46 protein-coding genes and 2 tRNA genes (1 of these 48 running past the window's edge) are annotated in these 57,671 nt (G+C 50.1%); 24 read left to right on the forward strand and 24 right to left on the reverse strand.

All coding sequences use genetic code 11. From position 1 onward, the window contains the following. Positions 1–7: 7 nt before the first annotated feature. The gene (locus BUE76_RS12470) at positions 8–640 is read right to left on the reverse strand and encodes a deoxynucleoside kinase (RefSeq protein WP_073039939.1); all 633 of its coding nucleotides are present in this window, start codon (positions 638–640) and stop codon (positions 8–10) included. A 65-nt stretch (positions 641–705) separates the two neighbouring features. Next, positions 706–1,185: a 2-amino-4-hydroxy-6-hydroxymethyldihydropteridine diphosphokinase gene (folK, locus tag BUE76_RS12475; RefSeq protein ID WP_073040332.1), complete on the reverse strand. Its 480-nt coding sequence runs from the start codon at positions 1,183–1,185 to the stop codon at positions 706–708. Between the two features lie 62 nt (positions 1,186–1,247). Here folK and sppA point away from each other — a divergent pair, with 62 nt between their 5' ends. Continuing rightward, a complete protein-coding gene (gene sppA, locus BUE76_RS12480) occupies positions 1,248–2,999 on the forward strand; it encodes a signal peptide peptidase SppA (RefSeq protein WP_073039938.1) in 1,752 nt (583 codons plus the stop codon). A 125-nt stretch (positions 3,000–3,124) separates the two neighbouring features. Continuing rightward, positions 3,125–4,081 (forward strand): carbohydrate kinase family protein, encoded by a 957-nt coding sequence (locus tag BUE76_RS12485; protein ID WP_073040330.1) that lies wholly within the window; start codon positions 3,125–3,127, stop codon positions 4,079–4,081. A gap of 69 nt (positions 4,082–4,150) precedes the next feature. Here BUE76_RS12485 and BUE76_RS12490 read toward each other — a convergent pair whose 3' ends face one another. The 5 genes from BUE76_RS12490 to pfkA all read right to left on the reverse strand — a co-directional run bounded on the left by BUE76_RS12490 (position 4,151) and on the right by pfkA (position 11,108). After that, entirely contained in the window at positions 4,151–5,515 is a 1,365-nt protein-coding gene (locus BUE76_RS12490) for a vanadium-dependent haloperoxidase (RefSeq protein WP_073039936.1), read from the reverse strand. A gap of 31 nt (positions 5,516–5,546) precedes the next feature. Next, positions 5,547–6,116, reverse strand: coding sequence for a hypothetical protein (locus BUE76_RS12495; protein WP_143157192.1), 570 nt, complete (start codon positions 6,114–6,116; stop codon positions 5,547–5,549). Positions 6,117–6,185: 69 nt separating this feature from the next. Continuing rightward, positions 6,186–8,225 (reverse strand): glycosyl hydrolase family 95 catalytic domain-containing protein, encoded by a 2,040-nt coding sequence (locus BUE76_RS12500; protein WP_073039932.1) that lies wholly within the window; start codon positions 8,223–8,225, stop codon positions 6,186–6,188. A 304-nt stretch (positions 8,226–8,529) separates the two neighbouring features. Further along, positions 8,530–10,023 (reverse strand): pyruvate kinase, encoded by a 1,494-nt coding sequence (gene pyk / locus BUE76_RS12505; RefSeq protein WP_083596361.1) that lies wholly within the window; start codon positions 10,021–10,023, stop codon positions 8,530–8,532. Between the two features lie 101 nt (positions 10,024–10,124). Beyond that, complete coding sequence (pfkA, locus tag BUE76_RS12510; protein WP_073039930.1) at positions 10,125–11,108, reverse strand: 6-phosphofructokinase; 984 nt, start codon at positions 11,106–11,108, stop codon at positions 10,125–10,127. Positions 11,109–11,183: 75 nt separating this feature from the next. Between pfkA and BUE76_RS12515 the strand changes: the two genes are divergently transcribed. The 3 genes from BUE76_RS12515 (at position 11,184) to BUE76_RS12525 (ending at position 13,159) form a co-directional block, all read left to right on the forward strand. Then, positions 11,184–11,399, forward strand: a complete 216-nt coding sequence (locus tag BUE76_RS12515) for a hypothetical protein (protein ID WP_073039928.1) — start codon at positions 11,184–11,186, stop codon at positions 11,397–11,399. Between the two features lie 111 nt (positions 11,400–11,510). Next, positions 11,511–12,047 (forward strand): hypothetical protein, encoded by a 537-nt coding sequence (locus BUE76_RS12520; RefSeq protein ID WP_143157191.1) that lies wholly within the window; start codon positions 11,511–11,513, stop codon positions 12,045–12,047. A gap of 212 nt (positions 12,048–12,259) precedes the next feature. Next, positions 12,260–13,159 carry an SDR family oxidoreductase gene (locus BUE76_RS12525; protein ID WP_073039925.1) on the forward strand — a complete coding sequence of 300 codons (900 nt, stop codon included), beginning with the start codon at positions 12,260–12,262 and terminating at the stop codon, positions 13,157–13,159. A gap of 196 nt (positions 13,160–13,355) precedes the next feature. Here BUE76_RS12525 and BUE76_RS12530 read toward each other — a convergent pair whose 3' ends face one another. Together BUE76_RS12530 and BUE76_RS12540 are read right to left on the reverse strand one after the other, a co-directional pair. Next, entirely contained in the window at positions 13,356–14,303 is a 948-nt protein-coding gene (locus BUE76_RS12530; RefSeq protein ID WP_073039923.1) for an arginase, read from the reverse strand. A gap of 498 nt (positions 14,304–14,801) precedes the next feature. Beyond that, the gene (locus BUE76_RS12540) at positions 14,802–15,584 is read right to left on the reverse strand and encodes a universal stress protein (protein ID WP_143157190.1); all 783 of its coding nucleotides are present in this window, start codon (positions 15,582–15,584) and stop codon (positions 14,802–14,804) included. Positions 15,585–15,864: 280 nt separating this feature from the next. Here BUE76_RS12540 and smc point away from each other — a divergent pair, with 280 nt between their 5' ends. From smc to BUE76_RS12555, 3 genes are all read left to right on the forward strand, one after another. Further along, positions 15,865–19,386, forward strand: coding sequence for a chromosome segregation protein SMC (smc, locus tag BUE76_RS12545; protein WP_073039917.1), 3,522 nt, complete (start codon positions 15,865–15,867; stop codon positions 19,384–19,386). Between the two features lie 186 nt (positions 19,387–19,572). Beyond that, a complete protein-coding gene (locus tag BUE76_RS12550) occupies positions 19,573–19,902 on the forward strand; it encodes a DMT family protein (protein ID WP_073039915.1) in 330 nt (109 codons plus the stop codon). A gap of 180 nt (positions 19,903–20,082) precedes the next feature. Further along, a complete protein-coding gene (locus BUE76_RS12555; RefSeq protein ID WP_073039913.1) occupies positions 20,083–20,673 on the forward strand; it encodes a peroxiredoxin-like family protein in 591 nt (196 codons plus the stop codon). 83 nt (positions 20,674–20,756) lie between these two features. Here the strand turns inward: BUE76_RS12555 and BUE76_RS12560 are convergent, their stop codons facing one another. Continuing rightward, positions 20,757–21,785, reverse strand: a complete 1,029-nt coding sequence (locus tag BUE76_RS12560; RefSeq protein WP_073039910.1) for a beta propeller repeat protein — start codon at positions 21,783–21,785, stop codon at positions 20,757–20,759. Positions 21,786–21,890: 105 nt separating this feature from the next. Continuing rightward, positions 21,891–22,460, reverse strand: coding sequence for a peptide-methionine (S)-S-oxide reductase MsrA (gene msrA / locus BUE76_RS12565; RefSeq protein WP_254049531.1), 570 nt, complete (start codon positions 22,458–22,460; stop codon positions 21,891–21,893). Between the two features lie 279 nt (positions 22,461–22,739). Between msrA and BUE76_RS12570 the strand changes: the two genes are divergently transcribed. After that, positions 22,740–24,851: an endonuclease MutS2 gene (locus BUE76_RS12570; protein WP_073039908.1), complete on the forward strand. Its 2,112-nt coding sequence runs from the start codon at positions 22,740–22,742 to the stop codon at positions 24,849–24,851. Between the two features lie 226 nt (positions 24,852–25,077). Here the strand turns inward: BUE76_RS12570 and BUE76_RS12575 are convergent, their stop codons facing one another. After that, entirely contained in the window at positions 25,078–25,512 is a 435-nt protein-coding gene (locus tag BUE76_RS12575) for a CBS domain-containing protein (protein ID WP_073039906.1), read from the reverse strand. 124 nt (positions 25,513–25,636) lie between these two features. Between BUE76_RS12575 and BUE76_RS12580 the strand changes: the two genes are divergently transcribed. The 5 genes from BUE76_RS12580 to BUE76_RS12600 all read left to right on the forward strand — a co-directional run bounded on the left by BUE76_RS12580 (position 25,637) and on the right by BUE76_RS12600 (position 29,232). Further along, positions 25,637–25,721 (forward strand) — tRNA-Ser (locus BUE76_RS12580). A gap of 104 nt (positions 25,722–25,825) precedes the next feature. Next, a complete protein-coding gene (locus tag BUE76_RS12585) occupies positions 25,826–26,839 on the forward strand; it encodes a potassium channel family protein (RefSeq protein ID WP_073039904.1) in 1,014 nt (337 codons plus the stop codon). 140 nt (positions 26,840–26,979) lie between these two features. Further along, positions 26,980–27,066: transfer RNA gene (locus BUE76_RS12590), tRNA-Ser, on the forward strand. A 144-nt stretch (positions 27,067–27,210) separates the two neighbouring features. Then, on the forward strand, positions 27,211–28,095 hold the full coding sequence (locus BUE76_RS12595) for a glycosyl hydrolase (RefSeq protein WP_073039902.1): 885 nt from the start codon (positions 27,211–27,213) through the stop codon (positions 28,093–28,095). Between the two features lie 231 nt (positions 28,096–28,326). Beyond that, entirely contained in the window at positions 28,327–29,232 is a 906-nt protein-coding gene (locus tag BUE76_RS12600; RefSeq protein WP_073039900.1) for a glycosyltransferase family protein, read from the forward strand. Here BUE76_RS12600 and BUE76_RS12605 read toward each other — a convergent pair. Both BUE76_RS12605 and BUE76_RS12610 read right to left on the reverse strand, forming a co-directional pair. Then, positions 29,219–30,601 (reverse strand): Coenzyme F420 hydrogenase/dehydrogenase, beta subunit C-terminal domain, encoded by a 1,383-nt coding sequence (locus BUE76_RS12605; protein ID WP_073039897.1) that lies wholly within the window; start codon positions 30,599–30,601, stop codon positions 29,219–29,221. The two genes, BUE76_RS12600 and BUE76_RS12605, sit on opposite strands and share 14 nt — an antisense overlap. Beyond that, complete coding sequence (locus tag BUE76_RS12610) at positions 30,598–31,776, reverse strand: polysaccharide pyruvyl transferase family protein (RefSeq protein WP_083596340.1); 1,179 nt, start codon at positions 31,774–31,776, stop codon at positions 30,598–30,600. The genes BUE76_RS12605 and BUE76_RS12610 overlap by 4 nt, the downstream gene beginning before the upstream one ends. Positions 31,777–31,839: 63 nt before the next feature. On the opposite strand from BUE76_RS12610, the gene BUE76_RS12615 reads away from it, so the two are divergent. Further along, positions 31,840–32,442, forward strand: coding sequence for a histidine phosphatase family protein (locus tag BUE76_RS12615; protein WP_073040322.1), 603 nt, complete (start codon positions 31,840–31,842; stop codon positions 32,440–32,442). Between the two features lie 150 nt (positions 32,443–32,592). Beyond that, a complete protein-coding gene (locus BUE76_RS12620; RefSeq protein ID WP_073039895.1) occupies positions 32,593–33,918 on the forward strand; it encodes an inositol-3-phosphate synthase in 1,326 nt (441 codons plus the stop codon). 187 nt (positions 33,919–34,105) lie between these two features. On the opposite strand, the gene BUE76_RS12625 is transcribed toward BUE76_RS12620, so the two are convergent. Next, the gene (locus BUE76_RS12625; RefSeq protein ID WP_073039893.1) at positions 34,106–34,750 is read right to left on the reverse strand and encodes a class I SAM-dependent methyltransferase; all 645 of its coding nucleotides are present in this window, start codon (positions 34,748–34,750) and stop codon (positions 34,106–34,108) included. Between the two features lie 109 nt (positions 34,751–34,859). Between BUE76_RS12625 and BUE76_RS12630 the strand changes: the two genes are divergently transcribed. Both BUE76_RS12630 and BUE76_RS24515 read left to right on the forward strand, forming a co-directional pair. Further along, positions 34,860–36,251: a sialate O-acetylesterase gene (locus BUE76_RS12630; RefSeq protein ID WP_073040320.1), complete on the forward strand. Its 1,392-nt coding sequence runs from the start codon at positions 34,860–34,862 to the stop codon at positions 36,249–36,251. Between the two features lie 72 nt (positions 36,252–36,323). Then, a complete protein-coding gene (locus BUE76_RS24515; protein WP_158069969.1) occupies positions 36,324–36,488 on the forward strand; it encodes a hypothetical protein in 165 nt (54 codons plus the stop codon). A 156-nt stretch (positions 36,489–36,644) separates the two neighbouring features. Here the strand turns inward: BUE76_RS24515 and BUE76_RS12635 are convergent, their stop codons facing one another. Continuing rightward, positions 36,645–37,013, reverse strand: coding sequence for a hypothetical protein (locus tag BUE76_RS12635; RefSeq protein ID WP_073039891.1), 369 nt, complete (start codon positions 37,011–37,013; stop codon positions 36,645–36,647). 219 nt (positions 37,014–37,232) lie between these two features. Beyond that, positions 37,233–38,102, reverse strand: coding sequence for an AraC family transcriptional regulator (locus BUE76_RS12640; protein ID WP_073039889.1), 870 nt, complete (start codon positions 38,100–38,102; stop codon positions 37,233–37,235). Between the two features lie 413 nt (positions 38,103–38,515). On the opposite strand from BUE76_RS12640, the gene BUE76_RS12645 reads away from it, so the two are divergent. The 3 genes from BUE76_RS12645 to BUE76_RS12655 are packed head-to-tail and all read left to right on the forward strand — an operon-like array spanning position 38,516 to position 44,391. Further along, positions 38,516–41,746: a SusC/RagA family TonB-linked outer membrane protein gene (locus BUE76_RS12645; RefSeq protein WP_083596337.1), complete on the forward strand. Its 3,231-nt coding sequence runs from the start codon at positions 38,516–38,518 to the stop codon at positions 41,744–41,746. A gap of 12 nt (positions 41,747–41,758) precedes the next feature. Beyond that, complete coding sequence (locus BUE76_RS12650; RefSeq protein ID WP_073039887.1) at positions 41,759–43,693, forward strand: RagB/SusD family nutrient uptake outer membrane protein; 1,935 nt, start codon at positions 41,759–41,761, stop codon at positions 43,691–43,693. Positions 43,694–43,713: 20 nt separating this feature from the next. Continuing rightward, complete coding sequence (locus BUE76_RS12655) at positions 43,714–44,391, forward strand: DUF3823 domain-containing protein (protein WP_073039885.1); 678 nt, start codon at positions 43,714–43,716, stop codon at positions 44,389–44,391. A 163-nt stretch (positions 44,392–44,554) separates the two neighbouring features. On the opposite strand, the gene BUE76_RS12660 is transcribed toward BUE76_RS12655, so the two are convergent. The 4 genes from BUE76_RS12660 to purB form a co-directional block, all read right to left on the reverse strand. Continuing rightward, positions 44,555–45,709, reverse strand: a complete 1,155-nt coding sequence (locus tag BUE76_RS12660) for a Gfo/Idh/MocA family protein (protein WP_073039883.1) — start codon at positions 45,707–45,709, stop codon at positions 44,555–44,557. A gap of 2 nt (positions 45,710–45,711) precedes the next feature. Beyond that, positions 45,712–46,611, reverse strand: coding sequence for a sugar phosphate isomerase/epimerase family protein (locus BUE76_RS12665; RefSeq protein WP_073039881.1), 900 nt, complete (start codon positions 46,609–46,611; stop codon positions 45,712–45,714). Between the two features lie 251 nt (positions 46,612–46,862). Continuing rightward, positions 46,863–50,357: a PVC-type heme-binding CxxCH protein gene (locus tag BUE76_RS12670; RefSeq protein WP_073039879.1), complete on the reverse strand. Its 3,495-nt coding sequence runs from the start codon at positions 50,355–50,357 to the stop codon at positions 46,863–46,865. Between the two features lie 231 nt (positions 50,358–50,588). Beyond that, on the reverse strand, positions 50,589–51,938 hold the full coding sequence (purB, locus tag BUE76_RS12675; RefSeq protein ID WP_073039877.1) for an adenylosuccinate lyase: 1,350 nt from the start codon (positions 51,936–51,938) through the stop codon (positions 50,589–50,591). Between the two features lie 122 nt (positions 51,939–52,060). Here purB and BUE76_RS12680 point away from each other — a divergent pair, with 122 nt between their 5' ends. After that, complete coding sequence (locus BUE76_RS12680; protein ID WP_073039876.1) at positions 52,061–52,822, forward strand: menaquinone biosynthetic enzyme MqnA/MqnD family protein; 762 nt, start codon at positions 52,061–52,063, stop codon at positions 52,820–52,822. Positions 52,823–53,376: 554 nt separating this feature from the next. On the opposite strand, the gene BUE76_RS12685 is transcribed toward BUE76_RS12680, so the two are convergent. Beyond that, complete coding sequence (locus BUE76_RS12685; protein WP_073039874.1) at positions 53,377–54,177, reverse strand: glycosyltransferase family 2 protein; 801 nt, start codon at positions 54,175–54,177, stop codon at positions 53,377–53,379. Between the two features lie 5 nt (positions 54,178–54,182). Next, a complete protein-coding gene (locus BUE76_RS12690) occupies positions 54,183–54,962 on the reverse strand; it encodes an FkbM family methyltransferase (protein WP_073039872.1) in 780 nt (259 codons plus the stop codon). A gap of 55 nt (positions 54,963–55,017) precedes the next feature. Here BUE76_RS12690 and BUE76_RS12695 point away from each other — a divergent pair, with 55 nt between their 5' ends. Beyond that, the gene (locus BUE76_RS12695; protein WP_158069970.1) at positions 55,018–55,968 is read left to right on the forward strand and encodes a glycosyltransferase family 2 protein; all 951 of its coding nucleotides are present in this window, start codon (positions 55,018–55,020) and stop codon (positions 55,966–55,968) included. Beyond that, positions 55,965–56,987, forward strand: coding sequence for a glycosyltransferase (locus BUE76_RS12700; protein WP_245798293.1), 1,023 nt, complete (start codon positions 55,965–55,967; stop codon positions 56,985–56,987). The genes BUE76_RS12695 and BUE76_RS12700 overlap by 4 nt, the downstream gene beginning before the upstream one ends. A gap of 137 nt (positions 56,988–57,124) precedes the next feature. On the opposite strand, the gene BUE76_RS12705 is transcribed toward BUE76_RS12700, so the two are convergent. Continuing rightward, on the reverse strand, positions 57,125–57,671 hold the 3' portion of the coding sequence (locus BUE76_RS12705) for a glycosyltransferase family 2 protein (protein ID WP_073039868.1). Its footprint extends 371 nt past the window's final position; the window shows 547 of its 918 coding nt (coding positions 372–918); the start codon falls outside the window, past its right edge; its stop codon occupies positions 57,125–57,127.

Here is a 57,671-nt window from a genome sequence, read left to right on the forward strand (position 1 = left end):
GCTTCAATTAAGGCAGTTGCAGGTAATGCTGGCCGTCTTCATAATCTTTATCCAGCGCATCAATGATGGTTTGCATGTGCAAAGGATTGTAGAGGAAATCGGCATTGGAGGCATCCACCACCAGGGTTTTTACCGGGTGCTGCTTGATATACCGCGTATAGGTATCCTGTATATTCTGCAGGTAATTGTCTGGAATTTTTTGTTCATAAGGCCTTGCTCTTTTCTTGATATTCTCCTGGAGCTTGTTCACTGGTGCATGCAGGTAAATGAGTATATCGGGCTGCACCAGTTGCTGATGGATGATCTCGAAAAGCCGCTGGTACAAGCGGTATTCATCTCCAGGTAAATTAACCTTGGCAAATAACAGGCATTTGGTAAACAGGTAATCCGAAATGGTAACCTGCTGAAACATGTCTTTCTGCTGAATGAGGTCTTTCAGTTGTTTGAAGCGCTCGGCCATGAAGAACAACTCCAGTGGAAAGGCATACTGCCCGGGGTTCTCGTAAAATTTGGGCAGGAATGGATTGTCGGCAAATTCCTCCAGTATCAGGCGTGCATCAAAATGCTTTGCCAGCAGGTTGGCGAGGGTGGTTTTTCCCGCTCCGATATTGCCTTCAATGGTGATAAAATTGTACTTCATCTACAGTGGCTTAAACAACGGCGGCAAAACTACGGTAAATAGCTCCGCACCGGAAGCCGCACTATTTACCATTTATACACATGCAAAGGATCCGTGCATTGTTCCAGCATCTGTTGTATGGAAATATGGTGTATGGGATGTACCAGCCCCGGAACCAGTTGTGCAAGGGGCACCAGCACAAACCGGCGTGCTGCCATGTGGGGGTGCGGAATGGTAAGGGTGGGCGTGTGTACTATTGCATCGTTGTACAAAAGGATATCAATATCCATCAACCGGGGCCCATACTGCTCCAGCCTTTCCCTGCCCATATCCTGTTCAATATGGAGCACGGCAGCCAGCAGCGCTTCAGGCTCCAGGCCGGTATCCAGTTCCAATACCTGGTTTAAAAAAGCGGGTTGGTCTTCCTTTCCCCAGGCTTCTGTTTCATATACTGCCGATTGCCGGCAGATAATGCCGCAACGAGTAGCTATTGCACTTGCTGCTGTGTGCAGCAGTGCTTCGCGGTTGCCCATATTTCCGCCTATCAGCAAATAGGCCCTGTTCATCCTTTGGTGCATCAAAGGTTCAAATATCTTGAAGAATTTGCGTACAACACTTAATTTGGCGCATGGCCCAGTTTTTCAAGATATTCTTCGCTTCCCTATTAGCCCTATTTGTTTTTACCCTGCTGTCCGTATTCCTCTTCTTTGGCATTGTTGCAGCTTTCAGTTCCAAGGAAAAACCAGAGATCGAAAAAGCTTCGGTGCTGGTGTTGGATCTGTCTCAACCCTTTAACGAACAGGAAAGAGAAAACCCGTTGGCAGACCTTACTTCCAGCCAGTCGTCGGCGCCCGGCCTGTTTGATGTGGTGCGCCTGATTAAGACCGCAAAGACCGATGCCAAGGTTTCCGGTATTCATATCCGCGCCAACGGCAATGCTAATTCCTTTGCCTCCAGCAACGAACTGCGCAATGCCCTGTTGGATTTCAAAACCTCGGGCAAGCCTGTACTGGCCTATGCCGATGTGATGAGCCAGGGCGCTTATTTTGTAGCCAGCACGGCCAACAAAGTTTACATCAACCCGGCAGGCGGACTTGATTGGTCGGGTTACAATATTGATTTTGTTTTTTTCAAAAACCTGCTGGACCGTTTGCAGATAGAGCCGCAGATTTTTTATGCAGGTAAATTTAAAAGTGCTACCGAGCCATTCCGTACCACGCAAATGACGCCTGAGAACAAGGTGCAAACGGTGGAGTGGCTGGGCGACCTGTACCAGCATTTCCTGCGTTCTGTGTCCAAATCCAGGAACATTGATACCGCATCCCTGCACAAACTGGCTACCATTGCCGCCATACAGAGACCTGAAGATGCCCTCACCTTCAAATTGGTGGACGGGCTGAAGTACGACGATGAGGTGCGCCAGGAATGGAAGCGCCTGCTGAAGGCAAAAGAAAATGAACAGCTTAACTTGCTGGAAATGTCGAAGTATGCCGATGCAGCGGACTTCCGCGTATCGGGCAAAGACCGGATTGCCGTGGTATATGCCCAGGGCGATATTGTGGATGGCAACGGTACAGACGACAATATCGGAGGTGACCGTTTTGCGGCCCTTGTTCGCAAGGTTCGGCAGGACCGCACCATCAAAGCCATCGTGGTACGGGTAAACAGCGGCGGCGGCAGTGCCCTTGCCAGCGAACTGATGTGGCGCGAACTGGAACTTGCGAAAAAAGACAAACCCGTGGTGATGAGCTTTGGTGATGTTGCCGCTTCGGGTGGGTATTACATGGCTGCCGGTGCAGACAGCATCTTTGCACATCCCAATACCATTACCGGTTCCATCGGGGTATTTACACTCATTCCAAATATGCAGGGCTTTTTCAACAATAAGCTGGGCATCACCTTCGATGGCGTGAAGACCGCGGAGTTTGCCGATGCAGGCGGCGTGTACAAGCCTTTAAATACCACAGAAAAACAAATCATCCAATCGGGTGTGGACCAGATATATGACCGGTTTAAACAAAGGGTAGCCACCGGCCGCAAACGCAGCATTACTTATGTAGACAGCATAGCTCAGGGACGTGTTTGGAGCGGCGAGGATGCCCTCCGGCTGGGTCTTGTTGACAAGTTAGGCGGGCTGCAGGACGCCATTGATTGTGCTGCCCGTATGGCTAAAACAAACAACTACCGCCTCCGTGAATACCCGGAACAGGGCGACTGGTTCAACCGCCTCCTGAATAAGGCCACCAACGACCAGCCCGGCATCCAGATCCGTGAGCAGGTAGGGCAGGAGAACTACGAAGTATTCAAGCAATTGGTGCAGATCCGCAGCTGGACAAAAGGCGTTCAGGCCCGCATTCCGTTTTATTTTTTGGCAAAATAAAGTGCCGCATCATATTGTATTTGCCGGTGAAGAGGTCCTTCACCGGCTTTTTTATGGGGACAGAAAAACGAGCGCCTGCCCCGATTGGCTTTGCCGCCTATCTTTGGCTTCAACTGTTGCTCCTCATGAACAAGATCCTCTGCATTGGTGAAGCCCTGATTGATATGATTTGTACCGACCGCGATACGCCGTTGTCGCAGGGGGAGCAATTTTTGAGCAAACCCGGTGGTGCACCTACCAATGTTGCGGCTGCTATTGGCGCACTGGGTGGGCAGGTAAGCCTTGTTGCCAAAGTAGGGCAGGATCCCTTCGGGCAAAAATTGGTGGATGTGATGGAAGGCTTTCAGGTGGACACCCGGTTGGTGCTCCGGGACCCGGAACGCTTTACCACCTTTGCCTTTGTGTCGCTGCTGGGCAATGGAGAAAGGGATTTTGTATTCAACCGCGGCGCTGATGGACAGCTTTCAGTCGCGGACCTGCAAGGGCTTGATTTTTCAGATTATGCCATTGTCCATTTTGGATCTGCTACCGGTTTCCTGCCCGGACCCCTGCAGGAATCCTACCGCTATGCATTGGCGCAGGCAAAGGCTGCGGGTTCTTTTATCTCTTTTGATCCCAACTTCCGCAAGTTGTTGTTTCCGGGAGATACAGCCCCCTTTGTAGCACATTCTATTGATTTTATCCGGCAGTGTGATTTTTATAAAGTAAGCGATGAGGAAGCCTTGTTATTAACCGGCGCATCCAAAATTGAAGAAGCTGTCGTGCAATTGCAGGAATTATCGAAGGCAGCCTTCGCTATCACCATTGGCAGCGAGGGAACGATATTTCGATTAGGCCAGGACGTTATTACCGTTCCATCCATTAGGGTGGCACCTGTTGATACCACTGGTGCCGGCGATGCATTTGTAGGGGCTTTGCTGTACCAGTTGAGCACTTTGGATAAAAATGCACGCAACAATCTTGGTTTTGACCAATGGCAGGTTCTTGTAGCCAATGCCAACAAGGCTGGCGCCCGCACCTGTACCTATATGGGAGCCATGGAAGCATTCAGGCACCTGAGTGCAGGCATTTTCGAAGCATAAAACCATTTTATCAACACCAACAAAAAAGCACCGGTTTCCTGGTGCTTTTTTGTTGGTGTAAAGAAATTATTACCTGGCAGCAACAGGTTGGGTTGCCTGAACAGCGCTACTGCTTTTGCGTTTCAGTTCCAATTTAGTTACTACATACTTACCCAGTTGATAACCTACTTTCTGGCCTTCTTCCAGGTCGCAGCGGTAATGAATGCCGCCGTACAACCGTGACATGGAAGCCTCATCGGCTGCCTGCCGGAATGATTTAAAACTGCGCTCCTTAATCCCAAATTCTACCAGCGAAGTATCGGTATACTGAAAAGGCTCGCCGAAAAAATGCGTCATCACTTCAGCTGATGCCGCGGAGATTACAGAGTGACCACTGATATAGGAAGGGAAGGGCGGTGTCTGGATAAAGGGACGCCACTCTGGGTCGATGTTTTTATTGATCACGGTCTCGGGCCGAACTGTGTTGGATGAAAACTTGGCCTTCCAGCAGGAAATAAAACCATCAAAAAGCGCAATGGAAGTTTGGGTGTAGGCCGCAACAGTAGTGTTGAAATCGGCACCTGCTTTTTTGGCGGCAATGCCCACTATGTTCATCCAGTGACCCGGAGGCGAAAACTTCTTGGTGGCAAACATTACGTGTCCCTGCACATTCATCTTGAATGGATTGTCGTCGAAGAATTCAGCAATATGCTTTTGTTCTTCGTTTAGCGAGTCCACCGTAGTTTTTACCTCCATCAGGTCTTTGTAGAACGCACTGTTTTTATTACTGAGGTCAAATTTGGGCGGCGCAGGCGGCATAAACTGGGTACAGGTATCCAGCACCAGCGGCCTGATGTCGCACCAATGCGGTTCCATTGCCTGTGCATACATGGGAGGCGTAGGTACCCAGCGGCCATCTTCGTTCAGCACCGTAAATTTTTCGGAGCTGCGGGTTTGGGCATACTGGTCTTTTTTACTCCATTGCATGATTGTGGCAGAAATGGTATCAGAAAAAGCAACAGTGGCATCCAGCATATCGGAAGACATACCGGCACTGTCGGCGCCATTCTTCAGTTGCTCGTAATAATCCATCAGCACCCCTTCGGGAAAGGTAACCGCATTGCCCACTTTTACAAAAGAAAGCAGTGCCGCCAGTTGGTAGTCAACCTGCTGGCCGGCAGCTGGGCGGGGCATCTGGGGCAGGTGCCTGATCTGGCCATGCAGGGTGCGATAGCTGCTGTCGCCGGCAGCGATGCATTCGTATGCCGCAATGTTGGCATACGCATAATTGCGGGAGGCCACCACGGGTGAAAAGTTGTTTTGCAGCACCACATCATTGAGCTGCTTAACGGTTTTGGCATACAGGAAAGGATCGTGGGTATATTTCGTGTAGTCCTTTGGCTTACAGGCAAACAGGCTTACTGCCACCAGGCAGCACCATACAATTTGTTTCATAACAGGGTTGATTTGGTGGAAAGAACAAGGTTCAGCAATACAATGATTTGCTTACCTGTTCCGGAGGCTGGCTGGGTTGCGCACGAAAGGGTTCGGGGCTGATAGCGGAATTTGCATATCCCACATGCATGGCCAGTTTATTTGTAAAACAAATTGTTTCCCAAACCGGCCCGGGGCAATATTCGAGCATCAGCGGCTTTACAGGCGTTTGTTGTTTTGCCTTGCCTGCCTTAAGGGTTTGCAGGTCGTAGGCAAGCTGGAAGAACTGGTCCCTTGCTCCTTGCAGCCTTGTGGAGGCCACATCGCGCAGGCAGAGGTATTCGATGGAATCGTTGTAAATGCGCCGCTTTACATATTGATAAACCGTTCCTTCAATGGTAACGGCACCGCTGATGTGCTGAAACTGTTCCGAGTTGGTGTAATACGGCAGGGAAACCGGCACTTTGAGGGAGATGAGTTGCTCCTGCTGGTAAGCTTCTTCATTAATGGCGGTCACCATGGTTTGATCGGCCCGGCTTTGCAGCAGGTCTATGACCACCCGGTAGCCACAAAGGCTAAACAGGAGGATTCCGGCAAACAATATGGAGAGCAACCGTTTCAATCAGAAGCAATTTACAGATTCAGGAGCAGAAACTGGGAAGGCTGAGTAAGATCAGGGATTTTACCTAAGCTATTTGGCCTTGTTCGTAAAAGTTTTCCGGTCCGGGCCAACACCCGTGATCGTTACCTGCTTCCAATGGGGCGGCAATGCGGTATTAATTTGCCTGATGCCTGCAGGGGTTATGTCCACACCCCCAAAGCCCATGATCACCGACTGCAGGATGCCGCCTGCGCCGGTGGCAAAGTAGGGATTAGTGCCTCCCTTAGTTTCCGCAATCACCCGGAAGGGTGCATTGAGGTTGGGGAGGTAGGCATCTTTGAACCACTCGTAAGCTTTAGCGCCATTGCCCAACCGGGCATACAGCAGGGTAAACACTGCCTGCGTCATAGCGGGCGTGCCCTCGTTGGGTACCCGCTTTTCGTAGTATTCCAGGTCACGGCGGACCTGTGCCGGGTCGGTGATCTCTTTCAGCGGGTAAGCCAGCAGGTTTACATCTGCCTGCTTGATGCCTTCGCCTTTATAGGTGGCATGTTCCTGCGTTACGCCATCGGCCATTTTCAAAATGGGAATGTTGGCCGCCACCTGCGTCCAATCGGTATTGGCCTGAAAGCCCAAGATCCGGGCGGCCTCGGCAGCATATTGCAGGTTGGCTTTGGCAGCAGCATTGGTAAATGCATTGTTGTCCACGTTCTCCGCCCACTCGTCGGCGGCCACTACGTTTTTGATTTCGTACTTGCCCGGTCCATTGCGCTCCACCCGGCTTGCCCAGAAATCGGCAGTTTCCTTTAATATTGGCCAGCCGCGATCGCGCAGCCAGGCTTTATCCTGGGTAACCAGGTAATAACTCCAGGCAGCATGGGCAACATCGGCGGTAATATGGTGCTCGAAGGGGCCACTCAGCGCCCAAACGGGTGTTTCCTCAACACCGGTTTCGGCGCTCTCCCAGGGAAACATGGCGCCTTTAAATCCTTTGCTGAATGCATTTCTCCGGGCTGCTTCGAGGCGGTTGAACCGGTATTCCACCAGGCCTCTTGCAATTTGTGGCTGCATCACCAGCAGGGCGGGGTACATCCACAGTTCGGTATCCCAGAACACGTGGCCGTTGTAACCAAGACCACTCAGTCCCATGGGTGAAAGCGAAAAGGCTGAACCTTCGCGGGCAAAGGAATACAGGTGGTACAACATGCTGTGCACATCCTGCTGCGCCTGTGCGTCGCCTTCAATCTGGATATCGCTTTTCCACAGCTCCTGCCATGCCTGCCGGTGAAACTGCAGCAGCCTGTCTCTGCCTTCTAGTTTGGCATAGATGGTCAGGCGCTCGGCTTCGTTCAGCGGGTCGTCGTGGTGGGCGGAGGTGATGGAAGAGCCCGCAACCGAATAGGTATATGTTTCACCAGCCCGCAGCTTGCGGCTGAACTTCATCAGGTGCATATTATTGTCCCACATTTCATGGATGACACGGGGTTCCTGTCCATGCTGTTCGGGAAATAAAAAACTGTTGGAGGCGCACATCAGCAGTTTGCCCGTGGGACTTTTGGCCGCCGAGGTAAGCAGGGAGATTACCACATGCGGGCGGTCTATTTCATTGTAATAATTCTGTACATCACGCAGGGCATCGGGTGCTTCCATCACCGAGGAACCGGTGATGTTGATGTCTTTTTTGGCTTTAACGGTTACATCCATCAGCACCGTAAAAGGCAGGTGGCGTAACGAGTAATAGCTATAGCTTACGGTGGCTTCATCGCCGTATTCAATACTGGTGTTAAAACGGGCCTCCTGCATGTTCAGCTCCTGCTTCAAGGCGGTGGTATTTTGACCGCTGATGCGTTTGCCGTTGATGTCGAGGTACATATTCAACAGGTTAAAGGAGCGCAGGAAATTGGATACCCTGCCGCGGCCATACTGGTCGTATGCGCCAGCCAGAACAACGTCTTTGATTTTAAACGGCTCGGGAGCTGAAACAATACCCAGCATGCCATTGGCAACCGTAATGCCGTAATAGTTGGCAGGATCAATCTTGTCGGCTTTGATGACCCAGGGATCAGGGGTTTGGGCAAGACTCTGTAACAGGCAAAGGCTTGCAAGCAGGCAGGCAATCAGTTGTTTCATACAGGGCGAAAGTACGGAACAGGTGATTAGGAAGATTTGGAAAGGATTGATAGGGAGGGAAAGCTACAAGTTTTGAGCTGCAAGCTGCAAGCTACAAGCATCAATACAGATGTTGCAAAGGGTAGCAAATAGGTAATGAGAACGGAAGGTGCGCAGTGGAAGTACCGTTGTTATAAACAGAAAAGGCTACCCATGTGGGCAACCTTTTCTGTTTATAAATTGGCAGTTTAAACAATCAATATCGTTGTAAACCAATTTGCCTTGCAGCTTGTAGCTTGAAGCTAAAAGCTTGCAGCTAACAGCATTAATCTACTTTAGTAACCTTGATCACGTTGGTAGGCAGGTGCAGGTCTACGGGAGTAGAGCCGGTGTTTACCACCACGTCGCTGGGTTTGATAAAGCCACGTTCCTTCAGAATATCGATCTGGTCTTTCACGATATCATCCAGGCTTTCTTCTTCGCCGTAGTAAAAAGCGCGCACACCCCAGCTCAGGCTCAATTGGTTTACCAGCGAACGTTCTTTGGTAAAGATGTAGAGCGGTGATTTGGGACGGTAGGAAGAGAGCATAAAGGCGGTATAGCCGCTCTGGGTCATACCCAAGATGGCATCTGCACGTACGTCGCGGGCCAGCTTACAGGCATTGTAGCAGATGGCATCGCTGAGGAAAGAAGGGGAGTGGGGCTGGGGCACCAGGTCTTCTTCGCGGTTGTAGCGGTACTCGGTACGTTCCACCTCGCCAATGATCTTGCGCATGGTTTGCACTACCAGCGCCGGGTGCTGGCCGGTAGCGGTTTCGCCACTCAGCATTACGGCGTCGGCACCTTCCAGAACGGCATTGGCAACGTCGGTGATTTCGGAGCGGTTGGGTTTCACGCGGTCGATCATGCTTTCCATCATTTGCGTAGCCACAATTACGGGCTTGGCACGGTGGATACACTTGCGGATGATATCGCGCTGGGCCATGGGTACCTTCTCTACCGGCAGTTCCACACCCAGGTCGCCACGGGCTACCATTACGGCATCCGACTCCACCACAATATTGCGGAGGTCTACCATCGCTGAGGGCATCTCGATTTTAGCGATCACCTTAATGGTGCTGTTGCGTTCGGCCAGCCGGCGCTTCAGGTCGATGATGTCTTCGGCTTTGCGCACAAAAGAAAGGGCAACCCAGTCGATCTGCTGATCGATGATGAAATCCAGGTCAATGATGTCCTTTTCCGTCATTGAAGGAAGCGAAATCTTGGTATCAGGCAGGTTTACCCCTTTTTTGGGGCGGAGGGTGCCGCCATAGGTTACCTGTACCTTCACCTCGTCCTGGGCAGTGATCTCGGTAACCACTACTTCCAGTTTACCATCGTCAATCAGGATCTTGTTGCCTACTTCCACGTCCTTGTGCAGGTCGGGGTAGCTTACATAAATCTTTTCCTTCGTGCCTACTACTTTTTCCTTTGAAGTAAAAGTGAGGATATCGCCGGGAGCAATTTCCAGTGCACCGTTCTCGATTTCACCTACCCGTAGCTTGGGGCCTTGCAGGTCGCCGAGAATGGAAATATTGTAAGGTTCGGTTTTGTTGATGTTGCGGATATGCTCAATGATCTGGGCCTTGTTTTCATGATCGCCGTGCGAGAAGTTGAGGCGGAAAACGTTTACACCGGCTTTAACCAGTTCGAGCAGCTTTTCATAAGTATCGCATGCAGGGCCTACGGTGGCTACGATCTTGGTACGGTGTCCCACATGATCGAGGCCGGCCTGCACATCCATTTCCTTATGCAGGTATTTGGAAAGATTTTGTGACATATACTTCATTATTCCCGTGGGCAACCCACGGGTTGTTGCGAAAAAATCTGATTATACAAAAAGAAAAAGGCATACCACACTGGGCTGCCTTTGCAAAATGCTTAGCTGGCGAGGATCTTCACGATCTTCATCCACTCTTCGCTGATGGTACCTTTTTTCTTGCCAATGTTTTCGAGGGGCACGTAGTTCATGCGGTTGTTCATGATGCCTACAAACACATTGTGGCGGCCTTCGAGCAGGCTTTCCACGGCGTGGTAACCCATGCGGCTGGCAATGAGGCGGTCGATAGCGGAGGGAGAGCCACCACGCTGGATGTGACCGAGGATACAAACGCGGGCATCGATCTGGGGCATGCGGGCACGAACGGCCTTTGCCACTTCGTTGGCACCACCAAATTCGTCGCCTTCGGCAACTACGATGATGTTTACCAGCTTTTTGCGGCGCTCTTTTTCAACCAGCGAGTTGATTACTTCCTCGATGTCTGTTTTGCGTTCGGGAATGAGGATGCTTTCGGCACCGGTGGCAATACCACTGTGCAGGGCAATATACCCGGCATCGCGGCCCATCACTTCCACAATGAAGAGGCGGTCGTGGGCATCCGCGGTATCGCGGATTTTGTCGATGGCTTCAATGGCGGTATTCACAGCTGTGTCGAAGCCAATGGTGAAGTCGGTACCAACAATGTCTTTATCGATGGTGCCGGCCAAACCTACACAGGGGATATTGTATTCTTTACTGAGGGCAAGTGCGCCTTTGAACGATCCGTCGCCACCAATAACAACGAGGCCGTCGATGCCTCTTTTTGCCAGGATATCATATCCTTTTTTGCGGCCTTCGGGAGTGTAAAATTCCTTGCAACGGGCGGTTTTCAGGATGGTACCACCACGCTGGATGATATTGGCTACTGAGCGGGATTCCATCTTGAAGAGATCATCTTCAATCAATCCCTGGTAGCCACGCATAACGCCGTATACTTCCAATCCATTGTACAACCCCGTCCGAACCACCGCTCTGACAGCTGCGTTCATACCGGGTGAGTCGCCTCCGGAGGTCAGCACAGCAATGCGGCTAACTTTTTTTTGCATTTCTTAATTAATTTCTAAAGAAACTGGTCTACAGTTAGTGATTATTCAGTGTCTTGCGGGCTCAAAAATAAGGTTTTGTGTTTAGCTAACGCATTTAATAAACCAGCATTTGATAAATACGAAAAACCCGTCACGCATAAACCGGTAGAAGCACTTATTGCTGTTTTGGAAAATAAATATATGGGCCCAAGCCGACATTGGTTTTTCGTTTTCATCGCTGCAAAACTGCCTGAATGTTTGGAATTAATGCATGGTGAAAAAATGGGGTCTGTAAAAATGGCAATGAGGTAGGTACACCACAGATTAGTAGTTTTGAAGCAGCCGAGGTGCAAGGCATTGGCATCTTAGACCTTATATAATATGGCATGGTTCATGGGAAAAGAAGCAGGAGAACCTAAAGGCATGAAAATTCCCTGGAAATACGTGGCATTGTTAACAGCTGTAGTCGTGGTGGCCTGTACCAAAGAGTGGCCGGCGCGAAAAGCCGCATCTCTGAACGGGAAGGGCGGTGATGGGAATGCCGTGTTCGCATCCGAATGGACCACCATTTCAAAATGGAAAAAAGACCAAAAGGGTTTCTTTGCCGAACAGTCGTTGAAAAGCAATGCCCAAAAAGGCAAGGTCCTGCTGTTTGCCCGCAACCTATGGGCTGCCGACTCTGGGTACAACGGCGATGATATGCCACTGCAACTGCCTTTAAACTTTCTCCCTTACAACGATCAGCCCGGTCTTACCGAAACCTGGCAATACGAACTTCAGGGTAATAAACTCCGTGTAAACCTGGAAGTTGCCGGCGTAGAAAAAGCCGAACCCCGCGAAGTAGCTGTACGCTACGTGGTTATTCCTGATGAAATGTGGCAGGAGCTTTCCGTTGCCAACCCCGATACGGCAAGTATGCCTTACGAGGATTTGGTAGCCAAGCTGGATATCAAACCCTGATGCGCAATTAATCCTATTAATAGGGTAAAAAGCTGTTGGCCCTTTGCTGTTAGCTTTTAACCTTGTGCTTTCACCTGACCATTTTAGCAAAGCATAGGTAACCAACAACAATAAACCCCTTCACTGGCTATTACAAAAGCAGGTGAACTGAATACCAAAATTAAAAACGGAAGGCTGCTCCTGATTCAGGGTGCAGCCTTTATTTTGCCTTCATGGAAACCGTACTGATTACCGGCGCCAATGGCTTTGTAGGATTTTACCTCACCCGTCACCTGCTGCGCAAAGACTACCGGGTAGTGGCTACCGGGCAGGGCGCCAACCGCCTGCCCTATGCACAAGCTAATTTCGAGTGCCATACCATGGATTTTACAAATCCCTCCGATGTAGCGGAAGTATTCAGGGCTACACAACCCGCCATTGTTGTACATGGTGGTGCCCTGACCAAACCCGATGATTGTGCCCTGAACCCGGATGCCGCAGTGACCGTAAATGTGGAGGGCACCCGCAATATGCTCCTGGCTGCAGCTGGTGTCAATGCCTATTTTCTATACCTCTCTACCGACTTTGTTTTTGCCGGCAACCAGGATACTTATGCAGAAAATGATCGGCCACAGCCGGTAAATTTTTATGGCGAAACAAAGGCAGCAGCCGAGCAACTGGTGCAACAGTACGCCGGTACATGGGCCATAGCCCGTCCCATCTTATTATATGGTGTGCCGCAAACAGGCAAGCAAAATATCCTTACCATGGTGGCTTCTGCCTTAAAGGAAGGCCGGATGCTTAAGCTGTTTACCGATCAGCAACGTTTGCCCACCTATATCGAAGATTTCACCTGGGGATTGGAACAAATGATAGCCAAACAAGCTGCCGGCATTTATCATTTCTGCGGAACGGATGCCCTTTCACCATTTGATATGGGCATCAGGGTAGCCCATTACCTTGGTTATGACAAAAGCCTGATAGCAACCGCTACTGCCGCCGATTTTCACCAGCCTGCCGCCAGGCCACCGCGCACCATGTTCAGGCTGGAAAAAGTAATAAAAGAGTTTGGCTACAGGCCGACTTCATTTGCTGAAGGCATGCGGAAGACTTTGGAGGGTTGGAAGCGGTAAGTGTTATTGTTTTTCACGCAAAGGCGCAGAGGAGCAAAGAGCGCAAAGGTTTTTGATAAATTTTGAATGCCTTCATTAATTACCCATTTCAGTTAAGTTTTATAAGTACTACTTGCTATAAAGAAAAAGTCCGGGCGCTCATAACCATACCCGGACTTTTTCTTATAAATCCTTTTAAAATCCTGTAAATCAACGGTTATGACATCATCAGCACATTTACGCTCCTTTGTAAAATATTAAAGGCAATCTCAGCCATCAGGTTTTCCTTGTCCAGTGTGGGGTTTACTTCCGTTACCTCAAGACAGCAAACCTTGCGGTTTTGCATCAGCTTGCTCACCAGGTCTTCGGCTTCGCGTTCGCGGAGGCCGTTGCCTACAGGTGTACCCGTGCCTTTTGAAATTGAAGAGTCCATGGAGTCCACATCAAAAGACACATAGATATCGGTACAGTCGCTCAGGTAGCGGGTTACCACTTTAAAGATGCTTTCCACGCCTTTGTTGCGCACTTCTTTAACCGTGATCACCTTGATGCCGTACTTCTCGATCAGCGCCCGCTCTTCTTTTTCATAATCACGCAAGGCAATAAAAACAACATCTTCAGGTAACACCTTCGGAGCGATCTTGCCCAGGTTCTTCAGCTTGTTCCAAAGTTTGGCAGTCTCGGGGTCCAGGTCGTGGACCGCCATTTCGGGGTTGTCTTCGTTGATGGTTGCCGCCAGCGGCATGCCATGCATATTGCCCGAAGGTGTGGTATAAGGTGTATGCAGATCGGCATGCGCATCGATCCAAACCACACCCAGCTTGCTTTCGGGCTTGGCCATTTTGATTCCGGCGATGGTGCCGCCTGCATTGGAGTGGTCGCCGCTGATCACCACAGGAAAAAAGCCCTGGCGCAGGGTATCGTGTACGGCCTTGCTGATCTTTTCGTACATGGACACCACACCCTTGATCCTTTTGGCATATGGCGATTCGATGGGTTCGTACAGCAGCTTGTTTTCGTGTGGAATTTTTTCACAGGGAAAATGAATGAAAAAAGAACTCATGAAATCGAGCGATGCAATCTTGATGGCTTCAATACCCAGGGAAGCGCCACGGGTGCCGGCGCCGATTTCGGATGGAACTTCGATGATTTTTATATTCTTCATGCAACCGTATTTGGTGAGGGAAGCATGGCGGTATGCCGGTGCTTGCCGGCAGAAATGAAAAGCCTACGCGGGAGTGGGATCATACGGAACAATTGGCAAATACCGAAGACCATGGTTCATCGTACATAGACCATGGTCTTTGGCAGTGCAAATCTTTATTTCCCCTGGAAGCGCAGGCTGCTTGCTTCCGGATGGTGGTGCAATATCGGTAATCGGGCCTAAAGGCAAAACCAGCACCGCCAGGGTGGGTTGTGGGTTTATACAAATATGCTATGGCGCAGGTGCCGGTACTGCAATAAAGCCGGGTTCGTTTTGAACAAACCTTTTTTTAAATACGCTTTCAGTGGATAAATGAAAAATCTATTGGCTGCTTTCTTTTCAATCCAAAAAGAGCAAAACCTATAAGGTTTAAAAAACCTTATAGGTTTATCTACCAGCGCCAAGCTGCCCGCACCAGAAATCTAATATGGCAAATAGGTAAGCAGCCCGCTGCGAGCCCTATTCGTGTGCCGCCAAAATGGGCACAGGGCTTTCGTAAGCCAGCTTGCGGGTAGTGCTGGTTTTGTACAGGCTGGAGAAGATATTGCGTTGGCGCGGTACCGTGATCAGCAGGTCGATATTCTTATCGGTCACAAAGGTCTGTATCATCTCCTCCACATTGTAGGTGCCAATGAAGTAAAACTCAGGTTTGAACTCCTGGAACATCTCGGTGAGCTGGTTGCGTTGCGCCAGGAACTCCTCGGTGAGCGATACATAATGTTCGCTATTGACGTTTACCACATGGAGCGAAGGCTGGAACAGTTGCAGCACTTTGCGAATGGGCACCACCGGGATAGAATGAGCCACATCTTTAAAATCGGAAGTCAGCGCCACATTTTTCAACTGCGTAAATTGGGCTGCCGGGGGCACAATCAGTACCGGGCACACGTTGCGCTCTGCAATTTTCAGGGTGTTGGAACCAAAAAATACCTGTTCGATCTTGCTTTTACCGGTAATACCCATTACAATCAGTTCGGCGGCCAGGTGGCGGGCAAGCCGGTCGAGGCTATTGATGAAATCAGTGCTTTGCTCCGTACGGGTTTCCATTTTCACAGGCACCAGCGCTGCCAGGTCTTTCTTCAACAGGTCCAGGTTTTCTGCAACCTGGGTCGCATCTTCTGATTTGTCGTACACATGAAACAGCACCAGGGTGGTATCGTAAGTGCCGTTTACCATACGGGCTGCGTAGCGGGCTGCGTTGTTGGCGGTGTCGGAAAAATCGGTCGGTACAATGATCGTCATATTGGTTTCGGTTATTAATGGAAGGAAAAGATAGGTAAAAAACAATACAGAAGTGGTAGGGTTGCAGGTGCAGGCAGGCGCAACAGGTTTGCTGTAAAAACAGGCAGATGCTTTTCGGTAGCCAATGGGTTTTGAATTTAACCTACAGAATTACCCTTACAGTGCTAAAATATTCCGCATTTTTCCACTATAAGGCTTGCCTGGTGGATTTGGGGCAACGTTAAAAAAGGCAGGGGTTGAACCCTTTAATTTATATTTGCACGTTCCAAAAAAATCCATAGTGCGTTTAAAATCACTGGAAATAAAAGGCTTCAAGAGTTTTGCCGACAAAACCGTGGTCAGTTTTGACGAGAATATCACAGGTATTGTTGGGCCCAACGGTTGTGGCAAAAGCAATATCATCGACAGCATCCGTTGGGTGATCGGGGAGCAGAAAATTTCCCAATTGCGTTCGGAGGACCTTTCGAGCCTCGTGTTCAACGGTTCCAAAAACCGGAGTGCATCGGGCATGGCCGAAGTGAGCATCACCTTTGAAAATACCCGCAACCTGCTGCCTACCGAGTTCAGCACGGTGACCATTACCCGCAAGTTTTTTAAAAGCGGGGAGAGCGAGTACCGCCTCAACGACGTGCAGTGCCGCCTCAAGGATATCCAGAACCTGTTTATGGATACGGGTATCTCTACCGACTCCTACGCCATCATCGAGCTGGGTATGGTGGACGACCTGATCAAGGATAAAGACAATAGCCGCCGCCGGATGCTGGAACAGGCAGCCGGTATTTCCATTTACAAGACCCGTAAAAAGGAAGCCCGCCAGAAGCTGGATGCAACCGAACAGGATCTTTCGCGTATCGAGGACCTCCTGTTTGAGATCAACAACCAGTTGAAAACCCTAGAGAACCAGGCCAAGAAGGCGCAGAAATACTACGAGATCAAAAAGGAGTACCGCGAAGTGAGCATCGAGCTTGCCAAGGCGGCCCTTGAAGGGTTTAATATTACCTATAAGGATCTCAACGAAACAGCCGATCGCGAAACGGATCGCCGCCTGCGCCTGGATGCGGAGATCGCCACCTCGGAAGCATCCCTGGAACAGGAAAAAGTAGGTTTTGTAGAAAAGGAGCGTGCGCTGCATAGCATGCAGGCATCGTTCAACGAACTGGTGCAACAGGTGCGTACCCGCGAAAATGAAAAGAACCTCGCTGCCCAGCGCCTCGAATACCTGAAAGAAAGGGAAAGCAGCCTCCAGCAGTTCCTGTCGCAGGCAGGCAGCCAGGCAAGCGGTATTGCCGAAAGTATTGCCTTTACCCAAAGCCAGCTGAAAGATGAAGAGGCTGCCCTTGAAGGGCTTACCGAACAACTGGAAGAACTCCGCGAACAGGTAGATGAAAAGCGCCAGGTGCTGGACCGAAACCGTTCCACGCTCAATAACCTGCGCAATTCTTACCAGCAGGTACAGCGCGGCCAGTTTGAGGCCGAGAAAAAAGTAGCCGTTGCCGATACCTCTATCCAGAACATCCAGCGTACCATACAGCAAATAGAAGAGGAGCGCGACAACCGCGACACCCAGATACAGCAACTGGAGCAGGAGCGGGTGTCCAAAGAAAAGCAGCTGGGCGAAAAGACCTTAGAGCTGGAGCACCTCCAGGACCATCAAACCCGCACCAAGGAGCAGATACTCCAAACCCAAAGCGTGGTGGAAGGCCTGCGGGTAAAGCTGGCCGAAGAAACACGTAAGCTCGACTCCAAACGAAACGAACACGACCTGCTGAAAAGCCTCATCGACAAGATGGAAGGCTACCCCGAGAGCGTAAAGTTTTTGCACAACAACAAAGGCTGGAACCACACGGCACCCATCCTTTCCGATATCATTTATGTAAAAGAGGAATACCGTGCAGCCGTGGAAAACGTGCTGGAGCCTTACCTCAACTACTATGTGGTGAGCGACTTGCAGGAAGGCATGCAGGCGGTACACCTCCTGGACAATGCCAAAAAGGGGAAGGCCAATTTCTTCCTGCTGGACAAGGTAAAGGGAGATGCAAAAGCTGGCCACCAGCCTGCTGGTACCATTGCTGCCATGGAAGTAATCGAGGTGGATACGCAATACCGCACCCTTGCCGAGCAACTGCTGGGTAATGTATTTATTGCCGAAGACGAAGCCGCACTGGCCAACAGCAATGGCGCTGTGATCCTGGAGAAGACGGGTAAGTATGTAAAAGGTGCCTACAGCCTTTCGGGTGGCAGCGTGGGTATGTTTGAGGGTAAAAAGATCGGCCGAGCCAAGAACCTCGAAAAGCTGAAAGAACAGATCGACAAGCAGAAAGCCATTGTTGATGATTTCGCCGCACAGATCAAGGCCCGGCAGGAAGAGGTGCAGCACTTCAACAGCAACCTGAAAGAATCCCTGATCCGCGAAACGGAGCGGGAAATACAGCAGATGAACAATGCTGTGTTTGGTTTGCAAAACAAGGCCGAAAACCTGATGCATGCCCAAAGCCAGGGCCGCCGCAGGCTGGAAGACCTGAACGACCAGTTGGAGCAAACCCAGGGTTCTATTGAAGGCGTACGATCGGAACTGAAGCAACTCAGCGAACAAATGGCTGGTTATGCCGACCAGTTGCAGACTGCTGAAAACGAGTACCGCAACATCGAACAGGCATATAACGAAGTAAATGCACTGTACAACGATAATAACCTGCGTCTTACCCGCCAGCAAAGCAAGGTAAGTGGATTGAAGCAGGAGTTGAACTTCAAAACCAACCAGTTGAATGACCTGAACACACAGGTACAAAGCAATACCAGGCAACTTGCGGAAACCACGACCAATATAGAAGAATCGGCAAGCAAGCTGAAACAGGTAGAAGAAGTGCTGCTGGAACTGATCCGCCGCCGCGAGGACGAACAACAGGCACTCAATGAAGCCGACCAGGCCTATTATGTTTTGCGCAATGAACTGAGTGCTAAAGAAACTGAGCTGCGCCAAAAGACCAAGGAAAAAGACGCCCTGGAGCAAATGCTCAATGGCATCAAGGATAAACTGAACGAACTGAAACTGCAGCTCGCTGGGATGAAGGAACGCCTGAAGGTGGAGTTCCGCATCAACCTGGAGGAAATTTTGGACGAAGCCCGCACCGGCACCACACCTGTGGAGGAACTGCAGGAAAAGGCTGACCGGATGAAAAAGCGGATCGAGAACCTGGGTGAAGTAAACCCTACGGCAATTGAAGCATACGACGAAATGAAGAAGCGATACGACTTTATCGTGGAGCAAAAGAATGACCTCGTATCTGCCAAAGATAGCCTGTTGCAAACCATTGCCGAAGTGGAAGCCACTGCCAACCAGAAGTTCCTTGACACCTTTAACCGGGTGCGGGAAAACTTTCATAAGGTGTTCAAGGCGCTCTTTACCGAAGACGACCAGTGCGACCTGATTCTGGAGAACACAGATAACCTGGCGGAAACCGGTATCGATATTATGGCCAAGCCCAAGGGCAAGCGACCCGCATCCATCGGGCAGCTTTCGGGTGGAGAGCGTACGCTTACGGCAACCGCCCTGCTCTTTGCTATCTACCTGATTAAGCCTGCGCCGTTCTGTATCCTCGATGAGGTGGACGCCCCGCTGGATGATGCCAACGTAGGTAAGTTTACCAAGATGATCCGGGAGTTCTCTGCCAATTCGCAGTTCATCATTGTTACGCACAACAAGACCACGATGAGCACCGTGGATGTTATTTATGGTGTAACCATGCAGGAACCCGGTGTGAGCAAACTTGTGCCGGTGGATTTTAGGAGTCTGAAGAATTAAACTCCACCTAACAGGTCTCCAAGACCTGTTAGGTGTTCGCCTCTTCGCCTATACCTTGAAGGTTTTTGACATATAAACCTATAAGGTTTTCAAAACCTTATAGGTTTTAATAGCCGCTAACCCCTAAACCTTCAAGGTTACTAAGAACCTTGAAGGTTTTTCCTTTTTACACCCAAAACCCTTTTCATGCGCACCATCCTGCTGCTGCTCGCTTCCAATATCTTCATGACCTTTGCCTGGTATTACCACCTCAAACACGAAGGGTGGCCCTTGTGGAAAGCCATTGTACTGAGTTGGGGCATTGCATTTTTTGAATACCTGTTGATGGTACCTGCCAACAGGTTGGGTTATGCTGGCGGGTTCAGTGCTTTCCAGTTGAAGATCATACAGGAAGTGATCACCCTGTTTGTTTTTGCCGTTTTTGCCGTAACCGTTCTCAAAGAACCATTTCACATACGGTACCTATTGGCTTTTGCTCTTTTGCTAGGTGCAGTGTATGTTATGTTCCGCAAGTAGGATTGTGGGTGATTATTGCTTGTTCCTGAATTGATTTCAATAATCAATAATTAATAATCATTAATCCTTATAAGCAAGGCATTGCCTCCAAGTAATTTCCCCCCGGCCAGCGCCCTAATATCCTGTTAACATACTTCCCGCCATTTTCTTCCGTTTTATTTTTGGATCATACCCAAGAACATGAAAAAAATAGCTGCATTCTTTATCGCCCTCTTCGCCATAAGTATAAGCTTTGCCCAGGGCAAACCTGAAGGCCTTTTTCTCAACGCAAAGGCGCCTGAATTTAAACTGAAAGACCAGAGTGGGGCAGAGGTTAGCCTCCGCGACCTGCGGAAGAAAGGACCTGTAGTGGTGATGTTCTACCGTGGGTATTGGTGCCCTTACTGCAACCGCCAGTTGCGCCAATTCCAGGATTCCCTCAACATGATTACCGAAAAAGGCGCTACACTCGTCGCCATCACGCCTGAAATGGCGGGTGGTGTCAGCAAAACGGTTGAAAAGACAGGTGCCGTTTTTCCCATCCTTTCCGATGTGGATATGAAGATGGCAAAAGCTTACCAGGTAGGCTTCGAAGTGGACGAGCGCACCCTGGAACGCTACAAAAAAGGCGCTGTAGACCTGCTGGAAAATAACGGTCAAAAGGGGAAAGCTTACTTGCCGGTACCTGCTGTGTATATCGTCAACAAAGAAGGCTCCATCGTTTACCGCTATTTCAATGATGATTATAAAAAACGTGTTTCAGTGCGGGAGATTTTAAATGAAATAAGATGATAGGTTTTTTGTTTTTGGTTTTTAGTTTGTCCAGGTGCAAGTTCATAAAGGAAGGTTTTTGAACGACAGCTAAAAACCAAAAACTAAAAACTTCCAACCAACTTTCCAATTCGACCGTTTCCTCCACAAAAGAAAACAGCTGTGCCGTCTTTGGCTTTGGCCACGGTATGAAAACCAATATTGGAAATGCCGCTCCAGTTGCGGCCGCCATCGGTAGAAAGATCAACGCCGGTGAGCCCGCAGGTAACCAGTTTATTCTTACCCAGGTATTCCACACAACTACGGTAACCCCTTGGGCCTTTTGCAGGTGCCTGCCAGGTTTTGCCGCCGTTATTGCTCCAAAAACAATTAAGGGAATCTGATGCGGGCTTATTGAAATCGCCACCAACTACTACCAGTTTACTGCCGCTCTTGCGGTTGCCGGGGTCCATTAAGGCTACGGAGTTGGCACCGGCAGTACTGCTACCCTGTACCAGCGGCAGGGTAATTTTTTGACCACGGATAAAGATACTGGAACGCATACCGCCCGACACCATTACCGATTCATCGCGGTCGAGGGAGCGCACATTGGTACCGCTGGCAGCAAAAAAGGCTTCGCCGCTATCAGCAACCGGCAGGTAGCGTTGCGGTACTGCCAGCCAGCTATTGCCTTCATCCAAACTGCGGGCAACAAATACTTTTCCATCTATAGGATCGCCGATCACCATACCGGCCTGATTGTTCCAAAAAGACATGGCATCGAGAAACATGCCGGGTTGATGGTTTTCATACACCACTTTCCAGGTTTCGCCACCATCCACCGTTTTCAAGAGGTAAGCCGGTGTGTCTATGGCCATGATGATGGCCCTTGTTGCATCGAAAGCTTCAATGTCGCGGAATTCCTTTTTTTCATACCCCTTTACCTGTACCCATTTCCAGGTTTTGCCACCATCGGTGCTGCGGGCCACCATACCTCCCGATCCACTGGCCCAAACTATTTTATCGTTTACCACGCTTAAACCGCGCAGGCTGGTTTTGGTGCCTTCAGTAAGCAGTTCAACAGTAGGTATAGCATGCTGGGCAAAAGTGGTGGCTGTCAGCAGCAGGAATATCAGGCTGAACAAAGGTCTCATGTGTTGGGGAATTAGGCCCGGAAGTTAAGGCAAAGCTTACTGGCAAACCGGTGCAACAAAAAAGGGAAGCTGACGCTTCCCTCTTCTTCACTCAATCAACGGTACTTAGAAAGTCTTGAGCTTATTGGCAAATGCTTTTTGAAACTTTTCCATCTTGGGCCGGATCACAACGGCGCAATAGGGGTTGGTATTTTTATTATTGGCGTAGTACTCCTGGTGGTAGTCTTCGGCGGGGTAAAACTTGGCAAATGCAGCGATCTCTGTTACAATTGGCTTGGGAAAAGCGCCACTTTTTTCCAGTTCGGCTTTGTAGTGCTCGGCTTTCTGCTTTTGCTCGGCATTGTGAAAAAACACCACGCTCCGGTACTGGGTACCCACGTCAGCACCCTGGCGATTGAGGGTGGTAGGATCGTGTACCTGCCAGAATACTTCCAGCAGTTCGTCGTAAGAAATTTTATTGGGTTCGTATTGCACCTGCACACACTCGGCATGGCCGGTGGTGCCTTCACAAACAGCCTTGTAAGAAGGGTTGGCAACATGGCCGCCCGAGTAACCCGATGTTACTTTGAGTACGCCATTCAATTGTTCAAAGAGGGCCTCCGTACACCAGAAGCATCCGGTACCAAAGGTAGCGGTGTCAATTTTTTCGGTTGTGGGAACAATCGATGCACTCATTGCATTGTATTTATTCTCCGAGGTGCAGGCAAAAAGACCTACAGACACTAATGCTCCTAGTAACAGTTTCATCATCATCGGGGATTGAGGTACAAATTTGGTGGCTTAATGGTTGCGGAAAATAGAAAAAAATCAGTTTAACACAGTCTTAGGTGCAGGTTTTGCAGTTTTTTGGGAGAAGGCGGCGTCTTGTACCTTTGCGCTCTTCCTAATTATACCGGAAGCAAACAGCAGGCAACCAAATTGAAACCCTTGTTGGAGCAAGAAGCAACAAACTAAATGAAATTATTTCCCGAATCGGCCACGGTACAACTCGAGTTCGATAAAATTAAAGAACTGCTGCATGGCAAGTGCCGCACCGAGTATGCCCGTAACAAGGCCAGCGAATTACGTATACATACCCATAAGGCTTATATCGAAAAGGAACTGAAGCAAACCCACGAGTTTCGCCAGATCCAGCAAAATGGCATTTATTTTCCCAACGATTATGTGCTGAACCTGTCCAAGGACCTCCGCCTGCTGGCCATTCCCGGTGCTGTGTTCACCGGCGACCAGCTGGTGAACCTGCGCAAGCTGGCACTCAGCATGGAAGCCATTTTCCGTTGGTTCGACAAAGAGCGGCGCGAAGCCTACGAGGCACTTGCGCTGGTAATTGAAGGTAGTTATTACGAAAAGGCCATTCTCCAGCTGATCAACGATGTGGTGGATGAAACCGGCGCGGTAAAAGACAATGCCTCCTCCGAACTGCAGGAAATCCGCACCCAGCTCTTTCGCAAACGCAACGAGTTGCGGCGGGTGTTCGACCGCATCATTGGCAAACTGAACAAACTGGGCTACCTGTCCGAAATTGAAGAAAGCTTTATGAACGGTCGGCGGGTTGTGGCCGTTTTTGCGGAGCAAAAGCGTACGGTAAAAGGCATCCTGCATGGGGAAAGCGATAGCCGCCGCACCTCTTTCATTGAACCTGAAGAAACCATCGACCTCAACAACCAGGTTTATGAACTGGAGAACGAGGAACGCAAGGAAGTGTACCGCATCCTCCGCGAACTGACGGCAAGGCTCTCCGGTTATGCGCCCCTGCTCACCACCTACCACGGCATCGTTGGCGAATACGATTTTATCCGGGCAAAAGCAACTTTTGGAATCGACATCAATGCAGAGTACCCCGTATTGACCGATAAGGCGCATATTCACCTGGTAAGGGCTTACCACCCCTTGCTCCTGTTGTACAACCAGCGAAGTGGCAAATCCACCATTCCGGTTGACCTCACGCTGGACGCAGCCAACCGCATCCTGGTAATCAGCGGTCCTAACGCGGGTGGTAAAACGGTGACCATGAAAACCGTTGGCCTGCTGCAGATGATGGTGCAAAGCGGACTCCTGGTGCCAGTACATCCCTCATCACAGTTTGGCATTTTCAAACAGCTGATGATCCATATCGGCGATACCCAAAGCCTGGAGTTTGAGCTGAGTACCTATAGCAGTCACCTGCTCAGCATGAAGCAGTTCATGGAAACGGCCAATGGCAGAACCCTTTTCTTTATCGATGAACTGGGTAGTGGTTCCGACCCCAACCTGGGCGGAGCTTTTGCCGAAGTGATCCTGGAAGAGCTGGCCCGCAAGCATGCCATGGGTATTGTTACCACCCACTACCTCAACCTGAAGGTAATGGCCAACAAAACTCCCGGTATTTTCAACGGCGCCATGGCGTTCAATGAAGAGAGCCTGATGCCGATGTATAAACTCAATATCGGCAAACCCGGTAGCTCATACACCTTTGCTATTGCCCAACGCATTGGTTTGGATAAAAGGCTGATAGACCGTGCCCGCCAGCTGGTGGATGAGGACCATTTTAAGTTGGACAAGCTGCTAAACCGTACCGAACAGGACCTGCGCCAACTGGAAGTAAAACAAAAGGAACTGAACAAACTGCTCAAGGAAAACGAACGCCTGAAAAAGGAAATGGAGCAGTTGATGGATAAGGAAAAGCACCGCCAGCAGGTTGAACTGCTGAAGCAGCAAAACTTCATTAAAGAGGAACGGCTGGCTTACCTGAAAGACATGGAGCGCAAGCTCAAACAAATCATTCTCGACTGGCGCAAGGCGGAAAGCTCGGAAGACAAACGGGAACTGCTCCGGCAAATGCAGGTTTTGCTCTTCAAGCAAAAGGAGAAACAATCAGCAGAAAAAGTTGCCAAGAAGATCAACTCCAAGTACCAGGAAGTGGGTGGGGAGATCATTCCCGGCATCAAGGTGCTGATGAAGAAAAACCATAAGGTAGGAGAGGTGAAGGAAGTGCGGGGCAAGAAAGCCGTTGTGCAACTGGGGGTGATTCCTATTACCATCGATATTGACCAATTGATACCGGTTAAGGAGAAGGCTGTGGAGTAGGAGGTTTTTTGGTTTTTGGTTTCTGGTTTGGAGTTTGGAGTTTGGAGTTTGGAACAAACTTTATAAGGTATGGAAGAATGCTGGGTGCTACCTGGGTCTGTCATGCCGAACTTGTTTCGGCATCTCCAGCTATTAAAAAAGACCTGCTTTGATCAAATAGGATATAAAATAGAATAGCCGCACTTACAAGTGCGGCTATTCTATTTTATATAAAAGCAGGCTTGCTTTACAATCCCGAATGCATATAATCTTTCAATGAGCTAATGGTCTCAGCTTGCGCAGCAATGGTTTCTTTTACTACATCATTGATGGATACAATACCGGCAAGTGCACCGCTTTCATATACCGGCAGGTAGCGGATATTGTTTTCCGACATCAGTTCCATGCAATGTTCAATCGAGTCTTTGGGTGAGATTTTTGGAAAGTTGGTTGACATGATCTCCGATACGGGAGTGTCGGTTGAGGACTTGCCTTTCAGGATCACTTTGCGGGAGTAATCTCTTTCCGTCATAATCCCCTTCAGTTCACCATGCTCCATCACCATCACGGAGCCAATATTGTGGTTGGCCATGATGCTTAAAGCTTCCAATACGGTAGTGGCAGGCGCAACGGTTACGGTGTTGCGGCCTTTGCGGCCCAGGATGTGTGCGACACTTCTCATTTGAATTTGTTTTATGGCAATAGGAATCAGGAATTTAATACATATAAATAGCCTTTGCAAATAGCTTGTGCTGAAAGGTTTAGATTTTTTTTGTTGGGAAATAGCTTTCCCCTACTTTCGCGCCGGAGAGATGGCAGAGCGGTCGAATGCGGCGGTCTTGAAAACCGTTGACTGTTACAGGTCCGGGGGTTCGAATCCCTCTCTCTCCGCCCAAAATCAACAATAAAGGCCTGCACATCGCAGGCCTTTATTGTTCGCATGCCTTTGCAATACGCCGCTGCCAGCCTAACTTGCCGCAAGCCCCATCCGCATCATGTTCCGTTTAAACAAACAAATACCTTATCTGCTTTGGCTGCTGATCATCCTTTGTATAATGGTCATCGGCATCGTAGGTTTTATGATCCTGGAAGGGTACCGTTTTTTGGATGCGGTGTATATGGTGGTGATCACCATTACCACCATCGGCTACCACGAGGTGGCGCCTTTATCCGATGCGGGCAAAGTGTTCAATATCCTCCTGATCCTGGTTTCCTTTTCTACCTTCACTTATGCCCTTGCCCGCCTTACGCAGTACGTGGTGAGCGGCGAGTTATCCAATTATTTTAAGAGCCGGAACATGATGCAGCAACTGGCAAATATGCAGGAACATGTGGTGATCTGTGGCTTTGGCCGCAATGGCCAACAGGCAGCTAAAACCCTGCGTGCCCAAAAGATTCCTTTTGTGGTGATCGATAAAAATGAAGGCAGCCTCAAAATTGGTCAAACCGACCAACCCGGATTGGTATACCTGCATGCCGATGCCACCGAAGACGAGGTGTTGATACAGGCCGGCGTGGAGCGTGCCCGTGCCCTGCTGGTAACCCTGCCCGAAGATGCCGACAATGTATTCATTGTATTATCAGCCCGATCGCTCAATGCCTCTTTGCGCATCATCAGCCGTGCTTCGCATGCAGGCGCTTCTGCAAAATTGTACAAGGCCGGCGCCAGCAACGTGATCATGCCCGATATGATTGGCGGTACCCATATGGCTACCCTGGTGTCCAAACCCGATGTGCTGGAATTTATCGATTTCCTTTCAGGAGAAGATGGCGAGTCCATCCATATTGAATCGGTGTCTTATGATAGTTTGCCCCAAACCATAAAAGACAAGCAGCTGGGGGTGGTGATGGATTGGAAAAGAACCGGAGTTAATTGTATCGGCATTAAAGACGCCAATGGCAAATTCGTAATCAACCCGCCTGCCACTACGGTGGTGCAAAAAGGCATGAAGGTGATTGTGCTGGGCACCCGTGAGCAGATATCGGAGATGAAGGCGAATGTTGGATAGGAAGGGTGATTGGTGAGTATTGAGTGGTGATTGGGTATTGGGTGTTAGGTATTGGAGCGGATCGGTTTCTAAATAAAACGATACTTGGAAAATTGGCTGCAAATCCTATTTTTGCAGCCCGCTATAATTAAGGTGCAATTGGAGAGGTGCCAGAGCGGTCGAATGGGACGGTCTCGAAAACCGTTGTATGGGTAACTGTACCGAGGGTTCGAATCCCTCCCTCTCCGCAAAAAGGACAAGTATCGCTTGTCCTTTTTTTGTGCCCCAAACGGTCCACTGTTGTGCTGGTTTGATTTTTTCTGTTCCCCAAGCTAAGTAGCTGCACTTGCAGTATTTTTCACCCATAGACCCCATCTCCTTAACCAACCTGTATGATCGAAGCCGTTAAGTTCTGGAATGAACCCAACAACAAATCGCATTGGGATTTTGAAATTGATACCGACTGGAGCCGTTTTGCCGATATGGTAAAACTTTCCGCAGCTGCCGTGAAGGCAGAAAAGCCACAGCTTACCCGTGTACTGGGAGGCATTTCGCCCATTGATGCCTCTTTTATCCATCGCCTGCAGCAGTATGATACACTTCGGGATATTGATGCGGTAGCTGTACACGGGTTTCCGCTCGACTGGAACCACTGGCAAATACACGAATGGCCCAGTAAGATTGCCGAAATAGAAGCTGCTACCAACTTACCGGTATGGGTAACCGAAGTAGGCGTTTCCACCTTCGGAGCCGAAGAAGTGCAGGAGTTTGGCATCCGCCGCACCGCCGAACTGTTGCGCGGCCGTGTACCTCGTATTTTCTGGTACAGCCTCTACGACCTGCCCCGTGCCTGGGAAGCTACTACCCGCCACAGGGAAGCGGAAGGTTCCTCTTACTACCGTCATTTTTATATGGGCATCCTGCGTGAAGATGGTACGCCCAAACTGTCGATGAAACATTTTGCCGATTACACCCCCGAGATGGGCATTTGTCAGTGGTTCCACTTTGAAGACCACCGGCTGGACGAAGCGGTAGAATGGCTCAAGCGCCTGGGGGTACGTTACCTGCGCACCGGCCTGAGCTGGGCCGACTGGCTGCGGCCTGATGCGGAACGTTGGTTCGACCGGGTGATGAAAGCCATTGAGCCTTTCGACACCACGGTAACTTTCTGTTTTACACCTGAAGCAAAAGGCATTGCACCCCACCATACCAGCCCGCCACAAAACAACCAGGAGTTCGCCGACTTCTGCGTGGAAATGATGCGCAGGTATGCGTAAGGGGAGCAAGTTTGCAACCGTCGAAAGGGAAGGAAGAACGACGGACCACTGACGATGGACGATGGGTCACTCATAACTTAAGCAGTGTTTTTAGTTACAGTGTAATTTGAACCTGTGCTAAGTATGAAAACTAAAAGTCGATTGTATACGGCTTTACCCCGTCGTCTGTCGCCCGTCGTCTAACCCTCGTCTTCCAAAATCAAAACCATTTCACCCGCTTACCTTTTTTCCATGTCTTTATCCTGGGACAAACTGATGCGGCAGGGCAACTTTGCCGCTGCCTGGCAACTATCTGATGCTGATCTGGAAAAACGCAAGGGCGTGCCTTGCTGGCACCTGCCCCGGCATTTTCAATACATTTGGAATGGTGAAACGCTGGCAAATAAAATAGTATTGGTGCGATGCTATCATGGTTTGGGTGATACCATCCAGTTCATACGCTATATGCCCCTGCTGAAAAAGGTGGCCGCAAAAGTGATGGTTTGGGCGCCAGTTCAAATGATCCCGCTCTTACAACATGCAGCAGGTATTGATGAATACTGGCCCCTGCACGATGGGACCCCCGAAATGCCCTATGATATTGATGTGGAACTGATGGAGCTGCCGCATTATTTCCGTACAACACTCGATACAATTCCCAACGCCGTACCCTACCTCGATATAACTGCAAAACAATTTCCGTATACCAACCAGTTATTGAAAGTTGGCCTGGTGTGGCGTTCGGGCGATTGGGATGAAAGCAGGAGCCTGCCTTTTGCCCTGGTAAAACAGTGGGCAGATGTTCCAGGTGTTGCCTTTTACATTGTACAGGCTGGGGCTGAAAAAGCAGGCTGGGATGGAACACTCGGACAGCTTGCCGGCGGCAATGACCTGCTTGAAGATGCACAAACCATCAAGGGCATGGACCTTGTTATTTCAACCGACACCATGGTGGCACATCTTGCAGGTGCATTGGCAGTTCCTATTTGGACCCTGCTACCTAACCCCTGCGACTGGCGGTGGATGGATCACCGCAACGATTCGCCCTGGTATCCTACCATGCGCCTTTTCCGGCAGGAAGAGCCGGGCATTTGGCAAACCGTGATCAATCAGGTAAAAGAAGAACTGCTAAAGCTTACCCTTGCTAGGCATCGGTAAGCTTTAGCTTTTGCACCAGTTTGCCCAACTTGCCCCGTTGGTAAGCCAGGGCATGGTACATGGCCGCAGCCATACGTGCCCATTTTATATAGATATTGGGTTTGCCTGTCTTCCGGGCCAAATGAAAAAAGCGGTGGCTTCCTTCCGAAATCCAGTACCGCATCCGGTAGATCAGTTTTCGGTTACGGGTAGGCGTAAGGGCATCAGGTGGCAGTCGTTTGATGGGTTGTACGCCTTTATTGCCCCACGATAGGCGGTAAGCCATGCCTTCCCGGCGCTGGCGGAAACCTGCAGCCTGTGTTTGCACCACGGTGGCGGCATCCACAGGCGTAAGGTGCAGGTCGCCATGAGCAATGCCTTCTTCAATCATTTGTTGAACCAGCGCATGCCTGATCACCACCACGTTATTGCCCCCGCTGTCGGAAGCATATGGTTCGATCCAAGCATCACCAAAAGAAATGTCCGCTGTTTCGCCCACTACATCATCGCAGAAGTTGCAGGCAGGGTTCATAAAATAACCGGCGCCCCAGTCGCCATCGGCAAGGTGCCACCAATCCTTATTTACACTGCTGCCGTCTTTCAATGTTAGCCGGGCATTGTACCAGTTGGCAGGTCTTTCGGGATGCTTGGTGCGGTAAGCAACCTGGGTCACGTCCTCTATCGGCACATCCATCTGCCAGGCAAAGCTTTCCACGAAACGGGCGCTTTTCATATGCCCGCAGAAAAGGCCAAGGGTGTAAACGATCCGCTCCTGTAACACCGGGTCTTCCCTGCGCAGCAGGTGCACCGCTTTTATAAAACAGGGGATGCCTACAATGGCATACCGGCCAGGTACCTGCCTGATCTCTTCCAATATTTCGGACATGTCGATAGGGTAGTACCTTGACTGGGCACCCTGGTTGATGGCTTCCAGCGAGCGGGAAATACGGAACTTGAAAAAGCGGCCGTCTTTTTCAGGGTCGGCTGGCACCACGTGTGCCACACCATCTATCAGTCCACGCCGCATCAGTTCGGCAGCAACCCAGCTTACCATTCCACCCGAACTGCCCTGCATCCGGAACCCGCCAGTGGCAACATAACCTATATAGGATTGGGTAAACCGGCCAATATAGCCGTCGGTATGCGGAGCCGCTGGGTAGCGTTCCGCAGCAAGCTCGTTTTCATTTTTTGCCGCAGGCGAAAAAGGGCAGGTAAGGGTAAACTGGCTGGAAGGTGTTTGCAAAAACTGCCTGCTGCCTTTGGGTTTCAATTGGCCATAGGGGTCAAATTCCATTCTTGCTTCCAAAGCCTTGTTCTGGGCTACGCAACTGCCGCAGCCAATGCACAATCCTGACTTAATGATATCCTTAGGTGCGAGTGTTTCCTTCATGCGTACTGGTATTGTTTGAGTTGCAGGGCTCTTTGTAAATAAGCCTGCGAGCTTTGGCGCAACTGCCCGATACGGTGCAACAGGTAGGGCGCAAGGGGTTGGGTAAGCGCATCTTCAAATGCGGTATAAGGACTGCCTTCGTGCACCAGGTGGTTGAGGCCACCCAGCTTGTCCATCAGGCTGATTACCTTGATGCTGCGATAGGGCGTGGCAGCACAGGCAAAGGGCCGGTGGTAGCGGAGCGCAAATACACAACCATGAAAAAAGTTGGTGATCACTGCGGCACTGTTGCGCATAAACCCGTCAAATTCGATCGGGCCAGCTTCAATCCAGTGCTGATCGGCCCAATCGTTCCGGTAGCCGATGCTTACCAGGGGCAGTCCGCTGCGGCGGGCAAACTCCTTTGCATGTTCGATAAAATGAGGTTCAAAATTATGGCCGTAAACCGCCAGGTAGCGCTCGGGTACCGGTTGGTCCGTATCGGGTGCACCGGGCTCCTCGGTCAGCAGGCAGGGATCCACTACCAGTTCGGGATCGATGCCGGTAGCACTTTGTACCAACTGGCGGCTGTTTTGATCGCGCACAGCAATCAGGTCAAACTGCCGGAGCTTTTCCGCCCATTCTGCTCCAAGCCCCTGTTGTGCGGGGTAGCTGCCAAAGCTGGCTGCATAACTCACCAACATCTGGGTGTTGACGCCGTCGCCCCAAAAAAGGGAAGCGCCGCCATACCATGGGTGGAATAAATTCCATACTTCATCACTGCCCACCACTACCAGGTCGGATGGGGGCATTTGACCTGCATCTTCAAGCGGAAAGGGTTCGGAGCAGGGCATCTGTTCGAAAGCCTCCATAAAGGCGTTTAACCTTTTCCGGTAAAAGGGTCGGTCGGAAGGGGGGACGGGTGTGGGCAATACTGGTTGCAGCCCGCATTTCAGCTCTGCAAACAATACCCTTCCCGATTGGTGCTCCAGCAAACGAACGGCTGCGCCTTCCTTTGCCAGGAAGCGAACCAGGTGCATGGCCTGCCAGTAACTACCATAATTAAAACTTTTGTGCAAAGTGAGTACGCCGATCTTCAGTGGGTTCATGTTTGCCGGTATTTTGCGGATGGTGCCGGGAAGCTTTGCCCCGGCGGCTATTTGCCGGATGCAAAAGGCGGTCCAGCAGGGGTGCATGGATGGGCTTTATTATTGCAAAGCTTTGTAGCTGTACATTTTTACCTCAACCACCTTTTTCAAATGACCACATTTATCCTGATCAGGCATGCTACCACCATCGATGTGGGTACCCGGCTTTCCGGCCGTAAAGAAGGTGTTGTGCTTACCGAAACCGGTGTGGCCGAAGCCGATGCCCTGGCGCAAAGACTTTCCGGTTTGCAGGTAGCTGCACTTTACAGCAGTCCCATGGAAAGGGCGCAGGCTACTGCAGCACCGCTTGCGCAAGTTTGGGGAAAAGAAGTAGCGGTGATGGAAGCCTTCAATGAAATTGATTTTGGCGCGTGGACCCAGGCTCAATTCAGCGGGCTGCATTCCGATCCACAATTTGCTTTGTTCAACCAGTTTCGAAGCCATACCCGCATACCCGGGGGCGAAACCATGCTGGAGGCGCAGTGTCGTATGGTGCAGGGGCTTCAACAATTAATGCAGCAGCACCCGCAGCAGAAAGTTGCCATCGTTAGCCACTGCGATATGATCAAGGCTGTAGTTGCCTATTACCTTGGAATGAGCCTCGATCACCTGCTTCGCCTGGATATAGAACCGGCTTCGGTTACGGTGCTCACCGTTTATCCTGAAACAACGCGTTTGCAATTATTAAATCATAGGGGAGCGGTGGTGTTGTAAACCAAGACAAAAAATTTACGGCAATAGAACGCTTTTCTTATCCTGCAAACCACTTTGCAACATGCAACCACAACCGAATAAAGGAAGGTGGTAACATAATTGCATGCAGCTAAGTACAACCTGTAAGCCCTCACCTTTAAATGCTTTTTCATGCGCAATGCCATTGCACCCGCCCAGGGAAAACTGGGTGTATTAATTCCCGGACTGGGGGCGGTAGCCACCACCCTTATTGCCGGTGTAGCTGCTGTAAAAAAAGACCTCGCTCAGCCTGTTGGCTCGCTCACCCAGATGGGTAGCATTCGTTTGGGTAAAAGAACGGAAGGCCGCTCACCCAAGATCAAAGATTTTGTTCCCCTCGCCAACCTCGATGAACTGGTATTTGGCGGATGGGATGTATATGCCGATAATGTTTTAGAAGCGGCTATGAAAGCCAAAGTGCTGGAGCCCATGATGCTGCATGCTGTAAGAGCAGAACTGGAAAGCATCAAACCAATGAAGGCCGTGTTTGACCGCAGCTATGTGGCCAATCTCGATAGCACCCATGTAAAAGAAGCACCAACCAAGGCTGAACTTGCCAAGGCTTTAATGGATGATATTGAAAACTTCAGGGATGCCAACGATTGTACCCGTGTGGTAATTGTTTGGTGCGGATCTACCGAGAAATACATTGAAGTTTCCGAAGTCCACGAATCCATTGAAGCATTTGAAGAAGGCCTCCGCAACAACGACCCGCAGATTTCACCTTCCATGATCTATGCATATGCGGCCATTAAGCTCGGTGTGCCCTTTATGAATGGTGCGCCTAACCTTACCTGCGATATTCCGGCATTGATGGAGCTGGCCAGGCAAACCGGTACACCCATTGGCGGTAAGGATTTTAAAACCGGTCAAACGCTGATGAAGACCATCCTGGCACCTGGACTGGCCGCAAGAGCGCTGGGCATCAAGGGTTGGTTCTCCTCCAATATCCTGGGCAACAGGGATGGGTATGTGCTGGATCATCCGGATAATTTCAAAACCAAGGAAGTATCGAAGCTCAGTGTGCTGGAAGATATCTTGCAGCCCGATGCCAATCCCGAGTTGTACGGTGATATTTACCACAAGGTGCGGATCAACTACTATCCGCCGCATGGCGACAATAAGGAGAGCTGGGACAATATCGACATCTTTGGCTGGCTGGGTTACAGCATGCAGATCAAGATCAACTTTCTTTGCCGCGACTCCATCCTTGCAGCGCCCATTGTACTGGACCTTGCCCTGTTTGCCGACCTGGCCAAGCGGGCCAATATGTCGGGTATCCAGGAATGGCTGTCTTTTTATTTCAAAAGCCCGCAAACTTTACCCGAGCTGCGGCCCGAACATGATATTTTCAAACAGTTGATTAAGCTGCAAAATACCCTGCGCCACATGATGGGTGAAGACCTGATCACCCACCTTGGGCTGGATTACTACCAGGACCTGGTAGAAACCCTGTAAGTTTTTCTGCTAGTTTTATTTTGTATAAAACCAGGGCCTGTTATCGACACAGGCCCTGGTTTATTTTGAGTAGTTCTCACAGATGACACCGATAGCACAGATGATCCTTGCGATAAAATCTGTGTTACCTGTGTCATCTGTGAGCACAATATTCATTCTCCCAAGAGCAACTACTGTTTTCTAACAATCAATTTGTGAGCATCATTCCTCTTAAAACAAACACACTAGTCGCTGTTTCGCTTCCATCGAGGTTGATGATCTCATTGTGCTGTGCAATGCAAAAGGGGAGCAGCCGCTCAATAAAAGGTTTGGCCATCAAACGCTGGGGCGTACTTAACATGATCAAAGTGCCTTTATCTAAAAAGCTGGTGAGCACCTTGAAAAGCGTTTCAAATACTGCGGGCTCATAATTGATATCGCTTAAGAGCAATACATCTGCATGTATATCCTCAGGCAGGTAGTTCCAATCCATTTCGAGTGCAGCAAAGTTGGTACAACCATTTGCCTTGGCCGACAACTGCATCCAGCCAATGGCTTCGGGTGCATAATCAGTACAACAAACTTCACTGGCCCATTGTGCTGCAACAAGCGATGGCAAGCCAAGGCCACCTGCCAGTTCCAATACCTTTTTGTTCTGAATTAGTTTTGGGTGGGTGTCTACAAAACGGCTCAAAGCAAGGGCAGCCGGCCAAAGCCTAGCCCAATAAGGAAAATCCTTTCCGGGCATCTGTTCATAACGCGATTTCACCGCCTGCAGATCGGGCAGGTGCAAGGCAACAGGCCTATGATCAAATTGTATATGTTGAATATGTACAGGATAGGCCAGGTGCATGCAATTAGTTTAGCCGGTGCAAAGGGCAAATTTAGTTTGACCGAATTAGCTATAAGCCCAAGTGGTTTTTTTATTTCCTTACCTTCCGCAGGCAAATAAATACCCTGCCATGTACCGCGTCTCTTTCCTTGTTCTTCTTTGTTTATTTCAATTGTGCGCCGCCGCCCGCATTGAATTGCCCTCCGTTATCGGCAACAACATGGTCGTTCCGCAAAATACCCGCATACGCTTGTGGGGCTGGGCTTCGCCATCAGAAAAAGTTTTTGTAACGCCTTCCTGGAGTAACCGCACCGATTCTGCAGTGGCAACCCGTGATGCGAAATGGGAGCTTTGGGTAGAGTCGCCTGCAGCGGGTGGTCCGCACCAGGTCACCTTTCGCGGCAGCAATACCATCGTGGTAGATAATATCCTCAGTGGTGCCGTGTGGCTTTGCTCGGGACAAAGCAATATGGAGTGGAATTACTACAACGGAATAGAAGGGATGCGCTCGGAAATAGAAAAGGGCAACCAGCCGCAGATCCGCTTTTTCCAGGTAGATCGCAAAACAGCATTGCATCCACAGGACGATGTTCGGGGCAAATGGGTAGTGTGTGATTCCAATACCCTCAAGTCCTTTAGCGGCGTAGGATATTTCTTTGGCAGCCGGCTGCACGATAGCCTGCATGTACCTGTTGGTTTGATCAATGCAAGTTGGGGCGGCACGCCCGCCGAAGTGTGGATGCCCGATACACTGGTATTGAAAAATGATACCTGGAAGAAGGACCTGGAAAAGTTGAGCAATACGCCTTACTGGACCATTACTCCCGGCCTCGCATTCAATGCCATGATCGCACCGCTCACGCCCTTTGTGCTTGACGGCGCAATCTGGTACCAGGGCGAAAGCAATGTGGGCGCCGCCAACAGTTATGGTTCCCTTTTCAGCACCCTGATCAATTCCTGGAGAAAAGCCTGGAGCAAGGAACTTCCTTTCTACTTTGTCCAGATTGCTCCTTATACTTATGGACCGCATTTTGGTGCAGCCTTGCTGCGTGAGCAGCAGGCAAGGGTTGCTGCAACGCTTCCGCACACCGGCATGGTGGTGGTTAGCGACCTTGTACATGATACCACCAATATCCATCCCGTCAACAAACGTGATGTTGGCTACCGCCTGGCAGCCCTTGCATTAAGCGATGCATATGGGAAAGCATTGCCGGTAACTAGTTCCAAGACTTTTCAACGAGCCGAGACAAAGGGCAATAAAATGGTGGTTTCTTTTACAGGAAATGATGGCAAACTGGTACTAAAGGGCAAAACACCGCAGGCTTTATTGATTGCTGGTGCTGATGGCGTTTACCTGCCAGCGCAGGCCAAGGTGGTGGGTAATAACCTGGAAGTTTGGCACCCGCAAATCAAAGTGCCGCAAAGTGTGCGCTACCAGTTTAGCAGCGCTGGTGTAGGTAATATGGTCGATAGCTATGGTTTGCCCTTAGCTCCGTTCCGTACCGATAACCTGGAGCTTTAATAACCAGGATAAAGAAGCGCACCTACAATTTTTATAATTTCAATTTTCTAAAAATTCAAAATCAACAACACCATGAAGCAGATGAAATACTTTTTTGCAGCCCTCACCATCGTAGCACTTGCAGCAGCATCTTGTGGCAACTCAGGCGAAACCAGCACTACCACACCAACGGACACCGTAACCCAGCCTGTTGATACCATCAAGTCTGATCCTTCCACTTTCTCTGATCCACACTAAAAACTTGTTGCAGGTTTTGGGTTTGGATAGGATTCTAAGCCTGGAGCTTTGAATTATGATTGGATAGATACTTGATTGTACAATCAACTTAAAACACCTGCAATGAAAATGCCCTTGCTTTTAGCAAGGGCATTTTCATTGCAGGTGTTTTAACCACTATTGTTGTTTTAAAATTAATTCACGTATGTCGGCTCCTTCTTCCTGCCAGCAACGTAAGGATCCATCTGCGCTGAATTCATATCGGTAAGCCCCATTTAAATCCAGTTGTGAAGTGTTGCTTTTTTGCTGGAATACCAGTGAAGCCTGGTCGGACTGGAACATGCCCGTAGTCTCCGGAAGAGCAGCCTGGTCGTAAGGCGCGGCTGCAAAATAATTACCTTCAAATACCAGCGTAACCTGAGTAGTATCCTGGTTATTATGGTGGTAATAACCAATATAAGCTCCTTCCCATTGATTTTCCGGTACACTATTATCCAGACAACCCGTAAGCAAGGTGGCCAGGAACAACCAACACAGCTTTATCATGGATAGCAAATTTGCCCTGCATAGACAAATACTATGCTAGATTTTAAATTGTTGCAACACCAACAGGGAAAGCTGCAGCATCTGGCTTGAAAATCATTAGGAAGAACTAACGGTAATTCTGAAAAAAAAGTAAAAGGTAAAAGAATGGATGCCTGCTTTTGCATTGATTCTTTTACCTTTTTTATGTTGGCTTACGTCCATGAGCATTTTAAAAAAGCTCTAAATACTAAGGAACTCCCTCTTGTACTGCACCGGGTTCTGGTGCATGATCTCCCTGAAATGTTTATTAAAATTGGATAAGGTACTATAGCCACATTCATAACAAACCTGGGCAACGGTTGCTTCGGTATTGGTGAGCAGCTTGCAGGCATGGCTGATCCTGATCTCCGCCAGGAAGCGGCTGAAGGGACGACCGGTTTTGCTGGTAAAATAGCGGCTAAACGATGTGGGCGTCATGTGCAGCAGGGCAGCTATTTCCTCCAGGCTGATCTTGTTTTTGAAATTGCGCAGCAGGTACGCATATACCAGGTTTACCCGGTCTTTTTCCTGTTCCGTTTCGTGCCCTTCGTAGGTACGCGATGAGACATAGTCAAATTCGTGGGTGGATGCCAGCAGGTCGAGCATTTGCAACAGCAGAATCACACTGGGCAAACCATGAAGGGTGCAAAGGTTTTGAAGCATTCGTGCAACCTTGCTGCGCACGGTACCTTGAAATTGTAGCCCCCGCAGCGATCGTTCGAAAAACTTCTGCAGGCCAACCATCTCCGTTTTCTTCAGGATGTCGTTGCCCAGAAAATGCTCGTTCAGGTACACCACAATACCTTCTACTTCCAGATTGCTGCCGGGGCGGAAATAAGCTTCATCGCTGCGCCACAGGTGGGGAAGGTGTGGCCCGGTAAATACCAGTTCGCCCGGACCAAAATGCGTGATGCTGTCGCCAATAAACCGGGTGCCGCTGCCCTGCAATACCAGGAACAGCTGGTACTCGCTATGCGCATGCCATACAGGGTCGAAATGTGGGTCGCGTAAATGGCGCACCTGGAAAATTTGTGTTTCAGGAATGGCCGACTTGTGTAGGGCTGCTTTCACGGTTGGTTCTCGTCTTGGATATCTTAAATATAAGCTTGCTGAATGACAAAATACAGTCAGACATGGATAAAAAAGTAATGGATGATGGCGGTATTTATTTCCATTTTTATTGTGCGACTAACGATTAAAAGCCAATACTATGTTTTACGTATTACTACCTCGTAAACCTTCTATTTCATTGAGTGGCATATTGCGGGAAACTACACGCTGGCGATCCCGCCAGCACTCCCGCAAATGACTCAGTATTACGTATTTGCCATCCAAGATCAAAAAATACGAGATAGCAGCACCTGGTAAGATTTTACATCTTCTACCTACAGCTTCAATCATCCGCTGCCATTATTAACCGTCAGTTTGATCTTTTTATTAGGGCCTCTTTGCCATGCTTTTCTAACGGTTCAAAATTGTTTGCCATGAAAATTTGCTTTACCCCGCAAAACAGCGGGACTGTTTCGCATGCCTATAGCGGCAGACGCCGCTACCTCTGGCAGGTTTTACTACTCCTTTTTTGTTGTAGCATCCAACTTTCCCTCAATGCCCAGAATGTAGTTACCGGTAAGGTTAGCTCGGGAGATACCGCCCTTGCCGGTGTGTCGGTGCAGGTAAAGGGTTCAGCTGTTACCACCCAAACCAATGGGCAGGGTGTGTATAGTATCAATGCGGCACCCAACGCTACTTTGGTTTTTACCTTTGTAGGTTTTGCCACCCGCGAAATGCCGGTCAACAACCGCTCGGTGCTCAACCTGAGCCTTGAATCGAACAGCCAGCAGATGAGCGATGTAGTGGTAGTTGGGTATAGCACCCAAAAGAAGGCCACAGTAACGGGATCCATCAGCAGCATCAGTGCCTCCGACCTCACCACCACACCTGCAACCACCACCTCGGGTGCCCTTGTAGGTAAGGTGCAGGGCGTAACCACCCGGTCGCCCGACAGCCGCCCCGGCCGTGGTGTCAATATCCAGATCCGCAACATGGGCAACCCGCTGTTTGTAGTGGATGGCATTCCCTTTACCGGGGGCAGCACCACGCCAACGGCTTTTGGCTTTGCACAGGGTGCCGGCTCGGATGTGTTCAATACCCTGGGGTTGGAAGACATCGAAAGCATTACCATCCTCAAAGATGCTTCGGCTTCCATCTATGGTTTGCGTGCCGCCAACGGCGTGGTGCTCATAACCACCAAAAAAGGCAAGCGCGAACAGCCCACCATCAATGTGTCGGGGTATTATGGCTTGCAAAACTTTACCCGCTATCCAAAACCTGCCAATGCCGGCCAGTATGTGCGGGCACTGGTGGAATCGGAGCAGAATGCCGGCCGCAACCCCGCTTTGTTGTATACCAAAGAAGAACTGGCCAAGTGGGAAGCCGGTACCGACAGCGCTTACCGCAGCTACGATTATTATAAAATGGTGATCCGCCCCAATGTGCCGCAGCGCTATATCAATGCCAGTGCATCGGGAGGAACCCAGCGCTCGACCTATTATTTCTCTATCAGCCACCTCGATCAGGATGCCCTGCTGAAGGATTTCAAATACCAGCGTACCAACCTCCAGGCCAACCTCAACACGCAACTGGCCAACCGGCTGCAGATTGGCACCCAGATCAGCATGCGCCTGGAGAAAAACTTCAACATTGGCGTACCAGGCCTGGATGATTATTTCAATCCATTCCTGAGCATCTTCAGTATGTGGCCCACCGAAAGCCCTTATGCCAATGGCAACACCAATTATATCAACCAAACCCACAACGTAAACGTAAACCCCGCCACTTATAAGGAAGATGTTACCGGCTGGATCAGGAACGACTGGCACGGGATGAATATCAACCTGAACGCCCAGTACGATTTCAAATTTGGTATGACGGCAAAGGGTACACTTTCGTACAACTACCAGAACGAAGATTTCGACGGCATGGAATATACCTATGCCGCTTATATCTACAACCCGCAAACAGGAAAGTATGAAGACCGGCCTGCTGGCGGTGGTACGCCTTACGGCAACCAGAACCCCTGGCGGGAAAAGCACAAACGCAATGTGATCAACCGGTATGCGCAGTTCCAGCTCAACTACAACAAGCAGCTCGGGTTGCACAACATAGCCGCTGTAGCTGCTTACGAAAGGTCGGATTACGACAACTCTTATTTTGTAGTGCACACCATTCCCTCCAACAACTTCGTATCGCAGATGGGCTTTGCCGAGCAGGACATCCTGCAGGACAACTGGGCGGTGGAAGCACGTGCCGGTTATATTGGCCGCCTCAACTACAACTACCGCCAGAAATACCTGCTGGAACTGTTGGGCCGCTACGATGGTTCTTACCTCTATGCACCCGGCAGCCGCTGGGGTTTCTTTAGTGGTGTATCGGGTGGCTGGCGTATATCGCAGGAGGATTGGTTTCAGAATGTAAAATTCATCTCCGACCTGAAGTTGCGTGCCTCTTATGGCGAAACCGGCAGCGAAGCCGGTGTTGCTGCCTTCGATTACCTGCCCGGGTACAATTTCTTCTCAGGCAGCTCCATCTTCAACGGTGCTTATACCATTGGCCTGCGGCCCCGCGGTTTGCCCATCACCAAACTTTCCTGGGTGATGAACCGCACCAAGAACGTAGGTGTGGATTTCAGCCTGCTGAAAGGAAAGATCAGCGGCCAGTTCGACCTCTTTGAGCGCAAGCGCACCGGGCTGCCCGCAGGCCGCTACGACGTGTTGCTGCCTACCGAAGTAGGTTACCAGTTGCCCAACGAAAACCTTAATGCCGACGCTACCCGCGGTATGGAAGCCATCATCAACTACAACAACAAAGCTGGCGAGGTTACCTATTCCATTGGGGTTAACGGTTCGCTTGCCCGGCAGCGCAGCCTGTACACCTACAAGCCCAGGTTTGGCAACTCCTGGGATGAATACCGCAACTCCATCGAAGACCGTTGGTCCGGGGTTGTAGGATCGGGCGATAACAATGCTTTTGGTTACCATGTGATCGGCCGTTTCCAAAGCCAAACCGATATTGATAACCATCCCGTGAACATCGACGGACAGGGCAACCGCACCATGATGCCCGGGGATTTTATTTACGAAGACGCCAACGGCGATGGCATCATTAACGATATGGACCGCAGGCCCATTGGCTACCCCCGTGGCGGAAACCCCTTCCTTTCTTTTGGTTCCATGATCAATGCCAGCTGGCGCGGCTTCAGCCTGGCCATTGTGTGGGCCGGTGCCAGCATGCAATCGTTCCAGCGCAATGTGGAGTTGATGTTCCCCTTCCAGAACAATGGCAACTCACCCCATTATATGCTCACCGACCGGTGGCGCCGGGAGGATCCATACGATCCCAACAGCAAGTGGGTTGCAGGTACTTATCCCGCCATCCGCAGGGACAATACCAGCCATATCAACTACCAGCTCAATGATTTCTGGTTGATCAATATCAGCTACCTGCGCCTGCGCAACCTGGAGATTGGCTACGACCTGCCCAAGAGCTGGATCCGGAAAGCCGGTATGTCGCGGGCGAGGTTCTATGTAAATGGTACCAACCTCTTCACCGTGGACAATGTAAAACACCTGGAAATCGATCCGGAGATTACTTCGGGCAGCGGCCTGGTGTACCCGCAGCAGAAGCTGTACACCTTTGGTTTCAACGTTTCATTTTAAACTATTGCTTGTATGAAAAAGAAATATATCGGGCTTGCCCTTGTTTCCTTGCTGGCGCTGTCTGGCTGTAAAAAGGACTGGCTGGAGCGGGAGCCCAAATCATTGGTTGTAGAGGAAAATGTATGGAACGACTCCAGGCTGATCACCTCCCTGCTGGCCAACTACTACGACCGCCTGCCTACCGAATCGGGTTTGCAGGACGTGAACGATACTTATCCTGATGGCTCCCTGCGGGATGGCCGCCTGTCGCAGTGGCGCAATATGGCCGATTATGACGATGCCATGTGGTCGGGACAATCCAATCAGGATGGCCGCAACAACATTACATCCTACGCTACCAACCGCTGGTTTTTGTGGAACTACTCGCTCATCAGGGACCTGAACAAATCGCTGGAAAATATCCAGCAACTGGGCACCAACCTTGATGCAAATGTGCGCAACCAATTCATGGCCGAGTTCCGCTTTTTGCGGGCCTTTGCCTATTTCGAAATGGTAAAGCGCATGGGTGGCGTGCCCCTCATCACCAAGCAGCTGTTGTACGATTACAGTGGCCATGCAGGCTCGCTGCGCCAGGCCCGTGCAAAAGAGGCGGACGTGTATGATTTCATTGCCAGGGAGATGGATGAAATAAAAAGCCTGCTGGGCAACGAAACCAATGGCGCACCCAGCAACAGCCGTGCAAACAGGTTTACTGCCATGGCGTTGAAGAGCCGTGCCATGTTGTATGCCGGTTCCATTGCCAAATACACAGCGCTCAACACGCCGCAGCTGAACCTGCCAGGTGGCGAAGTGGGTATTCCGGCCAGCAAAGCGGCCGAGTACTACCAGAAATCGCTGGAGGCTTCCCGAGAGATCATCAATAGCGGTGTGTACAGCCTGAAGTCGGGCAGTGATGCAGGCCTTGCTTTTTACGAAGCGGTAAGCAAAAAGGCAAACAATAAGGAAGTGATCCTCGTCAAGGACTTCCTTATTTCCAAAGACAAACGGCACCTGTTTACCTACGACAATATCGCCCGTAGTGTACGCGAGGATAACCTTTCTTCTTCTTCGGTTACGCCTTCGCTCAACCTGGTGGAAAGCTTTGAATACCTAGATGGAAGTGCCGGTACCCTTAAAACCCGTACTGCCGACAATTCGGATTTTATTTACTATGACAAACCCGAAGACATCTTCGCCAACAAGGACGCAAGGCTTGCCGGAACGGTACTGTATCCTGGCAGTAATTTCAAAGGCGCCACCATGCAGATGCAGGCGGGGGTGATGGTGTGGAGCGGTACGGGCTACCAAACCGTTGAAGGCACCCAGCTGGGGGCCATGTGGGGTGGTACGGCTTACCCCAATGGGGACGGCAAGTTGCTAACGGGTGCAGCCGGCCCGCACCGCTCCATCCAGGAAGTTTCCAACACCGGCTTTTACATGCGTAAGTACGTGGATGACGGCCCGCTTACCAGCACACGTGGTATCCGCAGCGATACCTGGTGGGTATGGTTCCGGCTGGGTGAAATGTACCTGAACGCTACAGAAGCGGCCTACGAGCTGGGGCTCACCAGCGAAGCCCTGGTTTATATCAACAAGTTGCGCGAAAGGGCAGGTTTCCCGGCAAACAGCATCACTGCTGCTGGCCTGGATATGGCCCGCATCCGAAACGAGCGCCGCGTGGAACTGGCTTTTGAAGACCATCGTGTATGGGACCTCATCCGCTGGCGTATTGCCGACCAGGTTTGGAATGGCAACACCACCAACCCCAACGCCATGGTGTCGGCACTCTACCCATACCGTGTGGTACGTCCCGGCGACCCTGCAAGAGATGGTAAGTATGTATTTGTAAAAATGGTGGCACCGCGTTTCCGGGCGCCCCGTTTTTTCCAGATACAGAACTACTACACTTTTATTCCGCAGAATGTGCTGGACAATAACCCGCTGATTGTGCGCAATCCTTTCCAATAATTTTTTGAACTGAATAGATTATGAAAAAGATATTTCTCCTACCTGCCCTCGCATTCTTTGTATTGCTGGCGGGATGTGAAAAGGATAATAAAGAAGCTCCCGGCGCCACACTTACCGGCCGGGTAGTTTACCAGGGCCAGCAATTGGGTTTGCGTTCCAATGGTGTGCAACTGGAGTTGTGGCAGAAAGGTTACCAGCTGTATACCAAAATCCCGGTATTTGTGGCTCAGGACGGTAGTTTCTCTGCCAAGCTTTACGATGGCAATTATAAACTGACCCTGCTGAAAGGCAATGGCCCCTGGGCGGACAAAACAGATTCCCTAGATGTGCAGGTAAAAGGCGGCGCACAGGTAGATGTAAGCGTGGACCCGTTTTTCCTAATTAAAGACGCGAGCTTTTCGCGCAGTGGCACTATGGTAAATGCCAGCTTTAAAGTGCAGCAGGTAAACAATACCAAACCGCTGGAACTGGTGCGGATGTTTATTGGGCAAACCCTGATCACCGACCAAACCAATAACGCCGGCAATGCACAAAAACTGGCTGCTGCCCTCACCGACCTGAGCCAGCCTCAAACCCTGAGTGTGGCCGTGCCGGCATCTCTGGCCAGTAAGGAATTTGTATATGCAAGGGTAGCCGTAAAAGCGGTTGGCGTAGCCGAACTGGTGTACTCAGCGCCGCAGAAAATTATGCTCAAATAAAAGTGCTTTCATTTTTAGTGCTCACATAGCAGTTTTTATGGCAGGCCCGGTGTTTTTACACCGGGCAAATTTTTGCTTGCCATAATGCCTTACATGTTCCGGGTTGGTGGAAATAAAAGAGCTGTCCCGGTAAAAGGACAGCTCTTTTTATGTTCAATACCAATTATAAACTGGCATGGCTGGCATCTGCCGGTATAGCAAACTCCTTACGCAGCGTAAACTCCGGAAGAGGAATTTGTTTGCCCCCTTGCATGGCTGATTCATGTGCCAGGATACCCACACAAGTGATGTTAGCTGATTCCTGCGCATTGGGGAAAGGCTCCCTTTTTTCTACCAGTGCGCTGATGAAGGCATGCACCAGGTGGGGATGCGAACCGCCATGACCGGAACCCTGGATAAAGGAAAGGTGCTGGTTGCTGTCGGCATCATAAACACCCCCGGTGGTAAAGGACTGAATGGGTTCGGGTAACAGGTGAGCATAATCGGGCACTTTTACCCGCTCTGGCTTTTCGCCGGTATGCACCACGGGGTCTTCGTGTTCTACCTGGCTCCACTCAAAACTTTTCTCAGATCCATATACATCAAAACTTTCGCGGTACTGCCGGGCGGTATTGAATAGGGAACGGGTTACTTCGGCCGCCAGGTCCGAATCCCTGAACTTGATGTGACAGGTTTCGATGGCAAAAGGAGAATTGTATTTGGGAATCAGTGCTTCATCTATCCGGCCCGATCCAAGGCAGGAAACATACTCCGCCTCTTTGCCGGCAAGGGCCACTACCGGTCCCACGCAATGGGTAGCATAATGCATGGGTGGCAGACCTTCCCAATAGCCGGGCCAGCCTTTCATTTCCTGCTGGTGCGATGCACGGAGAAATTGCAGTTTACCCAGCTCTCCTTTTTCATATAGCTCTTTTACAAACAGGAACTCGCGGCTGTATACCACGGTTTCCATCATCATATAGGTGAGGCCGGTTTCTTTAACGGCGGCAACAATCTGGCGGCACTCTTCTACGGTGGTGGCCATGGGTACGGTACAGGCCACATGTTTACCGGCACGCAAAGCTTTCAGGGATTGCTCTGCATGGTTCTGGATGGGTGTATTGATATGCACCGCATCGATATTGGGGTCTTTCAGTAATTCATCGTAATCGGTATAACGAACGGAAATGCCAAAAGCATCGCCCACTTCATTGAGCTTTTCTTCATTGCGCTGGCAAATGGCGTACATATTGGCATCGGGATAGCGCTGGTAAATAGGAATAAACTCTGCGCCGAAGCCCAGGCCAATGATGGCCACGTTGATTTTTTTTGGTTCCATACTCAGGTGGTTAAAAGCGTTTGATTAGGAATAGATGTTTTAGCTGCAGTCCACTGTTTTAAAAATGCAAGGCCTTCGCTGGCAAACTGGTCCTGGCTGGGTGCCAGCGGGTGCCAGATGCAAACAGCTCCTGCCAGTTCCTGGTTGTTGGGGGTAAAGCTTTCTATGGAAATGGTACCACTGTAGCCAATGGCTTCGATACCCTTGCGCCATGCTGCCCATGCCGTAGTGCCGGTGCCGGGAATGCCGCGATGATTTTCGGAAACCTGCAGGTGAATGAGCCGCTGGCCAATTTGTTGGAGTGCAGCCTCGGGGTTGGCTTCTTCGATGTTGCTGTGGAAAAGATCGAGCATGATGCGGGCAGCCGGATGGTTGATATCTTCCGCCAACCGGCATACATCGGCAGCGGTATTTACCAGGTCCGACTCGAAGCGGTTCAAAGGCTCCAGGGCTATTTGAAGTCCTTGTGCCGTGGCCATATCACATACGGTGCGCAGGTTGTTAACCGCAAGTTCCCATTCTTTTTTCCGCTGATCGGGCGGCACCATGCGGGCCTTGCCAACCGCCGAATACATGGGCCCGGCAAAGAAACCGGCACCCCACGCAGTACATAAGTCCATACACTGCCGGATATATTCAAAGCAGTTGCGGTGCACAGCGGGGTCTTCATGTGTCAGGTCGCGGGTAGGGCCGAAAGCGCCACACACAATGGCTTTGAGGTTGTAGCGCTGCAGGCCTTTCCGCACTACCTCTTTGTCGATGATGGCCGGATCCTCTACGGCAATTTCTACCGCATCAAAACCCATAGCAGATATTTTGGGAAATAGGGTTTCCACATCCCTGGTACTGAAAGGAGAAGTCCATAGCCAGGTGCTGGCACTAAATTGAAATTGCTGGAACATCAGGCAATCGCTTTAAGTTTTGCGGAGCAGTTTGCTGGTAGTGCACTCCCGATGGATAGCCACCCAGCTCCGAAAGTAAAAGATAAGGAGTAAATAGGCGTCCGGCATCACGGTGGAAAAACACCACTTTGACAACGAATTTTTTTTTCGCCTTTTCCTGAACGCTACAAAGGAAAGGACTGGTCCTGCAGCTAATACTATGAGACAATTATGCAGCAGGACCAGGTCGCTAATAGCTAATTATTCAGGCACTATTTAGTTACCCGCAATACTCCTTTCATAATCCGCCAGTGCCCTGGGAAGGTGCAAACAAAAGGATAGTCGCCGGGTGTGTCGGGCACTTTGATGGCCAGGTTATAGCTGCCTTCAGGGTTGATCAATGGTGTACTGTACAATACATCAGATGTTTTAGGTACATAACTCATCTTGGCACCGTTGGGATCCCTGGCGAGTTTGTCGGCAGCAGCACCTACCTTCTCGGTAGTGCCAGGTTTCAGGATCACCAGGTTGTGTTGCATGAAATCAGGGTTGGCCAGTTTGATCAGTACCGTAGTACCTGCTTTTGCAGTCAGCAGTTCCTTGTCGTATTTCATCACATCTTTTACCACGCGCAGGTTGATGGTCTGGTCGAACTTGCCTGTTTTCTCCGCTGCCGATTTTACGGTGCCGGGTTCCAGCAATTCGATCTTGGCTGCCGACATTGCGGCACGGAGGAAAAACGTATCGGGGTAAGCGGCAAGCTTGGCATCGCCGGTGCCATTTTCCAAGCCGGTGCGGAAACCTGTTTTCAGGGGTTGTTTGAACAGCCCGGCTGTCGTGGCCTTGCCGGCTTCCTTATCATCGATCAGGAGGCTCATGCTGCCATCGCGCTGCAGCGAAGCTTCAAAACTGAACTTGGGCGGCAGCGCTGCCTGGGAGGTAATTGCATAAGCTTTACCCTGTTGGTTTACGAGGTAGGTGAGTTTGTTGTCCTGCAGGTAAAGACCGTAGCCGTTGTTTTTATCGCCCTGGGCCACAATGAGTCCCTGGTAAGGAAAACTGCGGTTCTTTTCCAGCGTACCGCTGATGGTCAGTTCCTTTCCGCTCACCTCAGGTGCCTTTTCACCGGCCAGCATCAGCCGGGGCCTCAGTGCCAGCGAAGTAATGCGGGAATCCAGTGCAATACGTTGCGCTAAGGTTGCATCACTCAGGGCCACGTTTTCAGAAACGCCTTTTTTGCGGAGGGCTGCAAGGAAACCTGCCTGGTGCACTTTGGCACCCGCAACGATGGCGCTGCGCATCCAGGGATCATTGCTGTTGGCAGCATTTTCGGCCATTTGAAATAGGGTGGCACCCACCTGGGCAGCGGCCTTCATATCGGCAGTGGCCAGTACAGCGGCGAGTCGTACCCTGCCGTCCGCATCATTGAAAGATTTAGCAGCTGTCATTGCCTGCAAGGCAGCGGCGTTGTGGGGCAGCACCTGGATGGCGGCCCGGCGCACACCCGCAGCGGGGTGGGTGAGGGCCTTGGTGGCAACCGCCGTAGCCTGTGCATTGGTGCCATTGAGTGCACCCAGCCCATGCAGGGTCCACAAGGCATGTATGGCAGGGGCATTGATGCCAATTTCATCCACGCTGCGATCCTGAACGAGTTTGTACAATGCAGGGATCACCGATTTGTCGCCTTTTTCTACCAGCAGTCTTTGGGCTGTGGTACGCCAGAACATATTGTCGTGCGACAGGGCTGCAACCAGTGCTGCACTATTGCTGGCGTCCAGGCGCATGGGCGAAGCGGCTTTGGCACCGCCATACTTGATCTTGTAAATACGACCTCTTTCATGGTCGCGCATGGGGTTTTCGTATGCATTGCCTTTACCATTGGTAAAGCCAGTAGGAGTGGGGTTGTGCTGGATGATGAAATCGTACCAGTCTACAACCCACACATTGCCATCGGGACCAACTTCGGCCTGTACTGGTCCGGCCCATTCATCGGCAGAAGCCAGGAGGTTCCAGCCATCGCTATCTTCTTTGAAACCGGCACCCTGTTGTTTTAGATTTACCCGGTGAACAAGCCGGCCAGTTGGCTCGCACACAAAAGCTGCGCGGTTCCAGTAGTCTTTGGGATAGGTGCGTGCGGTGTACAGGCTATGGCCCGCAGCAGCTGTAAAGCCTCCCCACACATCTACCTGGCGCAGGTTCTTGGTCATCACGTGCATGCCGTAGTGGGCGTCGATCTTTTCTGCTCCGGGGTCGGGAAGGCCGGCGGCAGTGAGGTATTTTTTGGGAATACCAAAGAACACACTATGCGTGTTGTTGGCAGTGGAAGCAAACACATCAAACTCCTCGGAGAAGCCAAGACCCCAGGTATTATTGCTGGTGCTGGCCAGGTATTCCATGTCTTTAACCTTCTTGCTGTCCGGCTTAAAGCGGTACAGTCCCTGGCTGAACTTGAGCGAATCGGTGGTAAACTTACCCTGGAAGCCCGAGTAGCCTACGGTACCCCATATCTGGTTGTCCAAACCATAACGCAGGTTGGAAGGACCTGCATGGGTATCGTAAGTGCCCCAGCCTGTCATCAGGGTATCTTTTACATCGGCCTTGTCATCGCCGTTGGTGTCTTTCAGGAACAGGAAATAGGGCGCTTGTGAAACAACGATGCCGCCTTTTGCAAAAGTGAAGGAAGTAGGTATATTAAGTTTTTCGGCAAATAGTGTAAACTTATCAGCCCGTCCGTCGCCATTGGTATCTTCCAGTATCTTGATGCGGTCGTCGCCAGATTCCTTGTCGTCCCGAACGGTATTGGGGTAATCCACGGTCTCAATCACCCAGAGCCGGCCCTTTTCGTCCCAGTTCATGTAAATAGGGTTGATGATATCGGGCTCGGCAGCGAAAAGCTCCAGCTCAAAACCAACTGGCACCTGCATCAGCGACATGCTTTCTTCAGGAGTCAACGGCGCCTGCAGTTTTGGTGCCGGGTTTCTTTTTTCGTAGTTGGGAATGGTAGCTTCCGAATAGGAAGGATTGGCAATTTTAAACGACTCCAGCCTTTTGCGGGCATCATCGCCCACAGCCCAAAGGATGCCATTGCGTACCAGCTTCAGGAATTCCTTGTTGTTGAAAGTGTTTTCATCGTGACCGTAGGCGGTGTAGAAAACGCGTCCCTGACCATAGTTGCGCACCCATGTATAAGGCTCGCGGTGATCACCTTCAACTCTTTCCGTAAGCACTTCGATGCTTTTGCTCAATTTATCGTGCACATAAGTTTCATCGAGGGTAGTAAAAGTGGGAACGTCTTTCAGGATGGGGTGCTGCGGTTTGGCAATCACGGCAGGGAAAGAATCGTACTTATGGCGTTTAAACTGGCCGCCGATCAGTTCTACCACTTCGGGAGCATTGCGAAAACACCAGGAAGCGGAGTGAAGCGGGATAAAGCCTTTGCCCTTGCGCACAAAGTTGAGCAGGGCTTTTTCCTGGCTTGCGGTAATGGAGTCGTGGTTGGCGTACAAAATCAATCCATCGTACCTGGCCAGGAGGTCATCATTCAGGTCATCGGGATTGGTTGTATAACTGATGTTGATGCCTTCTTTGAAGTATTCTTTCGACAGGATATCAGCCAGTTGCTCGCTGTTGTGGTGCTGGCTTTTGTGGCCAAGGAAAAGCAGTTCAAGCCGTCCGGGCGGTGGCGATTCTTTTAGCTTCCACGATAAGGTAAGGGCAATAGCAAATAAGCCCGTCAGGGCTAGAACCGTTAGTCGTTTAACATTCATGGCAAAGCTTTTTGGTTAGAAGCTGTTTGAAAGTAAAAAGCTATGGCCACAATCTTTCGCCTTTTTGTCTCAAATTTTGAGATTAATTGTATTTATAACGTTTATTAACGGATGGTAGTTTCTTTCCCACCCAAACCACCGCGGAATGGAGGGCGCAGCAGGGAATAAAAATGCTAAGGCATAAAAAAAGCCGGGCCTATACAGCCCGGCTCCAGCAAAATTTTCAGCTTATTAAAAGTCGGGGTGCACACCGGTATAATTGCCAGGTGTTATCGCTTTCAGTTCTTTTTTGATCTTGGCAGAAACTTCCAGGCCGTCAATAAACTGGTGCATCGAAGCTTTGTCAATCTTCTGGTTGCCACGCGTAAGGTCTTTCAGTGCCTCATAAGGATTGGGGTACTGTTCGCGGCGCAGGATGGTTTGAATAGCTTCAGCCACCACCGCCCAGTTGTTTTCGAGGTCTTCCTTGATTTTGGCTTCGTTCAGCAGCAATTTGCCTAAACCCTTTTCGATGCTGCGGATGGCAATAATGGTGTGTGCCACAGGCTGTCCTACATTGCGCAACACGGTGCTATCGGTAAGGTCGCGCTGCAGGCGGGAGATGGGCAACTTGGCCGACAGGTGCTCGAACAGGGCATTGGCCAGACCCAGGTTGCCCTCGGCATTTTCGAAGTCGATCGGGTTAACCTTGTGCGGCATTGCGGAAGATCCCACTTCGCCAGCCTTGATCCGCTGCTTGAAATAATCCATGGAGATATAAGTCCAGATATCGCGGCAAAGATCGATGAGGATATTGTTGATGCGCTTCATGGCATCAAAGAAGGCAGCCAGGTTGTCGTAGTGTTCAATCTGGGTTGTAAACTGCGAACGTTCCAGTTCCAGCACCTCGTTTACGAATTCATTTCCAAATGCAATCCAGTCTATTTCGCCAAAGGCAATATGGTGTGCATTGAAATTACCAGTGGCGCCACCAAACTTGGCGGAGAAAGGAATATGCATCAACTGGGCTACCTGCTTGTCGATGCGCTCCACAAACACCATGAGCTCCTTGCCCAGGCGGGTGGGAGAGGCGGGCTGCCCGTGGGTACGGGCCAGCATGGCCACTTCTTTCCATTGCTGCGCCAGTTGCTTAAATTGGTTGTTGAGGTTGAGCAGTGAAGGCAGGTATTCGTTTTCTACCGCGTGTTTAAAAGAAAGCGGGATGGCGGTATTGTTCACGTCCTGCGAGGTAAGGCCAAAATGGATCCACTCACGGGCCGGCGATTCTTCCTCTACCTTGTCCAGTTCCTTTTTCAGGAAATACTCCACGGCCTTCACATCGTGGTTGGTGGTAGCCTCAATATCCTTTACATGCTGGGCATGCTCGGGGTTGAAGTTGGCTTTTACGTTGTTGAGGTGTTTTTGCGCTTTTGGCGAAAGGGTAAAAAAACCTTTGGAGGCCAGGAAAAACAGGTATTCAATTTCAACCAATACACGGTACTTGATCAAACCAAATTCGGAGAAATACTCGTCGAGGTGCTGTACCTGTTTGCGGTAGCGGCCATCTATAGCCGAAATAGCGGAGAGCGAAGTCAATTCCATAGCTTGTTATTGGGAGCAGGCCGGCGTAGGCAAAGGGCAGTAATTCTTAGCAAAACTTTCGTTGCGCCACTTGCCACACGGTTGCCGGAACGCTTTTACCTTTGCGGCCAAAATTAGCCCTTTTGAAGCAGATACGAGTTGCGGCGGTGAGCTACCTCAATACCAAACCTTTATTGTATGGTATCCGGAGGCACCCGGTGATGGAAGAAATCAGTTTAGTGGAAGACTACCCGGCAAGTATTGCCCGCATGCTCCTCAACGATGAAGTGGACCTGGCCCTTATACCGGTGGCCATGATCCCGAAACTGCCCAACCCGCATATTGTTTCCAACTACTGTATTGGTGCCGAAAGCCCTGTTGCCTCCGTTTGCATTTTCAGCGAAGTGCCCATGGAGCAGATCACCGAAGTGTACCTCGATTACCAAAGCCGCACCTCGGTTAACCTGGCCAAAGTGTTGTTGGAAGAGTACTGGAAAAAAGACCTGCGCTTTATTGATGCCACCGGCGAAGACTACCGCGAGGCCATCAAAGGCACCACTGCGGGTGTGGTCATTGGCGACCGTGCCCTGGAACAAAGGCTGCGCTCCACTTATATCTATGATCTTGCTGAAGCCTGGATCGATCATACCGGGTTGCCTTTTGTGTTTGCAGCCTGGGTGGCCAACAAACCCCTTCCTGCAGCATTTGAACAGGCGTTTAATGAAGCCAATGCCCTTGGCCTTGCGCATGTAGATGATGTGATTGCAAGTATTACTTACCCTACCTATAGTTTGGAAACTTATTACAAGCAGAACATCTCTTATAACCTGACAGCGCCTAAGCGGAAAGGATTGGAGTTGTTTCTGCAGAAGCTCGCCCTGCTGAACCAGGCGGCTGTGAAATAAGTATAGGCCTTGTATTGATGCATGTTAGATATATACAGGTCTGAGTTAAAATATAACTAATCAGCATAGCTTTCATGTGCAACACGGCAGTGTGTCATGCCGAACTTGTTTCGGCATCCCCTTTTTTATGCAACAGTCTGCATATATGTAGGAGATGCCGACATGCGTCGCCATGACAATTCCCGAACGTTGAAACTGGTTTCAGCCAGGATTTTAGAACTGGATATCAACATTACCATTAGTAGGAACCAAACGAAAGTATACCGTCCTTGTGAAGTTCCAGTAGTTGCTTGGAATTTCAGGTTGATAGCGGCGCTGAAGCAATCTCCTGCCGCTGTAGTACCCTAAATGCTGTGCTCTTAAAACCTCCTGTTTGATGGAGATTGCTTCGGCGCCGCACATTATCGTTGTAGGGAAGTTATTGAGGGCGCCTCGCAATGAGGATACTTCATCGGCGATGCAGAATATAAAATGAATTCATCTTCAATGATGAAAGCTTTTGTTTTTTCCTCAGCGTCCTCTGTCCCTCTGTGCCCTCTGCGGGAAACAAAACCTTAATTATATTTCTTCGTCACCCTATTTTTCAACAACTCCGCAATTACCTGGTACGAGATGCGGCTATGTTTGTAAAAGACCGCTTCTCCTGTAATCAGCTCTTTCAACTTTTGGATATACCAATCTTTGTGCTTCTCCACGATATAATCTACAAGGCCAGCCCTGTTGGGAAGGGTGTCATTCTTGTGTGTTGATTTTTTTGTTTGGCGGTAGAAGAAAAGTTTTTCTTTAATCACGTGGATGTTCCACTTGCGCTGGGTGATGCGGATATAAAACTCCCAGTCCTCATATCCATTCCGCATGGCTTCATCGTAACCGCCTATGGCATCCCAGCACTCTTTGCGCACCATGGCGCAGGCAGGACACTGGCTGGAGAACAGGAAGTTGTACTCGTTGCCACCTCTTGGTTTTGCCACCTTGCTGAACTCGCCAAACAACTGCATATAGCTGGTAACAACGGCGGTGTCAGGGTCTGCATCCAGCACTGCCACTGCTTTGGCAAAAAAGCTGGGATGGTAGTAATCATCGGCATCCAGTGCAGCAATGAACTTTCCCCTTGCATGCTGAACCCCATGGTTGCGGGCAGCAGACATGCGGCCGTTTTCTTTGTGCAAAACAATGATGCCTTCCTGCTCCAAAGTTTTTAATATGGATAGGGTGGTAGCATCTGTCGAACCATCGTTTACGATAATGGTTTCAAAATCCTGCAGGGTTTGCCTGCGCAGCCATGCGATTGTTTCAGGCAGGTAAATACCATCATTATAGCAGGGAATGACAACCGAAATCAGGGGAGTGGACATAGGGTTCAGGCTTTGAAGCAATACAGGTTCAGTTGTACGTCGTAGATGGTACCGGTTGTTTTTTGCAAAAAAGGCCGGGCAAGATTATCGGCGGCATTTTGTACATACACCGAATAACCTGCTTTTTCCAGAATCTGCATGATGCCGGTGAGCTTTGAAGTCTCTGTTGTTTTGCCATGATACTCCAGGAACAGGTTGTCCACCTTGCCCAGGTAAGGAGCACAATCCTGTATTACCGGCCACTCGGCGCCTTCAATATCAATCTTGAGAAAATCAATTTTGTCTTCTGCTGCCAGTATATCGGCCAGGCGTATCGCCGTTACAATCTGGCCGCCGCTGCCATCTTCTGCAATATGGCTGGCTTCGGAAGCTTCGGAAGCAAAGGAGATGGTGCCGTTGCTGGTCCACACGGCAGCCTGGTGCAGGGTTACGCCTTCCAGCTTATTGTGTTTGATATTCTTTTGCAGGAGTGCAAAATTGCCCTTGTCCGGTTCAAAGCCAATGATGCGGGCTTGCGGGTATTGGGCTTTATAGTTCAGCAATCCAATACCAATATTGGACCCGCAGTCAATGATCAGTGGATTTTCGCGGGAAGCACGAAAATGGTAAATGCCATTGGTAAAGATCTCGCTATAAGTATGGAGCAACTCGTAAGGTCTTTGGTAAAAAACCTTGTACGGGTCAAGTTGTAGATGTTTCTCCAACTGGTCGTCCTGGTGCTTAAGCACTTTAACGGTGTACCAAGTGAGTGCACCATTGTGAACGGCCTTTTGCGAAACAGGCATCCTGCCTAGTGTTGCTTTAAGTATATTTGTCGCTGTTTTTTTCATGGATGTAAACATGGCGCAACCACTGATCTCTATATGCATTCCGGCGTACCGAAAACCGCAGTATGTAATTCGTTGCATCCAATCGGTGCTGCAACAGGATTACCGGAACGTGGAGGTCGTTATTTCTGACGATTCGCCGGACGAAGATATAAAAGAAGCCATAGCGCCCTACCAGGAGCGTTTGCCCATCCGGTATTTTCACAATTTGCCCGCATTGAAAAGCCCGCGCAACTGGAATAATGCACTGGATAAAGCCAGGGGCGACCTGGTGATTTTATTGCACCAGGACGACTGGCTGCACGCACCCGATGCGCTGAGCAGCTATGTGCAGGCTTTTGAGGATCCCGCCATTGACTTTGTTTTTTGCCGCAATACGGCGGTTGATGAACAGGGCAGGATCACCATTTTGCAGGAACGCAAATACCTGCTTACAGAAATGAGCCAAAAGCCCAACCACCTTTTGTTGTCGCAGATCATCGGGCCACCCAGCAATACCATGGTGCGGGCCAGTATTCCTACCCGCTACGATGAACAGTTTATTTGGGTTGTGGATGTGGACTACTACGCCAGGTTGCTGAAGGCAGGATATAAATACAAGTATATCGACCGGCACCTGGTAAGCATTGGTTTGCACGAAGACCAAACCACCGTTTTTTGCCGCACCAATACCGATCTTATCTTCCGGGAAAATATCAGGCTGGCAGCCAAGGTAGAGAAGGAAGCTTTTGATGATCCTGTCTACTTTGATTATTTCTGGCGCCTCTTGCGCAACTATAGCATCCGCAGCATGGCCGATGTTCAGGCCAATGGTTTGCAGGAAAGCGAGCTGCCTGCCGTAATCCGTCATATGATGCAGTGGCAACAACGCTTGCCGCTGAAGGCACTACAGGTTGGACCCATCTCCAAATCAATCATGTTGCTTTGCTATACCGGTTGGCAGGCTAAAAAAGAAAAGGCATGATGCCGGAGCAAAAGGGTTTGTTGTCCATCATCATCGTCAACTACCACTCGGGAAACCTGGTCCTGAATTGCATTCAATCCATTTTGGATCACCATGTTGCTCCCAATTTTGAATACATCGTTGTGGACAACAGCAACAGCCACCAGGATGAGCTAATGATCTGCAACCGTTTCCCATTTGTACAATGGGTTGACATGGGCTATAATGCAGGTTTTGCAAGGGCCAATAATGCCGGCATGCGGCTGGCCAAGGGGGATGCTTTTCTCTTGTTGAATCCTGATACCATAGCCCTGGATCAAAGTATTGCCGTTTGCTACCAACAGCTGAAAGCAGGAAATTTTTGTGCTGCAGGCGTGCAGCTGCTGGATGCCGCACACGCTCCACAAATTTCGGGTAGCCGCTTTGTACAAGGCGGACTGAACCACCTGTTACCCATACCTTATTGGGGTGCTTTTATCCGTTGGGCAGCTTATAGTGCGGGATCAAAAGCTCCCGGTGTACAGGATGTAGCCAGTGAGCAGCAGGTGGACTGGATCAGTGGGGCCTTCCTGATGGTGCAGCGGAACGCTGTTGCAACAGCAGGCCTGATGGATGAAGACTTCTTCCTGTATGGAGAAGAGGTGGAATGGTGCAGCCGCTTGAAAAAAGTGGGGCAACTGGTACTTTTCGGCAATCTGAAAATTATACACCTGGAAGGCGCTACCATCAATAAAAGCCAGAATATACAGGAGCAGGGATACTATAATTTGTACGACCGTAAAGGTCTGCAGTTGATGGTAAGCAATCACCTGCGGGTGCGCAAACAGTATGGTGTTGGCTGGTTTCTCTTTCTTTTGCTCAATTATACCTGGGGTTGGTTGTTTTTTCTGTTATGTAGTACAGTTTATGAAACCATACGTGCGGCAAATCCCTTTAAGCAAGGGAAAAAGGTGTTTGCATTTGGAAGGAATGTGGCAAGGCTTTGGTTCCTTACGCCTGCCATTATGCGCAATAAGCCAAGGTTTTATAAGATGTTCTGATACCATAATAAAATGTGCAGTACATAATTAAAGTGCAACACAGTATGGTATCATGTCGAACTTGATTCGGCATGACAGTCTCCAATTAAACCAATTCTTTTTGTTACTGTTTTGTAATTGGTAGATAATCTATTTGGTCACTCCAGCAATCCTTTCAATGCATCAATCCGAAACCGGATCACCGGCCAGGTTTGGGCAGGTTTCCCTTTGAGTGCATAACCCAGGCCCAGCACCATTGCTGCCCCTAGCTTGAACCCGTATTCCAGGATCTTTTTCCAGTAAGCAGTTTTGCCTATCGCCAGTGTGCGCACCTTTTCGCCACGACCATACCCCGAGGCCACCCGGTACAGGTAATGGGGGGTGAGTTTTTTTACTTCCACAACATGGTGTACCACGAGTTTGGGATCGTAATATACAGGCGCACCGTCTTGCTGCAGGCGGAGGAAAAAATCTTTCCCTTCGCCACCAACCCTTAACTCACCAGCCACACCCGGAAGTGCAGTGTTGAATCCCCCAATTGTATCAAAAGCATTTTTTCGCACTGCCATATTGGACTCCAACGGGTATTTGCCCGCGGCAAAGGGTACAAGGGTAGGACTGTAATCGAAATTGCCCACCATGCTCGATACGTAGTAAGACATCCATTTGGGTTCGGCAGGAATGTAGCGGGGAATGATGCGCCCA

The sequence above is a fragment of the Cnuella takakiae genome, assembly GCF_001953305.1.
In the GTDB taxonomy this organism is placed as follows: Bacteria; Bacteroidota; Bacteroidia; order Chitinophagales; family Chitinophagaceae; genus Flavisolibacter; species Flavisolibacter takakiae.

Bases quoted from the DNA above. Each gene is read 5' to 3' on its own strand.
- BUE76_RS12670 (WP_073039879.1), bottom strand. From the start codon at position 50,357: ATGAATGTTAAACGACTAACGGTTCTAGCCCTGACGGGCTTATTTGCT.
- sppA (WP_073039938.1), top strand. From the start codon at position 1,248: ATGGCCCAGTTTTTCAAGATATTCTTCGCTTCCCTATTAGCCCTATTT.
- pyk (WP_083596361.1), bottom strand. From the start codon at position 10,023: ATGTCACAAAATCTTTCCAAATACCTGCATAAGGAAATGGATGTGCAG.
- BUE76_RS12630 (WP_073040320.1), top strand. From the start codon at position 34,860: ATGTACCGCGTCTCTTTCCTTGTTCTTCTTTGTTTATTTCAATTGTGC.
- BUE76_RS12650 (WP_073039887.1), top strand. From the start codon at position 41,759: ATGAAAAAGAAATATATCGGGCTTGCCCTTGTTTCCTTGCTGGCGCTG.
- BUE76_RS12540 (WP_143157190.1), bottom strand. From the start codon at position 15,584: ATGACGATCATTGTACCGACCGATTTTTCCGACACCGCCAACAACGCA.
- BUE76_RS12550 (WP_073039915.1), top strand. From the start codon at position 19,573: ATGCGCACCATCCTGCTGCTGCTCGCTTCCAATATCTTCATGACCTTT.
- BUE76_RS12690 (WP_073039872.1), bottom strand. From the start codon at position 54,962: ATGCCTGTTTCGCAAAAGGCCGTTCACAATGGTGCACTCACTTGGTAC.
- BUE76_RS12585 (WP_073039904.1), top strand. From the start codon at position 25,826: ATGTTCCGTTTAAACAAACAAATACCTTATCTGCTTTGGCTGCTGATC.
- BUE76_RS12660 (WP_073039883.1), bottom strand. From the start codon at position 45,709: ATGGAACCAAAAAAAATCAACGTGGCCATCATTGGCCTGGGCTTCGGC.
- BUE76_RS12500 (WP_073039932.1), bottom strand. From the start codon at position 8,225: ATGAAACAACTGATTGCCTGCCTGCTTGCAAGCCTTTGCCTGTTACAG.
- BUE76_RS12615 (WP_073040322.1), top strand. From the start codon at position 31,840: ATGACCACATTTATCCTGATCAGGCATGCTACCACCATCGATGTGGGT.
- BUE76_RS12530 (WP_073039923.1), bottom strand. From the start codon at position 14,303: ATGAAGAATATAAAAATCATCGAAGTTCCATCCGAAATCGGCGCCGGC.
- BUE76_RS12685 (WP_073039874.1), bottom strand. From the start codon at position 54,177: ATGTCCACTCCCCTGATTTCGGTTGTCATTCCCTGCTATAATGATGGT.
- BUE76_RS12485 (WP_073040330.1), top strand. From the start codon at position 3,125: ATGAACAAGATCCTCTGCATTGGTGAAGCCCTGATTGATATGATTTGT.
- BUE76_RS12470 (WP_073039939.1), bottom strand. From the start codon at position 640: ATGAAGTACAATTTTATCACCATTGAAGGCAATATCGGAGCGGGAAAA.
- BUE76_RS12610 (WP_083596340.1), bottom strand. From the start codon at position 31,776: ATGCACCCCTGCTGGACCGCCTTTTGCATCCGGCAAATAGCCGCCGGG.
- BUE76_RS12600 (WP_073039900.1), top strand. From the start codon at position 28,327: ATGTCTTTATCCTGGGACAAACTGATGCGGCAGGGCAACTTTGCCGCT.
- BUE76_RS12490 (WP_073039936.1), bottom strand. From the start codon at position 5,515: ATGAAACAAATTGTATGGTGCTGCCTGGTGGCAGTAAGCCTGTTTGCC.
- BUE76_RS12525 (WP_073039925.1), top strand. From the start codon at position 12,260: ATGGAAACCGTACTGATTACCGGCGCCAATGGCTTTGTAGGATTTTAC.
- folK (WP_073040332.1), bottom strand. From the start codon at position 1,185: ATGAACAGGGCCTATTTGCTGATAGGCGGAAATATGGGCAACCGCGAA.
- BUE76_RS24515 (WP_158069969.1), top strand. From the start codon at position 36,324: ATGAAGCAGATGAAATACTTTTTTGCAGCCCTCACCATCGTAGCACTT.
- BUE76_RS12520 (WP_143157191.1), top strand. From the start codon at position 11,511: ATGAAAATTCCCTGGAAATACGTGGCATTGTTAACAGCTGTAGTCGTG.
- BUE76_RS12575 (WP_073039906.1), bottom strand. From the start codon at position 25,512: ATGAGAAGTGTCGCACACATCCTGGGCCGCAAAGGCCGCAACACCGTA.
- BUE76_RS12625 (WP_073039893.1), bottom strand. From the start codon at position 34,750: ATGCACCTGGCCTATCCTGTACATATTCAACATATACAATTTGATCAT.
- BUE76_RS12555 (WP_073039913.1), top strand. From the start codon at position 20,083: ATGAAAAAAATAGCTGCATTCTTTATCGCCCTCTTCGCCATAAGTATA.
- BUE76_RS12560 (WP_073039910.1), bottom strand. From the start codon at position 21,785: ATGAGACCTTTGTTCAGCCTGATATTCCTGCTGCTGACAGCCACCACT.
- purB (WP_073039877.1), bottom strand. From the start codon at position 51,938: ATGGAATTGACTTCGCTCTCCGCTATTTCGGCTATAGATGGCCGCTAC.
- msrA (WP_254049531.1), bottom strand. From the start codon at position 22,460: ATGAGTGCATCGATTGTTCCCACAACCGAAAAAATTGACACCGCTACC.
- pfkA (WP_073039930.1), bottom strand. From the start codon at position 11,108: ATGCAAAAAAAAGTTAGCCGCATTGCTGTGCTGACCTCCGGAGGCGAC.
- BUE76_RS12655 (WP_073039885.1), top strand. From the start codon at position 43,714: ATGAAAAAGATATTTCTCCTACCTGCCCTCGCATTCTTTGTATTGCTG.
- BUE76_RS12665 (WP_073039881.1), bottom strand. From the start codon at position 46,611: ATGTTCCAGCAATTTCAATTTAGTGCCAGCACCTGGCTATGGACTTCT.
- BUE76_RS12645 (WP_083596337.1), top strand. From the start codon at position 38,516: ATGAAAATTTGCTTTACCCCGCAAAACAGCGGGACTGTTTCGCATGCC.
- BUE76_RS12620 (WP_073039895.1), top strand. From the start codon at position 32,593: ATGCGCAATGCCATTGCACCCGCCCAGGGAAAACTGGGTGTATTAATT.
- BUE76_RS12695 (WP_158069970.1), top strand. From the start codon at position 55,018: ATGGCGCAACCACTGATCTCTATATGCATTCCGGCGTACCGAAAACCG.
- BUE76_RS12700 (WP_245798293.1), top strand. From the start codon at position 55,965: ATGATGCCGGAGCAAAAGGGTTTGTTGTCCATCATCATCGTCAACTAC.
- BUE76_RS12595 (WP_073039902.1), top strand. From the start codon at position 27,211: ATGATCGAAGCCGTTAAGTTCTGGAATGAACCCAACAACAAATCGCAT.
- BUE76_RS12635 (WP_073039891.1), bottom strand. From the start codon at position 37,013: ATGATAAAGCTGTGTTGGTTGTTCCTGGCCACCTTGCTTACGGGTTGT.
- BUE76_RS12605 (WP_073039897.1), bottom strand. From the start codon at position 30,601: ATGAAGGAAACACTCGCACCTAAGGATATCATTAAGTCAGGATTGTGC.
- BUE76_RS12570 (WP_073039908.1), top strand. From the start codon at position 22,740: ATGAAATTATTTCCCGAATCGGCCACGGTACAACTCGAGTTCGATAAA.